Genomic DNA, 51,980 nt, shown 5'->3' with positions numbered 1-51,980 from the left:
GATAACGCCATCATCGTTGGCGTCTTCGGTGATGGTGACCGTCGGCGCGCTGTTGTCGTCACCCGCCTGGGTGTCGACCGTGTGCGTGGAGGTCGCGGTGCTGTCTACCGTATTGCCCGCGTCATCCGACGAGCTCACGACCACCTCGAACTCGGTGTCCGCCGCCAGGTCGCTGCCCGCCACGTCCACGCTCCACTCGCCGTTTTCATCCACGGTGGTGGTGTATTCGGTACCGTTGATGGTCATCGCAACGCTATCGCCTTCAGCGATATCGCCGCCGCTCGCGCTGCCGCTCACTGTGATGGTCTCATTACTTTCTTGCGCGTTGATAACGTCATCGTCGGTGATGTTGTTCACGCTGACCGTGCCGGCCTCGGCGCTGGTGTCTAAGGTTGCGGTGTCGGTGACGCTGCCTTCATTACCCGCAGCATCGGTGACCGTCATGGTCACGGTTAATTCGCCGTCGGTAAGCGTGCTCAGATCCTGGCCTGTGACCGTGACATTACCATTGTCATCCACACTGATATCGCTGTCTGCAACGACGATTTCCGTCGTTCCGTCGCTGATAACAATACCCTCAACCGTCGCACCGTCTTCCACCTGACCGGTGAAGCCGATGTTGCTTTGTTCATCACTGTTGATCAGATCATCGCCGAACGCGATGCTGTTGTTGCCGTCACCCGGGGCGCTGGTATCAACCGTGTGCGTGGAGGTCGCGGTGCTGTCGACCGTATTGCCCGCGTCATCCGACGAGCTAACAACCACATCAAATTCAGTATCTGCAGCCAGGTCGCTGCCCGCCACGTCCACGCTCCACTCGCCGTTTTCATCCACGGTGGTGGTGTAGTCTTCACCGTTGATGGTCATCGCAACGCTATCGCCTTCGGCGATGTCGCCCCCGCTCGCGCTGCCGCTCACCGTGATGGTCTCATTACTTTCTTGCGCGTTGAGCACATCGTCGCTGGTGATGTTGTTCACGCTCACTGTGCCGGCCTCGGCACTGGTGTCTAAGGTCGCGGTGTCGGTGACGCTGCCCTGGTTTCCGGCTTCATCCGTTACCGTCATGGTCACGGTTAATTCACCATCCGCCAGGTCGCTCAGATCCTGGCCATTGACCGTGACGTTACCATTGTCATCCACACTGATATCGCTGTCTGCTACGACGATTTCCGTCGTTCCGTCGGTAATGACAATACTGTCAACCGTCGCACCGTCTTCCACCTGACCGGTAAAGCCGATGTCGCTTTGTTCATCACTGTTGATCAGGTCATCGGCATCGCCGAACGCAATGCTGTTACCGTCATTCTCACCGTCGCCCGGTGCCGTGGTGTCTAATTCATCGTTGGTCGAAGCGCTCTGTTCGGTGCCGTTGTTATCGTTAGCCTTCGCATTAATGGTCAGCTGGCCGTCCACCAGGCCGGAGATGTCCGCATCCACTGTATACGTGCCATCGGCTGCGATGGTCGCTGTGGCCGTAACCGTGTCACCGTTCGCATCCGTAATGGTAATAGCGACTTCCGTGCCTTCCGCCATATCGGTGGAAGTACCGGAGACCGTGATGTTGCCATCGGTCACGTCACTCGTAACCGTCAGGTTCCCTGCGGTTTCATCCACTACCACGGCATCACTGTCAGTAATGGTTTCACCAGTTGCATCAACAGCGGAGGCTTGAATTGTTATATTGCCGTCGTTCAGAGAGGTAAGATCAACACCCGAAACAGAATAGCTTCCATCGGCATTAGTGGTTGTTGTAAGAGTAAACTGATTCCCTTGCGAGTCGGTTAATAGTAGGGAAACTGTGCTTGCAGGAGGCAAGTTGGTCGTTGTTCCGCTCAGAGTCAGGCCTGAGCCCCCCTGATCATACTCTGCAGTTAAGTTAATAGTGCCGGAAGAGACAGCACCGGGGTCAGGCTGCTCTACCGCCGCCGCTGTAATATCACCGCCTGCAATTTCTACAGGCGTCAAACCAATCGGTGTGTCATAAACCGTTTCTAAAACACGCGCAAGGCGAACAAAGTTACTGCCCGTGTCTCCACCCGCTGCGGCATTACCAGCGGCAGGAGCCTGAAATTGCTCTAACAGATCCCCATCTGTTTCATCCAGAACATTAAGAATATCATCTGCGCTACTCTCATCAGCGATAAACTCTAAATCATCAACTGAGTCGTCATCCGGCAATTGCTCACGAGTAATTGCAAAACTCGCACCGCCTTGAATCAGAACTTGTTCGTCATTGGGGTATTCCAGTACAACATTGCTGTTGCTTTCCGTCAGAACTACGTCGCCTTCAAAAAGCTGGTCACCAACGGCCAGGTTTTCTATGGATCCGTCTGCGCGCTGAACTTGAACATTGCCTTCAATACGAACAATTGTAGCTATCATTATATGCCTCGATTAAATTGGGGAACTATCGAGGCTAACGTTAACAAGTTTTCAACTAAATCCTATTGTACCCAGGTCCAGTTTTTTAGTTACGGTATCCAGCAAACGCCGGCTTTTAACTCAGGTTCAGGCTCGGGAATAAACTGGCAGGTAGAATAGCCTGTTTGAGCATCTTTCTCGGCTTTCTCGTTATAACGGTTCACAGCATTCAGCAACTCACTCTCATCGGTAATAGTTTCGCTACTGTAAACCACATAACCTTCCGGGCCACCGCAGGCTCTTTTGCCCACCGGCAGTACCTTACAGCTATCTATACTTTGCGCTTCCGGCTTACCAATAAGTTCTTTAATATCGGCCATAGTAACCGGAGTATCTGTTGCCGACTGGGCTGTACTGCAACCCGCCAATAGCGCGGCTGTTGCAAAAGCTAAAAGTAGTTTCATGTGTTTCACCTATAGGTTCCTTTCAATTTGCTCAAGCCGCTCAGCTAACCAGACTTTAATAATAGATTGTCTTGTTACTCCAATGCGGGCAGCCTCTTCATCTAAAGAGTCTAGCATCCATTCAGGAAAATCCACATTCACTCGCTTTTGTTTGCGCATGGGTCTTTTCGCCTTTTCCAGCTCAAGCTCATCCATAACGTCTTCATCTGAATCAAACTTTTTGTCAAATTCACTCGCTTTCATAAAGCTTCACCTCGCTATGCCTAGAGCGTCTGACAAGTCATTCCAAAGAGATTGAGCAGAGTAAAAATCAATTCCATGCTTTTGCATGTTTGATAAAATCTTTGCTCCATCAAACTCGAAAACCAACATTAAATATATACCATTTATGAATAAAAATTAAACTTAAATGGTATTAAAACGTCATTACTAAATCACCCGACGAAAGCGTATTTAGTCATGAGATATTACATCAACGACAGAAACATAAAATCACCGATACTAAGTAATTTATAATTTCAATTACACCAAAAACCAATTAATACCCGATACCGATTAATTTATATTGAAAAACACTAAAAACGACATATAGTCACTTTATTCGGTGAATAAAAGGAGATGGTATGCCTTGTATCTACACAAGCTAAATCTTATAACAAAAACCTAACGTAACAAGCATTCAAAAAACACAATCGAGTTGCTGGCAGGCCCCAGAATCATGAGCTAAAGTGAAGGTACATACACTTTTATAAAAAGTGTTTTAGCAACAATAAGAGGTAGTACCATGCGTTTTAAACAGTCCCTTTTAGTCTTAGCAATATCCGGCGCGCTCACGGCGTGTGGCGGAAGCTCAAGCGACTCTACCAACGACAATACAAGCGGCGAAAACAACAACGGCGACACATCAACCACAACAACGACCGTTGTCAGCGAAGGTGTGATCACTGGCTTTGGCAGTGTGTATGTCAATGGCCAGCGATACGGCTCTGACAATGCCACTATCGCGGTCGGTAACTCGCCAGCAGCCGATGAAGCGCAACTAAGAGTGGGCATGGTAGTCACTGTCGCCGCTTCTGCATCCGATGACGGCAACGACCCGGAGGCAGAGCAAATCACTTATGAAGAAAGCCTGCAAGGCCCGGTTGCCTTCATTGACAGAGAAGCAGAGCAAATTGAGGTACTGGGTCAAACGGTTATTTATGATGAGTTAACTGAGTTTGAAGAAGCCGATATTAACACTTTAACCATTGGCGATTTTGTCGAAATAAGCGGCTACGTCAATGAAGACGGTGCGTTTTACGCTACCCTGGTTGAGCTGGAAAACGATGAAACGGAAATTAAGCTCAAAGGCAATGTCGCGAATTTAAACACAGATGCTCAAACCTTTACGCTGGGTGATTTAACCATCGACTATTCCGCAGCAGAATTTGACGATATGAACGCCGACGACCTTGCTGACGGACTGTTCGTGAAAGTCGAAGGCGAAGCTTACGATAATGAGTCCATGACCCTCACAGCAGACGAGGTCGAGAACAAAGAGCAGAATGGCCTCGACGAAGACACCGATGAAATCACCATTGCCGGCATCGTTAAAAACTATGACGCCGATGCCGGAACGTTCTCAGTAAATCAATACGACTTCGTCTTGGGTGAAAGCACTGAGTTTGAAGACGGCACTGCCGATACCTTAGCCAACGGTATTATCGTAAAAGTCGAAGCCGAGTTTGACGGTGAGCAGTTGGTTGCCGATGAGATAGAGTTTAAGGCCCGGAACGCGCGCAGTAAAGTCGAAGGTCAAGTAACAGACATTGACAGTGAAGCTATGACGTTTGTGCTTAATGGGACAACCTTTAGTATCACACCAGAGACCCAGTATGAGGATGAATCGGACTTAGAAGAGCGCCGCTTCACATTTGAAAACATTGCAGCTAACGACTGGCTGAAAGTCGTCTCGCGTCAGAACCAGGACGGCGATGCAGTTGCACTGAAAGTAAAACGCATTGACGAAGATGACCGCGACGGCGAAGTGAAAGGCCGCGTGACGGATGTTACGACCGACGGTATGCGTGTCGCAAACACAAGCATCACTTTTGACACAAACACAGAGTTTGAAAATGATGAGGGCACAATTTCTATTGATGACTTTATTGCATTAGTCGACAGCCGTAACGCGGTTATTGTGGAAGCCGAAGGTGAATACGTTAACGGCTCGCTACTGGCCACTGAAGTTGAGATTGAAAACGTTAGCGGAGAGGATGACGATGACGATAGTGACGATGAACGTCCTGACAATACAGGCAAAGCAGAATTTGAGGGCGCCGTAGAATCTATTGAAGGTGACTCCGTTTTTGTTAATGGCAAAGAACTTCGCTTTGCTGAAGACGCAGAGCTTGAATTCAACGATGGAAAAGTCGACGTCGCAACATTTATCGCAGCCCTTGAAGTCGGCACGGTTATTGAAGTTGAAGGTATCTGGATTGAAGAAACTTACATTGAGGTAAAAGAAGCTGAAGTAGAAAGCGAAGACGAATAACCTGACTTCAACACGTAGCCTGACGCGAACGCGTCAGGCTATTGTTATTATGCGCAAGCACCCCACTCGGCGTCTGCGGAGCCTTTACATTCTTCCGTGTAAGTACCGTCTTCCTGATACGTGGTTTTCTTATAATTCCAACCACCCTCATTATCAAACTGACGTTGATACTCAACTTTTAGGTCACCTTCCATCACGGTTTTCTTTAAGCTCACATCTAAGTACTCGTTCGCCAGTAAACTTGCATCCAGCGTGTCGTCGTAAGATGCATCTAACGCACCCAAGTCAGCCAGTATAGAGTCTAAATTCAGCTCATCTCGACGTTCAACAAAGTCTTTCATATAGTTAAATTTGTCAAACTCGCTGGCCTCTTCATTATATGAAACCATATATTGAGCGACCTCACCCAACCCCTCATCTTTGTTGAGCCAATTCATGACAAACACAGACTTGGTACTTAAACCACCACAGGTATCAAGTTTATTAAGCACTTCATACTCTGTATTTTCGGTTTGCTGAAAACCGACCGTGTAGTTAAACGTTTGAGCGTCGTTACAGCTTTCTTCATATTTAGCCACTTCAATACGGTCGGTATCTATGGTTTTGAAATAAGAGCTGCGGTTATAAAAATCTAACTGCTCGCCAACTTGTTCAAGGTCTGAACTTACCGCATTCGTCACAGAGCGAGTTTCAGCGCTCGAGCTCCACTCGCCAGCTGCACCTTCACTTTGTGGTGTGAATACATATTCAATACGAACCCAGCCAGCTTCTGTTTTACGATAGCTAACATTCGCTGAAACTTCCGGGTTTTCCTCTTCAATAGCCTGAGCTTCTTCCAGGCCTTTCTGTAGACCCTTAACAATCAACTGAGCCAATTCGTAATTCTCAACATCGCCAGACTCGATGTAATCCGCGAAGATATCCTGCTCAGACAAGTTGTAGTGGCTCACCACCTGAGAAATCGCAAAATCCATTTTAGACTGCAGGTTAGCAATTAAATCCGAATTTCCCTGAAAGTCTTCACATGCTATTTGCGGATTTCCATTACCACGTTCAACAAGCAGCTCGTCTTTTAGTGAGCTCCACAAAATGGTCGTAAGAGGCGTAATATTCACCTCATCAAACTGCTCACCTTGTAACGGCGGGATGGTCATAACGTAAGCGCGACCTACTTCACCTAAATCCTCATCTATAGCACCAACAGGCACATCAACGACTAAAGCCGCATGAGGTAAACACGCTTTATCAGCGTCTTCTAACTCGAGCGTATACTCACCGTTTTCGCCAGACTCAGCCGACGGTTCATGAGGTTCTTGTTTACCATTGCCGTTAACATCCAAAAACACCGTAGCGCCCTGAATGTAACCATCAATGACTTTGCCCGAAACCGTTGCTGCGGCTGTCGTGTCGCCATCCTCGGTATTGCTTCCACCGTCGTCATTATCCGAATCACCGCTATCGTCATTACCAGAATCACCGCCATCGCTAACTGACTCGCCGCCTGAAGTATTATCAACAACACTTTCGGTATCGCTGCCACCGCAAGCCGTTAAAGACAATGCTGCCAATATACTCAACACAAGGTTTAATTTCTTCATAATACATCCTGTTTATTGTTACTTTTAAATCGCGTAAAACCCCGAGCAACGTACCAGAACTTTATCATTTTGTTAATTGAATGTTTTTTGAGGCGAAAAAAACTGTTAAGGTTTCGTAAAGAAAAACAACAACACGTTGGGTAACACCATTGTGAATCCTCAAGCGGCAGCAACATCGACAAGCAGGCATTAATACTGCTTTGTGAATGACATAAAAAAGGCCCCGCGGGGCCTTTTCTTATTTCCCAGATTTATTTCTTGTATACGTAGCCTGACCGCGCAATGAAGTGAGGGTTTAAATAGTCTTCTTTTTGGTTATACCGCAGCGGGGCACCGGCAACGGTTGTAACTTGTCCGCCCGCTGCACTCAGTACCGCATGGGCTGCAGCGGTATCCCACTCGCAGGTTGGTCCTAAACGCGGGTAGATATCCGCTTTACCTTCAGCCACCAGGCAAATTTTCAGTGAACTGCCCATAGGCACCATTTCATAAGGCTTGCCTAAAGCATCCAGCCAGTCGATGGTTTCCTGCGAAGGATGAGAGCGAGAGCCCACAACCCGCAAGGTGTCTGGTTCTTTTGTGGCTACCGAAATGGTTTTGTCGTTTAAAAAGGCCCCACGGTCACGCTCGCCCGTATACATGGCATCCAGTACCGGCGCATAAACCACGCCCATAATAGGCACGCCCTTTTCAATTAAGGCAATGTTTACCGTAAACTCACCGTTGCGCTTAATAAACTCTTTGGTGCCATCTAACGGATCCACCAACCAATAACGGCACCAATGCTTACGCTGCTCCCAGCTAATGTCTGACGACTCTTCGGAAATGATCGGATATTGGGTTTCAAGTGCGCTTAAACCATCACAAATAACATTGTGTGCGGCTAAGTCGGCTTTGGTCAGTGGACTGTCGTCGCCCTTTTGCTGCACATCAAAGTCGTCGCTTTGGTAAATCTCCATAATGGCTGCGCCAGCGTTGCGGGCTATGTCTTTCAATTCGTTAAGCATAAATAATCCCGTTATTCTTTAAATACTGCACCACTTTCTCAGCGGCTTGTTCAATGTCCATTTCATCGGTTTTTAAATGCACTTCAGGCTGTTCAGGTGCCTCGTAAGGCGACGATATACCGGTAAAATGCGGAATATCACCAGCACGTGCCTTTTTATACAAGCCTTTAGGGTCGCGCTGCTCGCAAATTTCCAGCGGTGTATCCACATACACTTCAATGAAACCTTCGCCAGCTAGTTCGCGAGCCTGCGCACGGTCAGCAATAAATGGCGAAATAAAGGCCGTACCCACAATCAACCCGGCATCCAGGAACAGACGGCTGACTTCGGTAATGCGGCGAATGTTTTCCACTCTGTCGGTGTCATTAAAGCCCAGATCTTTATTCAGGCCGTGGCGAACGTTATCGCCGTCCAGCGGGTAGGTATGACAACCCATTTCAAACAGTTTACGGTCTACCGCGTTAGCAATAGTCGACTTACCCGAGCCACTTAAGCCTGTGTACCAAAGCAAAGCCGGTTGGTGTTTTTTCTGTTTTATACGGTCTTCATGCGACACAGCGGCGTCATGCCAGACAATGTTATTGGCCATTGGTATTTTCATTCAAAAAGTGATGCCCAAATTGTACCGTAAACCGACAACATTGCGTAGCCTTACGTAAACATCAGGTGAGATCCCCCAACGCATCTTGCAGCGGCTTCAACTGCTCTTCAAACTTCCGCCACTGGCCAATGCCTTTTGCATTAATAGGTTGCCGCACCTGCTCAGAACTGGCCGTTTTAACCCGACGTTCAGCTTTATGCGACTGCAGGCATTGAGGCTCCAACGGTAACTCCAGGTAATCAAACAGCGCTTTAATTTCAGCTTCCGGGTCATCCACCAACTTCTCATGAACCACGGTATGAATAGCACCGGAGTACACACGCTGCCAATGCGCCATAAGCTCTACGTAATCACGATAGTAATCCGCCAGCATATCCAGGCCATAACTGAACTCCTGCCCCTCGGCAAATAACTGCTTATACGCACTAAAGCAGCAGTCCATCGGATTACGCCGGGCGTCGATAATCTTCGCGTCAGGAATCAAGGTTTTAATCAGCCCAACATGGCGGAAGTTATTCGGCATTTTATCGGTAAAGAATGGTGCCCCGGTTCTGTAAACCGCCGTTTCACTTAGGTAGCGCTGCCCAAGTTTCTCCAGCTTTTCCGCGGTTAACTCATCCAGTACGTAAGGGTACTTCGGCTTTTCTGTCTGTACCTGACGACCATTCAAACCGTGTGCAATTGCCGGAATATTCGGTAACTCTAACGTACCTTCAATTTTAGAATGCGCTGCCAGTATTTGTTCTACCAAAGTCGAGCCGGCACGCGGCAAGCCGACGATGAATATGGGCGTCGCCTCTGCCTTAAGTGACACCGTTGGCAGCTGCTTCACTTTTTCTTCGGTAAAGTAATCGCGCTGGGCCTCAATACGCTGAGCCAAAACGTCGGGTTTAAAATTACTGGAATCGCGTTTTAAGTCATTGCCCTGCTTATAAAAATCAAAGCTCTTTGCATAATTGCTCCGCTGCTCAAAGGCTTTACCCAGCGCAAAAAACAAGTGAATACGGTCATTTAAATGCGTCTTAGAATCCTCTGCCTCACGCTCCATCAACTCAACTTCGCTGTCGCTAAATTCATACGTTTTCAGGTTGGCCAAACTCCAGTAAGCATCGCCAAAGTTCGGGCGCTCGCGGTACGCACTCTGATAAGTCTTTACAGCATCCTGTTGCCGACCAATGGCTTTTAATAAATGGCCTTTAGCAACATGGATCCCGGCAATATCCGCATTTTTTTGCTCGTTAATCAGTTCATCGTAAAGCCGCAGTGCTTGCTCGTCGTAATCTAATGCCGCCGACAAGTTCGCAAAGAGAGCTTTGTACAACGGGTTGCTTGGTTCTTTTTCAAACAGCTCTTTCGCGTGTTTATAGGCATCGCTGTGCTTCTGCCGACGCTGCAGTACTTTAATGTAATCAAACTTGGCTAAATCGTAGTCCGGCTCTAACACCAGTACGCTTTCTAACAAAAACTCGGCGTCGTTCATTACGTCCAGCTGAGCGCCGATATTTGCAAGGGTTCGCATTGCTTCAATATGGTGTGGGTTACGCTGCAAAAACGCGCGGCAAATTTTCTCCGCTTTATAGTATTTACCCTCGTGGTAAAGATTCAGTGCCGCTAATACCTCTTTCGGCTGTCGTAGCAGAAAATTCGCCTGTTGTTGGTTACGCTCGGCTTGTTCGGTATTACCGTTCTTAGCTTCCAACTTTGCAGCCGCTGCCCAACTGGCATATAAAGCCGGGTTTAATCGAATAGCGTGATAATAGTGGTTTAACGCATCTTCATCTTTTTCCTGCGTTTTCAGGGTGTGCGCCAGCTCCTGCAATGCGCGACCGTATTCCGGCCACTGCGCCAATAAAGTCTGCAGCGTTGTTGCGGCCTGCTCAAGTCGGTTTAAGTACCGATAAGCCACGGCTTCATAATACAGCGACTCTTTTTCTGCATCGCCTGACAAACCATCCCGCTCTTGCTGCAACAGCTTAAGCGCTTGTTCAAATTGACTCTGCGCCAAGAGTTTTTTTATGTGATCCATAACGACGTTATTCCCTCACAATGAAAAAAGGGGCCAATTAAGGCCCCCCTGTACTCAAGTTATCTTATCAATAGAAATCGTAAGACACTGACAAGCCAATTGAACGAGGACGGTTTGTCGTTGTTCTCAAGATATCGTCTTGCGTATTGGTATACAACTCAGCACGCTCATCGGTGATGTTTTTGATGTAAAGCTTAGCACTCCACTGATCTTTCATCACACCAATTGAGGCATTGCCAATGTTATACGAGTCCTGCTTACCGCCTGCCTGTTCCACTTCCGCGGCAACCAGTGAAGGGTAAGTATCTCCTGCGTAAATCCAGCCAACCTGAGCAAACGCATCCCACTTATTCTCAAGGGTCCAGGTATAACGGCCCCGAAGGTTACCCTGCACCTTAGGTGTCAGCGGCAGCTCCGAGCCAATAGGCAAGGTACGGACAATGCCCTGACCGGTACGAGTCAACTCGGTGTCGTTATAGGACAACGCACCACTAAAAGTGAAGTTGTCAGTCATACGCCAGGTAAAGTCGGTTTCCAGACCACGAATTTCTGAGTCCGCTGCGTTATCCACAAAGGTCAGTATCGAGATGTCGGTATCCAAACGGGTAATTTGCATATCGTTCCACTCGACAAAGTACGCATTACCATTCCAGCGTAATGAGTTGTCCAGCATCAATGACTTCCAACCAAACTCGTAGTTAACCACTTCGTCTGACTCGTAAACCGTGTTAACCGATTCGCCTGCGTCATTGGTCGCGCCACCCGCACGGTTGAACCCGCCTGGACGGAAACCTTCTGAGTACGTTGCGAAAAACAACGTCTCCGGTGTGTACTGATAGCTTAAAGTAAACTTCGGAATCACGTCGTCTTGTTTAAGCGCCTGGTCAGTGTGGCCAGCGGTTGAGTTATAGTCACGCCCGGCGTCGCCGTCGGTGCCTTTTGAGGCAAAGCTGGACTGACCGTAAAAGTCAGATTCCATCTCGTACCAACGCAGACCGACCGTAGCCGCCCACTGTTCGGTAAAATCGTAGGTGAACTCACCAAAGGCCGCAATCTGTTCTTCGGTACGAGTAATGTCGTTAAAGAAGCCAACGCGTGGTGGACGAGTATTCGGGTTGTTGGCATACACACCGTCCATCGGTGCGTTAGGCACAAAACCTAACTCTTCAGGGTTTGAGAAATAAAGATAGTCATCCTGAGTGTTGATTTCAAAGTCATCGTAGAACACACCAGCGGTGATTCGTGCATTATCAGTAAAGTCATAGTTGATACGAGCTTCCTGCGTAAAACGATTGTGTTCCTGATAACCTTTAAAGCCCTTGGTTGGGTCAACACAGTTTTCTGCCATGCCATCATCGCCATAGTTACAAGTGTAGTAAACGATGAAGGTACCCGAAGTGTTGTAACCCGTATAATCAACTGACTGTTCAATCTCGCGGTTTAAGTAACCACCGGTGTACAGCACTTCCAATGCACCTAAACGCCCGTCGAGTGTCCAGGTGGTCAAATCAAAGCTGTCTTCCAGTTCATCGGGGTAATAGCGTTCAACGTCTAAATCCCCCACATCCGGGTCGTAGTCAAACACACCATCAGCACCTAAGTCCTGCGCCTGGTGCTGCAGCAACAATTCCCAATTGCTGTTAATTAAGTACTTAGCACTCAGGCGGAAGCCTTTGTAGTAACTGTCGTTAAAGTCTTCTTCCGCCAGAGGGGTGTTAAACGCACTGGTGAATTCGGTGCCGTCATCAACCAAGGCTTCCATGGACGGATCCATAGGCCGGTAATTCGGGTTGTTCGGGTCGATAGAGAATTCGCCCGCCACGTTATCGATATAGCCACCACGGTTGACGTTATAAAACGCACCGCGTACCGCTAAATCATCGGTCACCGGAATATTAATGTAGCCCTCGGCGGAGCTGCTCATTTCCCCTTCAGCCATGGTTTCAAAGCCGGTGGTGAAACCTGCTTCGAACGCGCCTAAAACTGGCTTTTTCGTAATGTAGCGAATGGTACCTGCTTGCGAGCTTGCGCCAAATAGTGTGCCTTGCGGTCCGGGTAACACCTCTATGCGCTGCAAGTCAGTTGCGTAAACATCGAGGTTACGCCCGGGAGCAGTCACCGGCTGCTCGTCAACGTACAGAGCCACGTTTGGCATGGTGCCCTGTGCACCTGACAGCATTACCGTAATAGGCTGAATGGACATACCGCGAATAAACACATCGTTCTGCCCGGGCCCACGGCCACTGGAGGTAACATTCGGTACATATTGTGCGTAGTCGTCAAAGTTTCCGATATTTTGTTCTTTTAAGTCACGAGAACTTAACGCTTGCACGGCGGTTGGGGTTTGCTGGATATTGGTTGTTCGCTTGGTAGCGGTAACGTTAATGGTTTCAATTTGCTTAGATGTTTCTGCCTCTTCTTGTTGCGTATCTTGCGCAACTGCTGACGAAGAAGCAGCTAATGCTATAAAAATAGCGGAGCTCAACTTATCATACTTAAACATGGGTTCTCCCTGTTTGGATGTGAAAAATCTCCTTTAAAAACAGTGAAACTGTCACTGCGTTTAACTTTACGAATGTTTACAATTATACAGATTTTGCGTGCAAACCCCACAGCCAGCGTCAACTAAAGTCAAAACAGACCTCTGAGTTTACCTCGAATAGCCTGTAGGGTTATTTTGCTGCCAACGCCAAGTATCACGCATCATATCTTCAATGCCTAACTCTGCGCACCAGCCCAGTTCTTTTCCCGCCTTACTGGCGTCAGCCCAAAACGCTGGTAAATCACCGGCGCGGCGCGGCGCTATTTGATAAGGAATGGTCACACCAGTGACCCGCTCAAAGGCCTCTACCATTTGCTTAACCGACGTGCCCGTACCCGTACCTAAATTGTAGATATGGGTCCCTGACCGCTCAGTTGCCTGAAGCGCACTAACGTGGCCTTTTGCTAAATCGACCACGTGTACATAGTCTCTCTCACATGTCCCATCCTCAGTGTCATAGTCATCACCAAAAATGGACAAACACTCGCGTCGCCCTACCGCTACCTGTGCTATAAACGGCATTAAGTTGTTAGGAATACCTTGTGGGTCTTCACCTATTTGCCCTGACGGGTGCGCACCAACGGGGTTGAAATAGCGCAACAGCACCACTGACCACTGCGGGTCAGCAATACTAATATCTGTCAGTATCTGCTCAATCATGGCTTTTGAGGTGCCATAAGGGTTGCTCGTTTTCCCGCGTGGCATAGTCTCTTTATAAGGTACCGGTGCATCTTCACCATAAACGGTCGCCGAGGACGAAAATATGAGTTTGGTTACCCCCGCCTGCGCCATGGCTTGCGCTAAAACCACACTGCCGCCGACATTGACAGAATAGTAGTCCAAAGGTTTCGCGACACTTTCGCCTACGGCTTTTAAACCGGCAAAATGAATCACCGCATCAATACGGTGGCTCTTAAACACCTTATCAAGCGCCGCTCGGTCACGAATATCGGCTTTATAAAAAGTGACGGCCTTGCCGGTTAACTGTTCAACGCGCTTAAGGCTCTCGGCACTGGCGTTACACAAGTTGTCCAGCACAACCACATTATGTCCGCTGGTTAACAACTCCAGCACCGTATGGGAGCCAATGTATCCAGCACCACCTGTCACTAAAATATTCACAATAATCGTCCTTAATTTACATTGGCTTGACTGTGCTGCAGCCTGGTCATTTTATTTTTCAACAACTTAGTCAGCACAATAAATGCCAACACCAACAATAGCATTATGGCGAACCTCTGCCACACAGCCAGCTGAACATACTGAAGAACAACCCCAAGGCTTGCTACTCCCAGCATTATTAGCGTCAACCAAAAAAGGGTTTGCCGTTGAGAATAACCCGCTTTTTCAAACAAATGATGAATATGCTGTCGATCGGCTAGCCAGGGGCTTCTTTTTTGTTTTAAGCGACGTGCTAATACGGTAACAATATCCATTAACGGAATAGCAATTAGAAACAACGTAGTGACAGGATCAATGACTGTATTGCTGCCTAGGTGCGGTTGAGACCCCACAATAAAAAGCCAGGTAAGCGTAAAACCCATCAATAATGAGCCTGCGTCACCCATAAATATCTTAAACGGGTGAGTGTCCGCCTGAATGTTACTCAGTAAATAAGGTAAGAGAGAAGCAATGCAGACGCCGCCAATCCACACCAGCATCGAGTTTCCTGCTAAATAGCTCAGTAACGTAAACCCCGCCAGAGCAATTAAGGAACTCATACCCAACAGCCCATCAATACCGTCTATCATGTTAAAGGCGTTCATGACACCGACAAAAGCAACCAGCGTAAAGGGTACGGCGAAGACACCAAGCTGAATATCCCCCAAAGCAGCCAAATTACCTAAAGACACTAAATACGCACTGCCATAAACCATGACAATGCCGGCCGCCAGTGACTGGCCAAGAATACGAGCACCGACACTGACGTCGTATCTATCATCCAGCAGCCCAATAAGAATAATGATACCCGCGCCAACCAAAAACGAGCCCGTTAACGCATTCATTGGCAGCCACAGACTGGCACTTATTGCTATGCCACAGGCAACCGTTAGCCCACCAATTAATGGTGAATGCGTGGTATGCAGTTTTCGCTCAGAAGGTTGATCCAGCAAGCCCCAGGACGGGGCCATTTTACGAAAAACAATGAGCGCCACAGCGCTCACGCAAAAGCTGAGAGGAACGGCCAACCAAGAAAATTCTGTCATCTACACTTCCACTTCTAAAACCGTTTTAATCGCAAAATCATGCGCTTTATGCGTCGACTTAAACGCACAGTATAAGCTTCACTCTGCTGCTCTAGCCGCTCTTCCGCAATTTCATCCAATGCCTGCTCAACAGACGTCAAGCAACCACTTTTTGAACTTAAATAGCGCGGGTAAATAATCAAGGTTGCAGCAACTAACTCATGCAAACTGCGCGTTTTCTGTCGGCGCGAGTTTGGATATAAGTCATCAGTCAGACCCCAGCCCGAATAAAAAGGCTGCCCATAACAGCAAACCTTAATCCCTCTCAACAAGGCCTCAAACCCCGTCAACGAGGTCATGGTATGCACTTCGTCGCCAGATTTTAGCTTGTCTAATAATGAAGCCATGTTATCACGTATAACAATTTCGTCACAAAACTGTACCTGCTCCGACTCATTTGAATCGGGGGTACGTAAACCAGCGACAACGTCAGGATGCGGTTTATAGACAATGTGAGCGTCCGGGTGCTGTTTTCTCACTTGGGCAAGCAGTTCCACATTCTTCTTTAAGTGTGGTGAGCCATATTGAATAGACGCATCTGACTCTACCTGACCTGGTACCAAAATCACTGTTTTTGCCGTTTCAGGCCGCTGCCAGCTGTTGTCTCCAACGTTATACTTACTCACTTGCTCTTTCACTAAGCGCTCTACCAGCCTTTCAGCACGGTTCAGTTCATTCTCAGAAAAGTCATAGCCATTTAAAATAGCTTCCAGCCGTGACGGTCGGGTCGCATCGTAATACATCCCTATATCATCAATTACCCACGACTTAGGCGCAGTGAGGTCAGCCCCCAAACCTACCGAACGGATGAAACCATCTTCGACACACAGCCGGTTGGGCACATCTTGACGCCCCCAAACCACACAGGGCTCATTCTCCGGTAATGCCTCACCACGCGGTAAAAATTGCAGCTGTGTACCCGAAAAAAAGGTTTTTAAGTGCTCTCGTTTCCAACGGGGGAAGCGCTCAGCAAGCAACTTTTCAGGAAAACGCTGACGCCAGGCGCTTTGCTGCCCAATCCACTCCATGAGTTCTTCAATCTGGCATACTGCCTGCTTTTCCGGATGCCAATAGCGGGCGTAACGCACCAGCGCAGCATAAAGCAGTTGATACAAAGACACTTGTTCCCGGCGTGATGGCGCTTTCAGAGCGTCTTCGGTCAGCCCCCAGCCCGCGTAAAACGGCATGCCAAAAGTATAAACGGGCTTCCCCCACAATAACGCCTCAAAGCCCACCTGAGAGGTCACACAAAAAACAGCGTCTGCCCCTTCAATAATATCGGGAGTATGTAAGGGCCGGGCCTCGAGCTTCACGTTCGGCTCATTTTCAAGCTGGTCGATAGTAAAGTGCCCTTGCTTTAAGCCGGCAATAACATCCGGATGCGTTTTGACAACAAGTAAGTGCTCCGGAAAACGTTGCTTCGCCACCAAAAGCATTTCCTGAAACGATTCCGCCGAGGCCAACCCGTAATTTATAGACGCATCGCCCGCGGTTTGATCCACCAACAATACATAAGGCCGACCATAATCTACCTGCTGGCTTCTATGAAGGTTGTACTTTGACAACTTTAATTCACACCAACGTTGCCTAATAGAGTCAGCTCGCTGCTGTTGCTCTTCGTCTAATGGCTCGGTAATAAGTGCTTCTAACTCTGACGCCGAACGTGCATCGTAGTAAATACCCTGCGCATCGACCACAATACCCAGTGGCGGGCAATGGGCACCCAACTCTACCGAGCGCAAAAATGCATCTTCAATGCGTACTAAGGGAAGTGTATGTCGTTTAGCGTAGCGTGCCGCCACGTCTGAGGAAGGCTTTCGCCCCCACGCCAGCACGGCACTTGCCTGCTCCGGTGCGCCCACGTAACGTCGAACGCGGCCAACAAAGTTAACCTGAGCACTCAGCATTGGCGCCAAATGCTTAATATTGCTTAGGGCTGGCGACACCGAAATATAATTATTTTTATTTCGCAAAGAGGCATTTCCTTTTACCATGGCGGTTAACTACAATAGCAACGCGACTATTACTCTAAAAACGACAAGGACGACTGCTTTTGGCTCGTGAACGCGTAACTAAGCTACGTATTTTATTTGTTGCGGGAAATAAAAACTCAGCAAAGTTTCTGTCCGATCCCGCGTTTATTTATCGCTGTCAAAACCCAGCGTTAGCGCTTAGCGATAAAGGCCATGACGTTAAGTGCATTCATTATAAAGATCTTAGCCAACAAAAAAATCCTGTCGACCTGATTATTTTTCATCGCCCATGCTTTAGAGACTTAAAGGCCCGCTGGTTGCTGTCTGCCGAGCTAAAAAAACGCCGCAAACAAGGCACCGTTTTAATGGCAGACTTTGATGACCTAGTTTTTAACCCGGCTTTTGCAGAGTTTAGCCCGGGTGTTATTAATGGCTTCGTGTCACTACAACAAACCCAGAAGAACTTTGCACAACACGCAAAAACCTTAAACTATTTTGACGCGCTCACCGTCTCTACCCAGCCTTTAAAAACGTTCGCAGCACAGCAGTTTAATAGCAACAACATTTTTTGGCTGCCGAATTCGCCGCACTTTCTGTGGCAGGACAAAGCGCCAGCCCCCGACCACTCAGGCACTTTTGATATTTGCTACTTGCCGGGCACTCGCAGTCATGACAAGGACTTTGCGCTAATAACCGAGCCACTGGCCGACTTTCTTGCAGAGCACCAAAACGCAAGACTGAACATTACCGGCGTACTCGACAAAGCGCGCTTTTCTGATCGCTTACAAGGGCTTACCCAGCAAATACTGTGGCAGGAAAAGCAACCCTACAGCAACTACTGGCAAGTGGTTAACCGCGGCAACCTGCACCTTGCTCCGTTACAAGACACGGCTTTTAATCGCTGCAAGTCGGCCCTTAAAGCCATTGAAGCAAACTTTTTTAACCGTCCGGTTATTGCCTCCCCCATTCCTGACATGCAACGTTTTGCCAGCCCCGGTGTTCAACTTGCAGAAACTGAAAACGACTGGTATCAAGAGTTAAAAAGCAACTATCAACGTTCCGAACAGACCCATGCATTGAGAGAGCGAGTACTCACTCAGTACGCACCTCAGCAGCATGCTGCCGACATTATTAAGCATTATGAACAGCTTCAACGTTAAGTCAGTCAGCCAGGCACAACAAGCAAGTCAGTCGGGACAGTACAACAGCCGTGTACTGCACAGCTTTTGCTACCACTGGCAGCAACAACAAAGCTTTGAGCGCTGGTTAGACTATATGATATTCAAGCGCCAGCTGGGTTACCCGCTCTCCCCGGCTCATTTGCAACTGGCACAGCAATGGCGTAGCCAAAACTGGCTGCAACGCTTTAAACACAAGTTGTACGGTCATAAGGCGCGACAATTAAAAAACTTAATAGACGAAGTAAAAGGTAACCCTGCTCACCCCGCCGTCAAAAAGCCGTTTCAACAGAAAGTAGCGGCCTGGCGGCAGCACGAAGCACAGCACTTGCAGCAGTTACAGCAACGCCTCAGTAACGCTAATGTGCTTGTGGTGGGCAACAGTCCTAACTTAGCGGGCCAGGCTCAGGGCGCGCAAATAGACACTAACGATATTGTGGTGCGTTTTAATCAATACGCCAGTGAGCACACGAAAAAAGAAGATACAGGCACAAAGCTCGATGTGTGGGTTATGGCGCCAGGGTATCAAGGACCCGTGCCGGAGCAAGCTGAGTTTGTCATAGTGACAGGCCCCAATATGCTATGGTGGCAACAAAATTGGCACACCCTGCAAAGCCATAGCGGCAAGGTTATTGGCGTGCCCTTAGACTATTGGAAACACTGTGTTGAATTGCTTAGCGCCCCACCAAGTGCTGGCTTTTTAGTGGTGCAATTTTTAAAACAGCTGCCGACAAAACAGTTAAGTATTACGGGGTTTGGCGTGCAAGAAGGTTCTCCTTACCACCACGCCATAAAAGGGCACCAAGCGGTCAGTCGTCACAACTGGAGCGCCGAGAGCAAAATAATGACGGAATGGATGCGACAACATCGCTTATGAGTACAATTCAACTGCTTGTAAAAAGCCGACACTGGTCTTTAAAAAGCCACGTAAACCAGCATGTTTTGCATAACCAGTCGACCTCAAAGTTAGGCTGGCAACGCATTGTCGTTATTGCGAAAAATGAAGCAGCAGAGCAATTTTTAGCGCACCAAGGCATGATTATGGCGCGGCAAAACCATCATTTACAGGGTGTGCCGCTGCACTACGACGATCCAAAAAAAGCCTCACTGGTATTCTACCGCCATAACCCTCTACAAACCCTAACCATGGACTGGGTGCTTCCTGCGGGCGTCGACATTGACGGAGAGCCAAAGTTCTCCCTTCGTATTAAGCCTATTTCGGCCGCCAAAGCCTGGTTTTTTATGCTGCAAGCCGTAGCCCGACGCGACAAAGCCAGTGGCAACCGCGCGTCACAAATTTATCGACTGACACGTGCACGACAAAAGCGTAGTGGGCGCTCACATTCCTTGCGCAAGCTGGTACAAGCGTATCAACCACTTCTACAGCACCAACTGATAAGTTGCGAGCCATTTAATTACTGGCGCTTGCACAGCGAACCAAAAACTCGCGAAGCCTTACTGGCTCATTACAAGACAACGGACAGCCAGAAAACGGCAGCGCTACCAGAGAATGTCAGCGACATTAAGTCTGACCAGTGGTATCACACCCCTGCGGACGGTGTCATTTATACGAAACAGTTCGAGCAACTGCTGCATGCAGCCACGGTTGTCGCGGATCAAAAACATGCCGACATTATCTACTGGGATCACGACCATATAAATGAACAAGACGAGCGCGTACTGCCTCATTTTAAGCCCGACTGGAGCCCAGACTTATTGGCCGCGCAAGACTATATTGGCCCGGCTTACGCCATTAAAGGCCGCTGTTTAAAGAACGCTTATAACAGGGTAACAAACACAAACGACCACTATATCAGGTTAGTTGAAGCGGTTAAGTCGCTGGGACGCCAACCGAAGGTTTTGCATATTCCGGTTATTCTTGAGCATCACACCCCACAAGTGGCTATTGATGACCCCATGGCTACAATTGAAACAAACCGCCAGCAAGCGGTTTCCCATTGGCTAACACAACAAGGTGACACGGTTGAGTCATTTGCATCAGCGGTTGAAAGCGGTGTGCGAAAAATAAACTTTGGCATTACCCCGGGCCCGGCAGATAAACCACTTATTAGTATTATTGTGCCAACACGCAATGCCTTAGACATAACCCAAAATTGCATTAACAGCGTGCTGCAAAAAACTGAATTCAATAGCTTTGAAATTATTATTGTCGACAACCAAAGCGACTGCCCACAAACGCTTAAATGGTTTGAAGACATTCAAAAAGAACCTAAGGTGCGGGTCATTCGCTACGACGCGCCGTTTAATTACTCAGCCATCAATAACTTTGCAGTCACTCACGCCCAGGGCGAGCTGCTTTGCTTTTTAAATAACGACACCGAAGTTATTAATGGCAGTTGGCTTGGGGAAATGGCGCAACAGGCGCAGCGCTCTGGGATGGGGTGTGTTGGTGCTAAACTGTATTACCCCGACAATACCGTACAACACGCAGGGGTTGTGCTCGGGCTTTGGGGGCTGGCTGGCCATGGCCATAAAAACTTTATCCGCCATTCGCCGGGCTACTGCCAACGCCTGGCCAGTTTACAGAATTACAGTGCTGTCACTGCTGCTTGTTTAATGATGAAAGCGTCAGTTTTCAACAAGGTAGGTGGCTTCAACGAAAAAGAGCTGAAGGTAGCATTTAATGACGTGGACTTGTGTTTAAAAGCGCTGGCAGCAGGGTATCGTACGGTGTGGACTCCATACGCAGAGCTGTATCATTTTGAGTCAAAAACACGCGGCAAAGAAGACACGCCCGAGAAAAAAGCCCGTGAGCGCGGCGAGGTAACCTATATGCAAAAGCAGTGGGCCGAACTGATAAAACACGACCCAGCCTATAACCCTAATTTAACGAAGCTGCAGGAAGACTTTGGGGTTAACCTTGAACCAAACTTTACGCTTAAACCTTAGGTTTTTTTAAACGCTTTTTGTAAGCATCGAGTAAATTAGTGAGCTGTTTTTTCCTTTCCGGGTCTTTTGCCCGGCGAGCGGCCTCTTTCAATAACTTAGAGGCCAGCGGCACTTCTCTGTTATCAGCCAGCCACTTTGCCATTTCCGACAGGTAGTCTACCGGGTTTGACTGTTTTGACGTAAAAACCTCAACAACCGACGGTGGAATGGGCACCTTCACTTTTTGCCCCTGGCCTGGCAGGCTCACCACTTCAGGCTCTAAAATTGGCAAGCCCATTATTTCGGCTAATTTCAAAAGCGCGTAAGGTAGCTCAGCTTCATCGTTGTCTTTTAACTCTGCTGCTAACCTGGCTTTAAATGTCTTTATTAACTGAGGCGTTTCGTTGCATAAGTACTTATAAACCTTCAGTACTTGTTGCAGTGAGTCACCCTGCGAAGCGTTTTCCAGCGGTACAACACTTTGCGGTTTTAAAAAGCCATTTGGGCAATACTCCAAAAGCTCATTTTTCATGCGCGCCATGGGCTTTTCGTGCAACTGCGTTATCGCGTCGTACACACTTGAGCCAACCACCTGAACTGACGAGTTAGAAGAGCGGTTATTTTCAGCGTCAGAGTATTTTTGTAACGCCCGGTCAATCGTGACGTTTTCATAGCTTCTGTCTTTATCCAGCAAGCCATTCAACAAACGCTTCAACTCTAGTGCCCCGGCGGTATAACTGGTGTTTATTTTCTTCTTGTGCAGTTTAAAACGTCTTAAAGACCAACCTGAAATGCCTAAACGTTGCAAAAAATCGTATTCAATACGGCCCTGATAAAAAGCGTTCTGAAAATACGGTCGAATACTAATGGGGTTATCGCCCAGCGCCCTTTTCCAGTCAAAAAACCGCTGCCCGTTAATACCCGGGTTATTCACTATGCCCTGTTTTGTTAAAAATTCACTCAGGGTCATAGTTGAATAATGACGCTTAATAGACTGGTTATGGTTCGACACTAAAGACTCAAGCGGGTGTCTGTAATAAGCCAGTACCTGCAACTCGTGGCCTTCAAATAATGAAATAACCGAATCGAAATAGCGATACATAGCTTCCGACGACAACAGCAACTGACAGCCCCTAGCCTGCGCTTCCTGTAACCATTGCTCAAGTTTTTGAGCCGCCTCTTCTAGCTGGCCTTCCTGCAGCATAGAACCAAACTCGGCATGACCGCCCGACACATTGTTTGAATCAAAATTGTGCTCTGGATAATAAAAACCGTGTTTTTGTAAACGCTTGCGGTTTTCATTAAGAAAAAACTGGATAGCCGACGTTCCTGTTTTCGGCGCTCCAATATGCAATACCACCTTCATTGAGTTTCCCTAGCTTTATTCACCGCAGCAACCAGCTTATTTTTTACTTTAGCAGGCGCGAACTGTTGCGCCCGCGTCCAGGCAGAAAGTCCTATTTCTTTTAAACGTTGCGGCTGTTGGCGTAACTGTTGCAGTGCGTCAATAACGGCCTGCTTGTCTTTATAGCGCACCAGTATTCCACAGTGGTCGTCCAGTAGTTCCGGAAGCGCCCCCCAGTTGTACGCAATAACCGTTCGCCGCGCCGCCATAGCCTCTACAACACTGCGTCCAAACGACTCCTGAAAATGCGATAAGTTAAGTACCACATCCAATTCTCTCAGTACCGTTGCCGGGTCTTCGACATACCCTTTAAGCGTGACACAAGAGCCAAACCGCTGGCTCAGTTGTTCCACCAGCTCCGTTTCCGGGCCATATAATACAAAGTCATAATGCCCGGTAGTATACAGTTCACTGGCTACTTGAAAGAAGTCTTCAACGCCTTTTTTTACGACATTACTGCTTAGCATACCTACGGTTAGCGGTTCTACAGAAGGCTCACGTATTGTCTGGTTGTCAAAATGGTGAACATCAACCACATTTGGCACTACCGCCACACGTTCTGGCTGCTGAAAATACTCAGCAACGGCCTGCGAATTTGCGACCAACCAGTCATTTAACGACAGTACCGCTGTTTTAATGGTATCAGCATCTGCTCCCAGCACATGACAGAGCTCCGGGTCCGCTTGCGGTAGCTCCCGCACATGACAAAGAACCGGGACGCCGGCCATGCGAGCGGCCTTTTGCGGCTCTAATTGGGTGAGGGTATTCACATAAACCGCCTGCACATTGTGCTGCTGTAACCAGGTTGCTAAAACGTCCACAAGCGGCTGATCAAGCTTGCGATCGGCCTGCCACCAACGTAATGGCATAAAGCTCACGGCATCGGCCAGTGCGGTCACACTGTCAACATAAGCGGTGTTGTGCGCTGAAGGCAACAACAGCCACAAGCGATAGTCGTCACGCAACATGGTCAGTACGTCTAGCAAGCTTTTTTCCGCGCCAAAGGCATCGCCAACGGTGCTGTGTGCCACAACCAGTAACAACGGTTTTTGCGTCGTGCCGTTAAGTCCCTGTAAGTCACTTTTTAACAACTTCAGAGGCTCAGCACCCGGCTCTTCGGTTAAAAATGCCGATAAAGGATTTTTTCCATCGTCTAGCTTCCGTATAAAACTATAGGCGCTGCTGCTGAATAAGCAGCTGGGGTCGCGCCCTTCAGCACCACCAAATAGGGTGTAATGACGCGCCGCATCCATGCCTGCTTTTGCCACATCGGGGTAGCGCTCTAAATAGTAGTCGGCATTGAAATAACAGCTGTTACTAATAACATCAATTTCATTTTGCTGCTGCGCCTGCGCTGTGCCACGACAAAGTTGCAGCGGCGCAATGAACGGCCTGCGCTGAGGGTAGCGGGATAAATACGTTACTGAACGGTGCCATTGCTCGGCCGCTCGTTGATAGTCGGCACGAGCGCCACCCAATTGGGTTTTAAGGTGCGTCGCTGACGCTTGAGTTAACGCCCCTTTGCTCATGCGCCCAAAGGCTAAGGGGACGTCCGGGTTGACATCTTTTATCGCCGAGCCGCCAAACACGGTCTGTAAGCGATAATAGAACTCGGTGTCACCATCGGCACTGACCGCGTCCCAATAACCTAAGCGCTTAAAAGCACTGCGGCGAAACATCAGCGAGGAAACATTGGGGTAAATCCAGGAGGTTTCGGGCCGCCAGTGCGTAAAGTTCAGCTGTTCGTCAGTGCGCACCCAGGCACTGCGTGTGGCCATCAAACTTTTGTTCGTTATTAACGCCTTCACCTGGCGCTCTATTTTCTGCGGATGCGACCAGTCGTCGGCGTCATGGGTGGTAATAAACTGGCCTTTACTACGCTCCAGCCCCGCATTACGTGCCCCATAAGCGCCCTCATTAGTGGTTAGTTGCACACACTCAATACGGCTATCGATTGCCGCAAGCGACTGCATCACTTGCCACGTATTATCGGTGCTGGCATCGTCAACCACAATAATCTGCAGCTTGCGCCAGCTTTGGTTCAGTACGCTATGTACCGCGGTGGGCAGCGTTTTTGAGCAGTTATAGCAGGGAAAAATAACCGTGACTAGCGGCTGGCGTTGCCACCATTTTTTTGCCGGCGGCGCGTGTGCGGTTAACGCATCAAAAAGGCTCTCACCCGGGTTAAACGCTAACTCTGCCAAGCCACTGCTACGGTAAATGCTGTTCAAAGGTGTTAATTTCGCCTCGCCACTTTGCAACATAGACTGAGCAAGCGCCCGGTTATGTTGGTAAAGCTGACTATTGGCTGGCCAGTTGGGGCTATTGATCAGTTGCTCTGCACAAGCGCTATGAGACAGTTGAATGTAGGCCTCAAAAAGGCATAAATAAGGCGCCGGTGTTGGCATTAAGTGTAGCAACAACGAAAATTGCTCAAGTGGGCCTATGTATCGAACCACAGCAGACCAGTCGCCATTAAACGCATACCAGCGTGCCAACACCCAACGGGCCACTTCAGCTTCCGGGTCATTTTTTTCAGTCAGCGCCTGCAGCTCCGGAATGACTGACTCGTTACCCTGCCAAAGCCGCTGCTCCAGTATTAAGGCAGGCATAGGCCCTGGCCAACGGCCCTCATAACGACCAAAGTCATTATAGTGGCTCCAGGCGCCCTGACCACTGAGGGCAACATCGGGGTAGGTTTCTAAGTACCAACTTTCGTTAAAATGCTCTCGTAACATGCCATTTATAGCCATAGTGAGGCAGACCGCTTTACTATAATGGGAAAACCCATGGTATGGCTAATAAAGACAACACGATATAAACAAAAGCAATTGGCACACCACTGTAGAGGAAGTGCTTCAGTCGATAGTTGCTGGCGTTAAACACCATAAGGTTGGTTTGGTAACCGTACGGGGTTATAAAACTGGCCGAAGCCGCAAAGGCTACGCCCAAAATAATGGGAAACGGGTCAACACCCATACCTTGCGACAAACTGTAAGCTACCGGAAACATCAATGCGGCAGCGGCATTGTTAGTGATAACTTCCGTGAGAATGTAAGTAATTAAGAACACACCAGCGAGTAACACAAACGGCGTATGACCCGCCAGACTTGAACGCGCAAAGTCGGCAATAGCAGCTGATGCACCGGTGTTGGTGAGTGCTTCGGCAATACATAGCGCGCTAGCCACTATCACCCAAATTTCAACCGGAAAACGGCGCTTTATTTCGTTAACGTTCAGGCAACCCGTAAATAAAAGCGCGCCAATTAAAAAGAGTACGCCGTAGAAAAGCGACGCACCAGTAACAACGGTGCCGGCAATCATGGCTAAAAAGCCGTATAAAGTTAGCTTTTCGCGCCAGCCACTCAACATATTTTCTGGCTCAACACCGCTTAATACGTAAAAGTTTTTGCTCAAGTTGGTACGCGAGGCAAAGTCAGGGCCTGTTGCTAATAGCAAGAAGTCTCCAGCTTGCAGCTTTACTTCCCCCAGTTTGCCACTAATTTTGCCGCCATCACGACGAATAGCAACAACAGCAGCGTCAAAGCGCGCCCTAAAGCCAGTGGATTTTAACGTACGCCCGGTTAACACCGACTCTTCTTTTATTATTACTTCGGTTAGCTGGTGCGTTTCTAAACCATTGTCGTCGGCGAACAGTTTTAAGCCGTCGAACTGGTTCAACGTTTTTACTTTGCTAATGTCGCCACTGAATAAAAGCTTGTCTCCTGCTTGCAGAACGTCGTAGCGTGCTACTGGCCTTAACACTTCATGCCCACCTTTGCGGACAATTTCAGCCAAGAATAAGTCTTCTAAATGACGCAGACCCGCTTCGTCGACGTGTTTACCGACTAGAGGCGAGTCATCACTAAGCTCTGCTTCAACGTAGTACTCGGTGGTTTCTTTGCTGCCATTTTCGTGGTGCGGGAGAAAGCGGCTAACAATAAACAGTGTAATAAGCCCACCGGTTAATACAATAGCCCCCACTAAGGTAAAGTCAAAAAACTTAAAACCAGCATGACCGGTATCGGTAAACATGGAGTTGACGATAAGGTTGGTTGAGGTACCAATTAAGGTTAACGTGCCGCCCATAATTGAGGCGTAAGACAACGGAATGAGCAGCCGTGAGGCGGGCACCTTTTTGTTGTTACGCACGGAGTTGAGTAAAGCCGCTACTACCGCGGTATTGTTAAGCACCGACGAAGCCAGTGCGCTTAAGCCCATGGTGCGCCAAACGCTAGCGGGCTCTGAGTTGGTAAATAAAAACCGGCTCACTTTGCGCAGCAAGCCGGTTTTTTCAAGGGCGAAGGATATCAGTATCAGCATTATGAGTGTTGCCAAGCCTTGGTTTGCGGCATTAGCAAGCAGCTCATCGGCTGAGATCCAGCCAGTAGCTAAGGTAACCAGCATCGCTCCGCCGAATATTCTCGCGCTGTACTGCTGAAATTTTATCAGCAGCACAACCATAAGAATCAGTAATCCGGTTAGAGCAAATATATCCGGCATCGAGTTATTTCAGCAGGTCTTTAGCGCCCCAATGTGGGAAGTGCTTGCGAATTAGGGCGTTAAGCTCTAGTTCGAACTCGCTGTAGTCTCCTTTCTCTTCGCCGTTGTCGTCAGACGAGAGCGCTTCGTCAACCATGCCCGCACCAACGGTTACATTGGTCATGCGGTCGATAATAATAAACGCGCCGGTTTCCTTATGACTTTGGTACGCATCAAACACGACTGGATCGTGCACGTGCAAGTCGACCAAACCAATTTCATTAAGCTCAAGCTTACCGGCCTCTTTTTCTTTCAACGTATTCACATCAATTTGGTGATGCACCTCGGTAATTTCGCCACGGGTGAACTTAGAGTTGAACTTAATGTAGTACTCACGGTGCGGCTCCAGCCCTTTTTCGTGCATCCACACGACTTTAGCGCGCATACGGTTCGACACGTGCGGTAAGTTGTCCTTGCGCACAATCATGTCGCCGCGGCTAATATCAATTTCGTCATTCAGCGTTAAGGTTACCGCCATTGGTGCGTGCGCTTCTTCTAATTCACCGTCAAACGTCACAATAGACTTAATGGTGGAAATTTTACCTGAAGGTAAGGCGCGAACCGTGTCACCCACTTTGACAGAGCCCGAGGTAATAGTCCCCTGAAAACCGCGGAAGTCAGAGTTAGGGCGGCACACCAACTGCACCGGCATACGAAACTCTTCGGTGTCCTGCGGCTGGTCAATTTCGGCGTTTTCTAAGTACTCCATTAACGTCGAGCCGCGGAACCAGTCCAGCTGTTCACTGCGGTTAACCACGTTGTCGCCTTTCAGGGCTGAAATTGGCACAAAACGAATGTCCGGAATTTCCAGCGAGCCGGCCAGCTTCAGGTAGTCGTCCTGAATTTGCTTGTAAACGTCTTGTGAGTAGTCCACCAGGTCCATTTTGTTAATGGCAACCACCACATGCTTAATACCCAGTAGCGAGCAAATGTAGCTATGACGGCGGGTCTGGGTTTGCACGCCCTGGCTGGCATCAATCAAAATCACCGCTAAGTCACAGGTTGACGCACCGGTCGCCATGTTACGGGTGTACTGCTCGTGTCCCGGCGTGTCCGCAATAATGAACTTGCGTTTGTCGGTCGAGAAGTAACGGTATGCTACGTCAATGGTAATGCCCTGCTCGCGCTCAGACTGTAAGCCGTCAACCAGTAGCGCCAAATCCACTTCGTCGCCCTGAGTACCCGACTTTTTCGAGTCTTCAGTAATAGCGGCCAGCTGATCTTCAAAAATCATTTTGCTGTCGTGCAGTAAACGACCAATAAGTGTACTTTTGCCGTCATCCACACTGCCGCAGGTAATAAAGCGCAGCAGCTCTTTGTTTTCGTGCTGTTCTAAGTACGCCAGAATGTCTTTTTCAATTAATGGTGATGCGTGGCTCATTTTAGAAATACCCTTCCATTTTCTTCTTCTCCATAGAACCCGCGCTATCGTGGTCGATAACCCGGCCCTGACGCTCTGACGTTTTGGTCAGCAACATTTCCTGAATAATTTCAGGCAAAGTTGCCGCGTCAGACTCAACTGCTCCGGTTAACGGGTAACAGCCCAGGGTACGGAAGCGCACCATCTTCATTTCTGGCGTTTCGCCGTCTTCTAACGGCATACGGTCGTCGTCAACCATAATCAAGGTGCCATCGCGCTCAACCACCGGGCGTTCTTTCGCCAGGTATAGCTGAGGAATGTCGATGTTCTCTAAATAGATGTATTGCCAAATATCCAACTCGGTCCAGTTCGACAGAGGGAACACACGAATGCTTTCGCCTTTGTCGGCTTTACCGTTGTAGATATTCCACAGCTCAGGGCGCTGGTTTTTCGGGTCCCAGCGGTGGTTTTTGTCACGGAACGAATACACACGCTCTTTTGCGCGCGACTTTTCTTCGTCGCGGCGCGCACCACCAAAAGCCGCATCAAACTTATACTTATTCAGCGCTTGTTTTAACGCCTGAGTTTTCATCACGTCGGTATGTTTGGCACTGCCGTGGCTGAATGGACCAATGCCCTGCTCTACGCCTTCCTCGTTAATGTACTCAATAAGCTCAAAGTCGTACTTTTCCGCCATGCGGTCACGAAACTCTATCATTTCGTGGAACTTCCATGTGGTGTTTACGTGCATCAGCGGGAACGGAATTTTACCCGGATAAAAGGCTTTACGAGCTAAATGCAGTAACACGGAAGAGTCTTTACCCACCGAATACAGCATAACTGGGTTATCAAATTCAGCCGCCACCTCGCGGAAAATTTGAATCGACTCGTTCTCAAGAGCCTTTAAATGGGTTAATCGTTTTTCGTTCATTCGTTGTAACTGCCTTGTCTTTTTAATTGCGCGTATTGTAGCTTGTCAGCGTGTTTTATTAAAGCATCGCACCTGATGTGAACATCAGGCTACGGCCGGGGCCTGCTGGAACATTTTGGCGTTGGTGTCTTTGTCCGAAAGCACGGGCTCGCCGTCAAGTGGCCAGTCAATGGCAAGCGTGGGGTCGTCCCAGCGCACACTGTGTTCGTCGTCGGGGGCGTAATAGTCGGTGCACTTATAACAAAACTCGGCGGTGTCGCTCAGCACATAAAAGCCGTGCGCAAACCCCGGCGGTATCCATAGCTGATGCTTATTTTCAGCGCTTAACTCGGTACCCACCCACTGACCAAAGGTTGGTTGCTTAGCACGCATATCGACCACTACGTCGAACACCCGCCCCTGAGTTACCCGCACCAACTTGCCCTGCGGGCGTTTTAGTTGATAGTGCAGACCACGCAGTATGCCTTTTTTAGACTTGCTGTGGTTGTCCTGCACAAAGTTAAAGTCGCCACAATGCTGCTGAAACTCGTTCAGCCTAAACGTCTCCATAAAAAAGCCGCGCTCATCACCAAAAACAGTGGGGGTTATCAGCTTAATATCAGGTATTTTCTGCGGTTGGTAGTTCATGGTTGTGGCTTCTTCTCCATAAGGTGCGATGTCAAATATTCCGCCAAGGTGTGCTGCAAAGCCTGCTGCCAGCTTGGCAGGGTAATGTTCAGGGCTTGCTCAATTTTTTCTACGTTTAAACGTGAGTTCAGTGGTCGCTTGGCTGCTGTCGGGTAGTCTGCGGTACTCATAGCGTCGACTTTTTTAATGGCCAAAGAGTGCCCGGCTGCTTGTGCCTGCTCAAAAATAGCGTTAGCAAACTGGTGCCAGTTCGTTTCGCCCTGCGTGGCTACGTGGTATACGCCCGTCAGTTCATGCGCCAATAATGGCCGGGTTGCCAGCGCCGCCACCTGTGCAAGCAAACGTGCAGGGGTTGGGGTGCCTATTTGGTCATTAACAATACTGAGTTGCTCACGCTGTTTTGCTAAGCGCAGCATGGTCTTCATGAAGTTATTGCCGCGGGCACTGTAGACCCAACTGGTGCGCAGAATAAGGTGGTTACAGCTTGAACCCATAATGGCACGGTCGCCGGCCCACTTGCTACGCCCGTATTCCGACAAGGGCGCTACCTTCGCGTTTTCAGTATAAGCGTGTTCGCCATTACCGGGGTACACATAGTCTGACGAAAAATGAATAAGTGCCACACGGTTATTCAGGCAATAGTCCGCCAGTTGTTTTGGCAGTAAATGGTTTAGCCTGTCGGCCAGTTCTGGCTCTGACTCGGCTTTGTCCACCGCAGTATAGGCCGCGGCGTTCGCAATAAGCTGTGGCTGGTGGTGCTCCAAATACTTCTGAACTACACTGGCGTTAGTTAGGTCGAGCTCATTACGCGTGGGCGCCAGCACTTCACCAAAAACACTAAGGCTACGTACCAGCTCAAAGCCTACCTGGCCCGAGCTGCCTGTGACTAGTATATTCATTTTCTAACTTCTTTTTATTAACGGTAATGTTAAGTAACTGCGACTCAAATGCCATTTAACCCTTTTACATAACCTTAGCTCGAAAGTTTGACCCGCAACTACTAATTACTTAAACGCGGTTTATCCGTGAATTAAAAGATTTAAGCTCTCGAGAAAAACTTAGGCTCGCAATATCATCTAAACTTTTTTCAATAAAGCATTCCGGCGAAATATTATACTTTCGAAAGTCAGTAACATTCGTATCGTGCTTTACATCCACTCCTACAAGTTTTTGAGCCTCGAAAGTATCGGCAACCAGCCCAAGCCGGTGTAGCTCTCCGTTCACACTTACTTCGTATTCATCGCCACAAGCAACCGGGAACAGCCCTGTCTTTTCTATTAGAGACTCTTTCATTAAACGATCTAAACCTCTATTTTCTTCAACAGTTTCCCATATATTAAAAGACAGGTACTCCAATAAAGCACGAGACAAAAACCGGCCAAGCCCAATCGTTTCCCCAACCCTTTGAGGCTGTAACTGATCAATAGGAGCTGAGCCATACCCTAACCAATGGCCGAAACACTTAGAAGGAACATCATAAATATACATGTCTCTGAAGCCATAGAAGTGAACATTCCTATCGAGGGCTTTTTTGTACAAAAAGAAGACATCTTTTTCTACAAAGTCGTCGGAGCCGAGAATAACCATTGCATCAAAGTCTTTAGATTTAGATGCATCCATTCCGGCTTGCCACTTTTGGGTCAATGGTTGATTATCAAACTCTACGTAATCAAACCCGTACTGTTCGCATAAGAGACGCGATACCGACTTCTCCGAGCCTACCGCTAATAACTGTAGGTCAATCGTATCTTTTAGCTCTCTTTGAATTCGACTGTAGTACTGGTAGAAGCATTCTGTTAATTCATGTCTCTTCCAAACACACGTTAAAATCAATATGTTAGGCCTATTCTTAACCTTTTTCTTTTTCTTCTCTAGAAAGCTTATAAACTCAACTAACTTCTCTTTATCTCTTGCCATAACATGCCGGTAGCAAACACTTAAAGCCGGCCAAAAATCCAAAGTCCTTTTACCTGATTTTTTACAAGAGTTTATAAATGAATCAATACTCTCCTGCATCGACTGAAAACAGCTATGCTCTGATAACTTATTAAGGACGCGTATTTTTAAAATTAACCCAACCAAGCTGTTAGGCCTTTTTACTATAAACTGCTCAATATATTTAAGAGCCAAATGATAATTTTTATTAATAATTTCACTCTCAATTTTATTGAGTTCTGAAAAATCCATAATGTTCCAATTAAGCAGAGTTAAACTTCAAATATAATTTTCTTATAGCTTTTATTAGAAAAAGCTCTATACAACGCCTAACAACAAAAATGCGACACTACGCGGCACATGTAACTCATCGCCAAACTGGTATGAGAATTTGTGAGGAGCAAATTCATAGAGTGGCAACTGCTGCAAAACTCGGTTACATTCGTTTTCTAAACCAAGTTCTTTAAATACAAAAGCTGCCATACCTATGCCCCAACTTCTCGGCGGCATAATTGGCGCGAGCCAATGATCATCTGGGGAGCTATATTCAAGCAACTCGCCACTGCCATTGATAAAAGAGCGGAGATAACTTTCCAACTCATTCTCAGCAATTTCATTCAGTCCTAAAATTTGTTTAACTTGCAGTAAACCATGCACAATAAACGAGGCATGAACAAGATCATTGAAGCGACTCTTTGGGGCATCCATGTAATGCCAGTCAACGTGGCCGTTTCTATAGACGATGTCTTTGACTACTGTTGAAGCTGTAATTCTCGCTAGTTGTCCATAAAGTTCAACCCCGAACAGCTCGTAAGCTTGAGCATAAACTCCAGCCAACATCGCGCTAACGTTATAAACCTGTTTCGCATCGCTAATGTCATCACTATACCAAAAGAACACGCCGTCTCGACTCTGACTCACACAGCCTGCGTAATAATTAAGAGATTTAATAATAACATCACGAATTTCTGCAGACGGTTCAGCCCTATACGCAGACATCAAACCCTCAACGCATATTGCAACAGTCACTCCGTAAATTGCATCAGCCCTATTTTTCTCTTTTTTACCAAACGCGGCCCATGACCAACCTAGGCCCCAACCTACGCCTGACGATGTGATGCAATTATTTATTAACCAATTAGTTGCGATTAAAAGGTCATCTTGCTTTTCACTCAATCCTGCAGCCCATGCTAGCGCGCCGTATGCCATCGCTTGCTCTACAGGTTCTTCAAAAGCTGTCTCGTTACCGACACCTGGACGAGTTGCGCTCAGCCCCTTTCGAATATAAGAATAATTAATAGGCTCATCGGGAGCGTTATCAAGTCCCATTAAAGACGACTTTATAAGTGTACGACGTAAATCTTCGTACCTTCGCTGAATAACAGGATGACTTAATAGTGATTCACTCTTTCCCAATAAAGATAGTGCTTTATCTTGGTCACCATTGCGTATCAAAAGATCTGCAAGCCGCAATACCCAGCTCGGATGTATTTTAAGTTCGAGAGCTTTATAGTAGGATGTTATTGACCCATTCAAATCTCCAAGGTTTTGCAGACAGTCCGCTAATGCGGCGTGAAAAATAGGAGTATCAGAACGGTTTTGAACTGCGAAGCGGTAATGTAAAAGAGCCTCATCAAACTCTAAACGCTTACATAAATAATCACCCTTAACTTTTCTAAGTGAGGGATTTGCGGAATTTTTCGGTGACACTAAAGCTCTATCTAGCCAAAGTTCAGCTTCTTCAAAGCGATGCGTAGCATGACAAACTTTCCACGCATTGACAAAAAACTTACCGGAGCCATCTCTAGCAGTTTTTTTCAAGTCTGAAAGTAAGTTATAAGCTTCATTCCAACCCCTGTTTCGAACAAGCACCTTGAACGTTTCAAAATTCGATTCCATTAACAATATAGTACTCTTATTAAAGTCTATGCAAACGCTCTACCAACTTTTCACCAAAATACCTTTGACGGTGCCCCGATACCACTGTTAACCTTTCAGGTTTTTTAATTTCTTTGCAGGGTTTCCAGCGACTACTATATTTGCACCAACATCTTTTGTGACGACCGCCCCAAGACCAACGATCGAGTTTTTACCGATTCGGATTTTTTGATGAGTACAAGCGTTTGGGGCAATCCAGCTATTCTCACCGACAATCACACCACCACTAATTTCGGCCCCAGCGATCACGAAAGCACCATTTTTTACTACCGCATTGTGCGCAATATGTACTAGATTGTCGAGCTTTACGTTGTCTTCAATAATTGTATCCCCCAAAGTCCCCTTGGCGATTGTGGTACACGACCCAATTTCAACATTATTACCAATGACTACGCGACCCAAATGAGGAAAACGAACGGGGAAACCAGATAAGTCACGCTCAAAGCCGAATCCACTACTACCAATTGATGAATTTGAACGAATTACAGAGTTGTCTCCAATTATTGTTCCTCTATGAATAGTCACATTCGGCTCAATAAAAACATTTTTTCCAACCTTGGACCCCTTTTCAATGACAACTCCCTCTCCAATAGTTGCCGAGTCCGAAATATCAGCTTCCTCATTATATTGATCGAAGCCAATAGTATCCTCAAGCCATGCGAGAGCCTTTATGAAAGTCATACGAGGGTTGTCGCAAAGAATAAAGCTATGCTTTACTGAAGGTTCAAGGTTTTCTGTTGGGTTAACACAAAAAATGCCTTCAAGAGAAGCTAAGTCACTACTACTTTTAGAAAACGTTAATGTATTTGCTGAAACCGTATCTAAAGAAGCAACAGCACTTATCGACGTATCGTTCCCTAAAAGCTCTAAACCTAACTCTTGGCATAACTTTGAGACCCTAACACTTTCTCTTAACTCATATTTCATTTCATTGACTCCCTGCATACTTAATAGGAATAAAAACCTTTCCCTGACTTTCGGCCGAGTTCATTCGCTCTCACCATTCGTTTTAGCAGAGGATGAACACGGTACTTCTGATCACCGGTTTCTTCATGAAGTGTATTCATAATGTCGACGACAACATCCAGCCCAATAAAATCGGCAAGCGCTAACGGCCCCATTGGATGATGAGCTCCTAACTTCATTGCCGCGTCGACATCTGAAATTTCTGCAGTATTTTCTGCTACTATACTAACCGCTTCATTTATCATTGGTATCAGCATACGGTTAACGATAAAACCCGGACTATCATTCACTATCACAGGGGTTTTGCCTAGCATCTTAATAAACTCAAGTGACTTCTCGACCGTATTCTGTGATGTATGATGACCAACTACTACCTCGACTAGTTCCATAGCCGGGGCGGGATTAAAAAAGTGAAGTCCAATAAATTGGTCTGGATAACCCGAGTCCTTTGCCAGCTCTGTTATAGATAACGATGATGTATTCGACGCAACAATGGTCGAATCCCCAACAAAATTTCGTAGTTGTGCAAAACATTCAGACTTTACCGATAAACTTTCGGCGACAGCTTCTATAATAAAATCGAATTTATCTGTTGTCTCTTCAGTGAACTTGGCGAGCTTTTTATCAACAGAAACTCGTTCGTCGTCATCGATACCGCGCTTTATGTAAAACTTAGTCAACTTTTCTGTTAACAAAGATTTAAATGTTTCGAATTTTTCAACGCCTCTTGTCTTTATTGTCACTGAGCTAACGCTTTCATTAATGACAAACAACTGGGATATCCCAAGACTCATGGTCCCTGAACCGACAATAAGTACTTTCACAATTTACCTCATCACTAATCGAATGGCCTCAAAACATTCAGCTAACTCAAAACCTACCTGCGTGCCTCGAACTGTTGCGAGTGAACGAACAAATTTTTCGTTGACATAGCTTCTACCGAATTGAGAGTGATAACACTTCAATGCATTAATTTTTTTTTCCAAATGTTCTGTTGATAAGCCGACAAAAATATCATGTTGAACTGAAAAGTTATTCCAGAGCAATTCATATCCAAATACAGATGTGCCTTTAAAAGCTCTTAAAGCCTCTTCATGAACAGTACGATGATCTTGATGAATATCCTGCGAATTTGGTACTAGAACCAAATCATAATTATTGGATTTTCTCACCTTAATCAAATCCTCGAGTACATCTTGCCTTCTGTACTCGAGTTTACGCACCGAATAATCGAGCACCGTCACATGATTTTCACTAATCCCTAAGCAGCTTGTGGCTTCAAGTACTTCCTTACGCAGTACGTCACGTTCAAAGTCTTTAGGTACCGAATCCTCCGCAGCTGAAAATGCGAGATAGTGAACTTCTGCACCCTCTTCGATTAACTTAGCTATGTATCCACCGGCACCTATTTCACCGTCATCGGTATGGGGGGCGAGTACTATTACTTTTTTGAATTTCATAATTATTCATTCCAGAGGTAAATTATTAACTTTCATAACATGGATTTAATTGTGAGAAAAACCTGCGCAAATACCTAGACTCATCGCTTTGCAAGGTATTTTCAAATTGGACCTTCCTTTTTCTATAAATTGTGTTATCTCTGATAGCGGGAGCTAACGCTTCAGGAACAATTGAAACCCAATCTTTTTCATGTGGCAGCGCTACTATTCTCTTCCCGCAAGAAAGTGCTTTCAAACCCACAAAAACATCTGCCATGTTTTCCTTCTCAAAGTCTTTGAAGCTAAGATTGAAATCACTGGTATCAAAAAACATTACACCGGTTCCACCGAACTGAACATCATGAGTTTCTAAATACTCATCCGTGCAACGAACGTTTACTAAAATCTCTCTAAACCAATCAGATGCATTTGGCTTAAAAATTTTACCATGATAGCTGAATACAGAACATTCAGGATTGCGCTGCATGAAATCAATACTGCGAGAAACATAATCTTTGGGATAAAGAAGATCATCATCTAAAGAAAAATAAAGACAATTTTTGGAGTTATCAACGAAATAAAACTTACCAGCATCACCTTTGTCTATACTTGTGTCAATCGAAGAAACTATATTAACCTTATTATCAGGGTCGCATATAAAGCTTGTATCCTTATAACCATTTTGATATATATTTAATTCATCTACTTGTTTGTAAATACTATCAACGACTTTTATTAGTGCATTCTTTCTACTTTCAATGGTAGCAAGACCTGCAACTATCTTTTTCCGAGTCCCCCCAATTGTTACTATTTTTTTGTTGTCTAAATTCTCCGTTAAACTATTATTATTTTCTTTATTTAAATAATGCTGACCTAAACAAGATACCAATTTAGCTTTTCTTTCCTTACTTTTTTGGTCTAAACTAAGCGTTCCCTTTTGACCTTCATGTCGTCTGTAATAGTAAACAAATTTATCAACATAAGAAAAATTAAGTTTTTTCACAAGAAGCTTAAAATAAAAATCAAACTCTTCAGCGTATATTATATTTTGATTCAGTCCACCAGCAACCAGGAAATCTTTCCTATTAAACATTATAGTTCCGCCATGGATTATATTTTTTTTAGCTTGGCTTTCAATGGTAACTGTTTTTTCCGAAGGACGGTATTTTTTTATCTTACCCTCTGAGTAATACTCAAAAGCATTCGCAAAAACTAATGATGAATTCTCCTTCACTGCGATCTCGTATAAGTTCTGTATACAGTCCTCTGGTAAGAAGTCATCATAGGCAGCAAGCTTTACAAAGTCTCCTCTAGCACAACTTACTGCATCATTTAAGTTTTTCGAGCATGAGCTATTATCTTCGTCTTTCGTTGATAACGAAAACTTCACTCCATAGCGCTTTGCCACTTTCTCTAGCTTTGGTTCAGAGTCAGACGCTAAAATCACTTCATAATCGTAGTCGAATTTTTGTGATAAAGCTGACTCAATCGCTTTACTCAAAAAGTCCGATTCTTTATGAGCTAAGATTATGATAGAAACTTTTATATTCGTAAGCCTATGGAACTTACCCGATAACTCTAAACCAAAGTTAGTTATCATGAGACCCTTTGACGTAGCAGGATCGCTAATATGAGATACTTTTCTCAATGCATTAGGATCAGTAACGTTTGACTTACCTTTTATATCAACTGCAAATAAATCTTGCGCTTTTAGAGTTGTACCGACCTGAGCTATCTTATTACCTTTTATAGATGCCGCTGTTGCTATTTTATCGGAGTGAACTGGCAGCAACATTAGAGACTTCTTAAGCTTTCTTTGAGCGTATCCATCCAATGAAGAATTGACTTGAATACCTTTCCACAAGTCAAAATCCAATAATTCTAGTACGTTTCTATGAAGCATTCGCCCCATTCCCACAGTCTCCCCAGTACGTTGGGGCATTTTTGATTTTACATCGCTGTATCCAGGCCAATACATTAAGTCCTTCTCTACCGAATCATAAACGTACGCATCATAAAATCCGTAGAAAACGACACCTTTTCGCAGCATACTTATGTAGTTAAAAAAAGTACTCTTATTAAGAAAATCATCTGACCCGAGTATCACTAAAGCATCGAATTCAATTCTAGATGAAAAGCTAAGCCCCTTTTGCCATTTATCACTTAGCGGTTTATTTGGCGCTTCAACGTAATGAAAGCCATAAGCTTCTGTTAGTTCCCTAGTTAAAAGACCTTCTGAACCCACTGCTACAAGATCAAGCTCTAAGTATCTTTCAAGTTCCTCCTTGAGAATGGCATAGTACCTTAAAAATTCTTTTGTCAGCTCCAGCCTCTTCCAAAGACATGTTAGTATTACAATTTTAGGCCTTTTACTAACTTTCAGTGGTTTCAAATTTTCTAGTGGATGAAGTTCATTCTCTATAGCAACTTTCATTAACCTTGAATTAAAAGTGCTAAGTATTGATAGTAACCTGTTATCTGATATCCCGGATTTGAACCATGAAACTAAAGCAGCTGTAATTTCCCCTTCCGCAATATCTAGTAACCTTTCCGAGCAATTGAGTTCCAGAAGACGTAACAGCATGCGTAGCAAACCTATAGAGCCAGGCCTCTTTTTTAAACTAGCAAGTAGAACACCTTCAGCCGTTTCATAATCCCTATTAATAAGAAGCCTATCAATTTCCTTTTCCTCTAAAACCGAATACACCTTTATGAACTCCTGTAGCCTTTGCCAATATAGATCTTTGAAGTCCTAGACAAGCTAATTGTTACAACTTCAAAATTACTGAAATAAGGCGCGAACCTTTCCATTATTTGTGTTTTATTTAAAAAAAACCTAACATGTCCAAAAGAATCAAAGTTTGGCACTGAAAATATAACTAAAGAACCAGTAGATAACTGATTGATTAACTCTAAATCTAGTTCAATATGTTCAAGAACCTCGAGTAACACATATGCGACATCCTTTGAATCTAATATATCGGTATATTCATTTACATTCTCACATGAAAATTTCATATTAGGACAACGCTCTTTAGCGAGGTCAACAGCTACCTCACTAAAATCTAGACCTAAATATTTTACGTGCGGACAATGATTCACGAAATATTCAGCAAACTGCCCAGGGCCACAGCCTATATCTATAACTTTTTTTAAGTTACTTTGATTTATTATTTCACAGACTTTCTTCCAAACTGGTACATAGACTGAGCCTTCTGATTCGCTTGCATACTTACTCGATTCTAAATATATAAAATCATAGAACTTTGAACTAACTTCAAAAAAAGCTTCTTTACCGCTTGCTACATTCGAGCTAAGTTCTTCAAGTATAGCTTTAACCGCAAGGGGCTCTTCTTTGCCCTGTTGTAGGTGCAGAAGAGCAGCCTTTTTCAAATGTTCATACGCCGCTATATATTCAGCGTTTTTTCTTAGCATATCAGCGGCAAAAGTGGCGAATCCGATTTTTTGCGAATATTCATAGTGTTCGTTAATTATCTCCTTGACGAGCTGCACTGCAACTTTGAACTCTTGCTGATCTCGGTTATACAAAGCGAGCATATGCAGCAGTATAGCCTGGCGGCCCACATATTTAATACCCGACTCTAATGTTTTGATAGCCTCTGCTGTGTTGCCAAGATTTCGTTGCGCCCGTGAGAGTTTTACACTCAATGATTCGGTGGCTCCCGAGGTAGATATAATATTGTTATACAGCCGGCTTGCGTTCTGAAATTTGTTCTGAGACATCAGTTGATCGGCTAATACTCTTTTGTGTTTTAACGTGTCTTTTTCGCCTCTGTTTAGCGAGTTAAGTGTAGCTTCGGCTTGTAATAGCTTATCACTACCAAGGCTTATAGCTTTTTTTTGTAAAGCCGTAATCCATGTATCGACAGAGTTTCCAATTGATCTCTGATTTTCTAAGTTCTCTTGGTTAATGATTGTTCGCTTGACCAACTCCGTAGATTTGGGGGTAGGAGTAGTTTGGGTAAGCGCTTTTATTAACTTTCGGATTCGGCTATCGCTTACTTCATCGCCCAGTAGGTGTTTTGCTTTTAATACACTTTTCTCGATATTCGCCCACAAGAACTTCTGAAGCATGGCTTTCTCTTGAAAGCTTTGCTCGCAAAAACCTTGAAGGTCTTGGGGAATTTTATTGTTTTTCTCCAAAAAAATGAGCCCCTCGAGTATATGGGCTAAACTCTCATTATGTGGGGTAGAACTGTTAGTCAAACGCTTAAGTTCTTGCTTGCAACCTTGCCAGTCCTCAACTAGCCAATAAAAAATAGCAAGTTTAAACTCATCGTTATTGGTCTTTCCGGACTGGCTCATTATTATGCTCGTTTTAACTTTTATCTTATGCGCTTAGACTAAAGTTGCTTCTATAACCGCAGAAACGATGACTTCCTGATCTTCTTTAGTAATATAAGGGTGCATTGGCAAAGACATTACCTGTTCAGCCACCTTGTCCCCAACAGGAAGTGCGGCTTTGCTGTCAGCAACCGCTGGCTGCTTATTCAAGGGAATAGGATAATGAACAGCAGTGGGAATACCTTTTTCTTTTAAGTGGTTCTGTACCTTTTCCCGCGACTCAACCCTTATAGTGTATTGCGCCCATGCACTGGTATTGTGTTCCACTATTTGTGGCGCAATAATGTTTTTGTTTGCCTCAAAGAGCTCTCTGTATGTATCAGCAACTGTATTTCGAGCTTCAATTTCACTGTCCAAAATGGCAAGTTTCGGGAGTAAAATGGCTGCTTGCATTGTGTCTAAGCGACTGTTTACGCCAACTCTAACGTGATGATAACGGCGATCCTGCCCATGACGTGCTATTTGTCTAATAACCTTTGCAAGTTCCTCGTCATTAGTAAAAATAGCGCCACCATCGCCATAGCAGCCTAAGGGTTTGCTGGGGAAAAAACTTGTACAAGCAATAGTACTCAGGTTACACGACTTCTTGCCTTTATATTCCGCACCGAAGCTTTGAGCTGCATCTTCAATTACGGCAATACCGTGCTTAGTAGCTATTTCATTAATAATGTCGAAATCTGCACATTGACCATACAATGACACCGGTATTATTGCTTTTGTCTTGTCAGTAATGGCAGCCTCAAGTTTTTGAGGGTCAAGATTATAGGTTGCTTCATCAACATCTACATATACCGGCTTCGCCCCCAATAGCGCAACGGTTTCAGCAGTCGCTATATAGGTAAACCCAGGTGTAATAACTTCATCGCCAGGCCCAATTCCCAGAGCCATTTGAGCAATTTGTAGCGCGTCTGTCCCGTTTGCACAGGTAATACAGTATTTTGCGCCCGTATAGTTAGCCAAAGCTTCTTCCAGTTCAAAAACTTCAGGCCCTAATATGTACTGACCGTGCTCAAGTACTTTCGCGATACCTTGCTCAATTTCACTTTTTATGCGGAGCTGTTGCGCAGCTAAATCGATAAACTGCATTACGTTTCGTCCTTTTTAGATAATATACCGTTCTTCAATGTGTACTTCGCCCCCGTGTGCTCGCAAACGCTCTCTCCGTCACCGGTCACCGGCAGGTCTAATTGTTCACCAAACTCACTCATCCAACCTATTTGCTTTGCCGGTACACCGACAACGAGAGCATAATCAGGTACGTCTTTATTAACGACAGCCCCCGCGCCAACAAACGCAAATTTCCCAATAGTTGCACCACATACAATAGTGCAATTAGCCCCTAGCGTGGCACCTTCTTTAACCAAAGTGTCGAGATATTCGTCTTTGCGTTCGACATGCGAACGGGGGTTATATACGTTAGTAAAAACCATGCTCGGACCACAAAATACATTGTCTTCAAGGTATACGTTGTCGTATACCGAAACGTTATTTTGAACTTTGCAGCCATTACCAATAGAGACTTTGTTACCAACGAACACATTCTGGCCTAGCGAAACGTTTTCCCCAACCTTTGCACCACCGCAAACATGAACAAAATGCCAAACGCGGCTGCCTTTACCAATTTTTGCACCGTCATCAACAATTGCTGACGGGTGAACGGTATAATCCATAATGTTACCTTCCTCTCAATTACAGAAGTTTTGCGAGGAATGGGTGAGCATTGTGTTCACTAGCTTGAACCGTCTTTCCATCCCGAATATGCTCGACCGTTTTAATGCAATGCTCAGCATCATCGATGCCATAACCCCGCCCCGCAAGAATCTCTTCGTAGCTGATGGTATGCAGATCTGTAAAGCCAGCAGAAAATTCAATTTGTTTTCCGTTAGCAGAAATAGAGCGATAGGTTGTTTGTTTACCCTGTACGCTCTCGGGCAAATCGTTCGCATCAATTGACAAAAACCAAGGAACTCTTGCCTTTTCATATTCTAAGTACCCTGCTGCTTTCAGATCATCACTGTAGTGAAGTTCATTCTTCTCTAGACTGCCGAAGATAAAATGCAACATATCGAAAAAGTGAACGCCGATATTAGTCGCTACACCGAATGATTTACGCGGGTCACCTTTCCAGCTCTCTAAGTACCACTTCCCTCTTGAAGTGATATAAGTGAGATCAACATCGAATTTCTGTCCTTTAGGCGCAGCGTCCACTTCTTTTTTCAAATCTAAAATGGCCTGGTGATAACGAAGCTGAAGTATGTTGTATACTTTTTTGCCAGTCTCTTGCTCGACCTTCCGCAGTTCGTCAAGTGTTTCTAATGTCGGTACTAAAGGCTTCTCGCATATTACGTCACACCCTAAACGTAATCCAGCGGCAATGTGTGCATGATGGAGGTGATTGGGAGTACACACAGAAACGTAATCAAGCTGTGTCTGTTGGTTGCGCCTTAAGCACCATGCATGCTCTTGAAAACGTTCAAATTCGGTAAAAAACTCACTATCGGGCGATATACTGTCAATAATACCGACCGAATCGTTAATATCATAAGCAACAGCTAGTTGATTGTCAGTTTCTTTTATCGCTCTCATATGACGCGGTGCTATATAACCCGCAGCGCCAATCAACGCAAAGTTTTTCATTACTACGTCCTTTACTCTTATTATTTTAAGCTTTGATGACTTTTTCGTTTGGCTCGCGGAAGATGCCTCGCGTATCGACTATTAACTTCGCTTTATCCAAAATAAGTTTATAATCAAACTTATCATGGTTGGTTGCTAAAACTACTGCGTCAAAACTTTCCAATGTCTCTGCCGTTAGGGGGTTGCTCGACAAGTCAAACTTATGAGAACGCATTTTGGGAAACTTAGGCACATGTGGGTCAGAATACTCAACCGCTGCACCTTTATCTCTTAATATTTCCATCACCTCTACTGACGGAGATTCGCGCATATCGTCAACGTTTTTCTTGTAAGCAATGCCTAATACAAGCACTCTGCTTCCATTTAAAGGTTTGCTATGTTTATTCAGTGCATCAGCAGTTTTATCCACAACATAACGTGGCATACCTTGGTTTACCTCACCCGATAGCTCGATAAAGCGAGTGTGTAAACCATATTCGCGCGCTTTCCAAGTAAGGTAGAAAGGGTCAATTGGAATACAATGGCCACCTAGACCTGGTCCTGGGTAATAGGCCGTGAACCCAAACGGCTTCGTTGCAGCGGCATCAACGACTTCGAAGATATCTATGCCCATGCGATCTGCAACTATTTTCATTTCGTTAACAAGACCGATGTTAACTGCACGGTGGATGTTTTCAAGCAGCTTAGTCATCTCTGCGACTTTTGTTGAAGTGACAGGCACAACTTGATCAATCGCTTGTTCATAGAGTGCTTGACCTACTTCAAGACAGGCTGGCGTCTGTCCGCCGACCACTTTAGGAATTGTGCGTGTTTCGAAATTTGGATTACCCGGATCTTCACGCTCTGGTGAATAAACAAGAAACGCGCTGTCACCTACAATTAGATTTTGTGCTTCCATTCGTGGCAGCAACTCTTCCTCAGTTGTTCCCGGATACGTTGTACTTTCTAGTGAGACTACATGCCCGTCTCGCAAATGTGGTGCCAAACTCTCCATCGTATTGACTACAAAGCTAATGTCGGGTTCGCGATATTTATTCAGTGGCGTTGGCACACACATAATTAGTGCATCACATTCAGCAGCCTTTGAAAAGTCGGCGGTTGCTTCAAATCCCTTATCTACGGCTTCCTGAATGCGAGCATGAGAAATGTGCTCAATTTGACTTTTCCCGTTATTCAACTCTTCTGTCTTCGCCTCGTCTATATCAATGCCGATAACTCGATAGCCAATATCAGAGTATCGTAACATTAATGGTACGCCGACATAGCCAAGACCAACGATACCAATAACCGCATCGCGGCTTTTTAACTTGCTAATTAAAGCATCTTTCAACATATATAATTCCTATCAATCTCTCTGAAATAGTTCTTTCAACAGGTCCATTTGTATTTCGATACGACGAACACTATCAGCCAAGGCATCATTTTTCTTCTTCAACTCACTATTTTGAGTTAGCAAGTTAAGGTTCTCTACACCTAGTTTTTCATTCTTCTCTTCAAGTTCTTTTGCTAGCTTTTCTGAGTCTTCCAACTTGTTTTGTAAGTTACTTATTTGTTGTTTAAAGAGCTTCTTTTCTGCAACGTATTCGTTCGACTCTGCTTCTAGCTTACTTGAATTCGTTTTAGAACTTTGGCCCTCAAAGTTTAGAGAAAGTGGTTTTTCTAAATTCATGAGTTAATCCTCAAAAAGCACATATCTCTGCTTCCTTTATTCTCGAATTCTAAGCCACGTTCGGAAATTAACTGTTGCCAATCTTCAATAGTCTTTTCTGAGGAAGTTTTATAACTTATAACCACGTCTAAGCTAAATGCGGACAGACTATTCAGAAGTGTTGGAACAGAAGCCGGGTACGACGGTTGTTTTTGTGACGCAGAAGAATTAATTAAAATAAGTACTTTGGCATCGCGCCCGTCGAGTACACTTGAGACATTCGTTAAAGCTCTCTCACAGTCATAGAATAATTCCTGACTTTGCGAGACTGGTATTAAAGGTGCATATTTCAAATCAACCAAATTTTGCAGGTTGTGCTGCTCTATACGCTGCTTTACCGAATTAAATTGTTTTTTGTCGTGCTCAAAACTTAGTACGTGCTGCGGCAAATCAAAGTCGCTAGCCTCAAAGTCGTTAGAGCCTGATTTGTTCTCTAACTGCTGGTTAGGACTATGATTATTGATTATGGCATTAGCCAAAAACTCGGTCGACTTACCGGCCCCAAATTCGATAATTAAGTCGTAACTATTATCTTCGAGCTGCTGGGTCAAAGTGACCGCAGTGACCTCGCTGAGATTAGAGTCATTTTCGTTTAAGTTGATTAAACTTTTCCCGAACGTACGCTCCAATGAAAGGCGAGCTTTAAGCTCCGTAACCTGCTGACTTGATGTTTGCGTAATATGCCGACCCAGCGCATTGGTCGCCTGCTCTAACTGTAGACGCTGCTGTTCGAACATAGAGTCCATGCGCTCATTTAGCTTAGCGAGCTGCTCGTTGTACTTTTCTGCTGCTTCGAGTTTCTTTTGTAGTTCGCTATTACGTGCTTCGACTGTTTCTGCGCGCTCAGCTAATTTATCTTTCTCCGCTAAAGCTTGGTCTAACTTAGCCTGCAAGCTATGCGCCCACTCGGCCTGTTTTTGTTTTTCTTCGTTGGCGTTACTAAGCTCAACATTAGCTTTTTCAACTTGCGCTTGCAGTGCTTCCGCGCGCTCTCTAGCTTGTGCAGCGTCGCTTTGCAGTTGCTTTTCAAGTTCACTACTACGCTTTTCGGCTTTATTCGCCCGTTCTAGTAAACTGCGCTTCTCTGCTGAGCTTTTTTCCAGCTTAGCCTGTAAGTTCTGAGCCCACTCAGTTCGCTTATGCATGGCTTCATTCGCATGCTCCAGTTCCGCGTTAGCCTGGTCGCGCTCAGCATTGGCTTGCTCTATTTGCTCTTGTGCTTGCTTTAATTCATTAGCTAATTTTCGCTCTGCCTGGCTTAACACAAAATGCAGTTTAGGGAAGTCGGGGTCGTCCACTTCTTCATTGCGGGTGTGGTACCCATTTTCCAGTAACCAGCTTTTTAGCTCTGCGGCAGTATTCGAGCTCTCAAATAACGTCTCGGCCTGAGAACCCACGCACATAAAGTTAAACACGCGCTTATAAGGTGTTTCTGAAAGGGCCTTTGCCAATTCTAACCCTTGTGCGGGTAGGTCAATAACAAGTAGGTTATTGTCGCCGGTTACATTCAAGTTGTCGAGCAGCTCTTCTAGCGGCGTGGGGGTTACTGACTCGCTACTCATTAGCTTTAACCCCGGGAACAGTGCCTTAAGTTCCGTCGCTTTATGCAAGCCATTAAACTCGGCCAGGTTGTAGTTGTACCAGGTGGCTTTTTCTGCGCTGCTGGCCACCACTTTTTGCTGAACCTCTATAGACACGCCTTGCTCTTGCAGGCTTTCTTTTACTTCATTTAACTTTTGAACGTTGTTTTCGCTGGCATCGACCACGTTCCAGTGCTTTGCCGTTAAGCTTTTGGCCAGCTGGTTAAGTTCATCGCCTTGCCCTGCGCCAATGTAGACAATATGGTCAAATGCCAGGTTACTGAATGGGTGCGTCATATGCTGTTTATTCCGGGTTAACTTAAAGTTTTTATTCACAGTTGCTTAGTAAGGCTTGGGTAAGCGCCCTTCGTCTTTGCCATACAGCTCGTAATGCAGCAGCGGGTTTATGCCTTCGGCTGCTACGTCGGGGTGCGCCTGACGATAAAACTCATTATTAAAACTCTCGCTTGGGTTGCGCCCCTCAAAACCGCCAAATCGCAAATAATGCTCGGCGGGGTCAACTTTTTCTTTGGCAACATCGGGATAAGTTTCTAGGTACCAGTTGGCGTCAAAGTATATCGACTGAGCAATAAGGTCGCGGTGCTGCTTTGCAAGGCCATTGGTTTTGTTCTTTTTTACCAAGCCAAGGCGCCGTTTTATTCGATAAAACAATGAGCGTTTAGGCTTTTGTACGGTTTGAGGAGCGTCACTTTTGTCGGCGACCAGCGCTATGTCGTTGTCGTTGGGCGTGCCGGTGCTTTTTTTCAGCTGCGTAATGGTGTGCTGTTGCTCCACACACTGTTTTTGCGCGTCTTGATACTTAATAAAGTAGTTTTCCAGCTCTTCTTGCACTTGCTGCAGTTGCAGTAACAGTAATTCGTTTTCTTCTTCGACTTCTTTTAGTTTTTCGGGTTGCTCTGGTACAGCAGTTTTAGCTTCGGCGGCTTCTTTTTTCAGAGTTTCAACTTGCGTGGTTAACTGTTTATTCTGAACGTTAAGTTGCTCTAGTTCACTTTTAAGTTCACTTTGTTGCCGCTCCAGCTCCTGCGCTTTCTCGTCTTTCTGTTTTAATTCGCCTTCATGGTCTTTACTAAGCTGCTGCTTACTAATAAAGGTGGTTTCAAGCTCTTCTTGTACTTGCTGCAGTTGCAGTAGCAGTAATTCGTTTTCTTCTTCTATTTCTTTTAGTTTTTCGTGCGCCGCTTTTGCCTCTGCTTCAGCTTCTTTCGCTTTTGCGTCGGCCTTTACCGCTTCGGCTAATGCTGACTCGGCGTCAACCTCTACCTGGTACGGCTGCTCTTCTAATTGCAGAGTTAATGCCTCAAGGCGGTCTAACCGCGATATAATATCAGGGTTTTGCAGCACTATTTGGTGTCCGGCCATAAGGGTTAAGTCACCCGGTTGAACGTTAAAGTCGGCTAATGCACTTGCAGCTATGCCGGTCTGCTCTTCCAGGTTAACAGATTGCGCTAAGGCATTTTGAATGCATATAAGGCGAATACGACGCCGGTTTTTACGTTGTATATTCAGTATGTCGTCAATGCGCGCTAACCAGTCATTACAGGCAGTTTGGGCGTCTACCCCATTGCTTAGCTTATTAGCAATGTAAACGCTGGGGTCACTGTAAAACACATATACTGTGCCGCTTTGCTCGCTCAGTTGCTGAGTTATGTGGTCTTTGGTAACGGCGGTTTGTTGCTCATTAAATACATGAACGCTGTTAATCGTTGTTAGGTTGTCGGTCATGTCCTGTTTGTTCCGTTTACAAATTTAATACGTTAAGTAAGCGCCGATTAACGTCGCGCACATTAAACCGTTGCTCTGCCATTGCACGGCTAGCATACCCCATGCTCTGTAATTTGTCAGGGTGGTTTACCATGTTCAGTACGGCGTTTTCTAAGGCGTTGGTGTCGTGTCGTGGCACCCGGTACCCGTTAACGCCATGCTCTACGGTGTCTTTGCAGCCGGGGCCGTCGGTGGTTATTACCGGCCGGCCTATGGCCAGTGCCTCCTGCGTGCTACGCGGCAGCCCCTCACGATAATACGACGGCAACACAAAAACACTACTGCTTTCGATATAGGGCACCACATTGTCAACGTGCCCCACGTAATCAATAACGCCTCGCTTTACGTACTGCTTTAGCTCGGGCAGTGAAACGCCGTGCGCTGTGGTTGCCCCGCCCACCACTTTAAACAGCGCCTCGGGGTGTTTGGCTTTTACCCGCTCGGCTACGTCTAAAAAATAACGGATGCCTTTTTCGTTCAATAGCCGCCCCACAAACACAAAAGTAAGCGGTGTTACAGGCACCGGCGAGCACTTAAACTGCTCTAAGCATACGCCTATGCCGCCTAACACCACGGTATTGGGCATGTCGACTTTGCACTGCTCTTTTAAGTCTTTTTTGTCGTCTTGGTTGAGCACGATTAAGGCGGTGCTGCGCGGCAGGGCCAGCCGAAACAGCCAGCACTGCACTTTTTTTATCACTCGCATTTTTACGGTTAAACCGTGTTTGCCTTCGGTGAAGGGGCGGCCTAGCCCTTCAATTTTGGCAATGCGCTGTGGCACGCGCGCCGCCCAGGCGGCTAAGGTGCCAAATATGGCGGGCTTGGCAAAATAACAAAAGCTCATGCTAATACGGTGTTTTTTAAAGGCCCGGTAAAGCTGCCAAAGGGTCAGCAGATCTGAAAATGGGTTAGCCGAGTACCCATTTAATGAAAACCGCACCGGTATAAAGCCCATTTCACGAATTTTTAGCTCGCTGGACGTGTCGTAGTCAATGGCAAAGGCGTAAACCTTATGGCCTTTGGCGGCTAATTCGCGCATAAGCTCGCCGCGAAAGCCCAGCATAACGTTTACTTCTTTGCCGACAAAGGCGATGTGCTGTGGTGTCGCTTGACTCATACCGTTTACCGCTTGGCGTTCAGCAGCTTGCGTACTGACTTTTTCAGCAGTGTGCCTGGTAGAGCTACTGCCTTTGCAATAAGGGTGCTTTGTTGCTGGCGTTGTTTCTGTAAACATGCAATGACTTGCTCTGGCGTAACACTTTGGCTGCCACTGTGCGCCAGCCGATACATAGGATAATGAATTAGGGCCGCAGCGACCAGTTCGCTTAGCTCTAATGTTCGTGTGCGTCGCGGTTGCGGATTGTAGTCTGTTGTTAAACCCCAGCCACTGTAAAACGGCTGGCCGTAGCAATGCACTTGTTTACCACGTATCAGCGCTTCAAAACCACTTAAAGAGGTTAGCGTGTGTACCTCGTCTGCCGCGTCAAACATAGGGTTAATACTGGCGTTAGTTACATAGCTGTCGCACAACTGTTGGGCTTGCTCTTCGCCCTGTCCGGCTGCTCTGGCACCGGCAACAACGTCGGGGTGCGGTTTGTAAATAATAAAGGCGTCGGGGTTTTGTTCGCGTACTTGCTGCAACAGACCCATATTGGTTTTTATAACCGGCGAGCCCAGCTGTATGCTGGCGTCACTTTCTACCTGACCGGGCACTAAAATAATGCGCTTATGGGTGACCGGTGGCTGCCAGCTGTTGCTGCCGGTGTTGTATTTATTCACACCCGTGGTGTTCAGCTGCTGAATTAGCGCTTTAGCCCGGTGTTTGTCTTTGTCGGTAAAGCTGCCGTTTTGTAAAAGGTACTCTAGGTCTGACGACTGGGTTGCGTCAAAATACATGCCACGGCTGTCGACAACCCAGGAGCACGGACGGGTAAATTCAGCGCCTAATCCCACTGAGCGCAAGAAGCCGTCTTCTACCCGATACAGGGTTACGTTTTCGTTAAAGGCGCTTGTTGGCGTTTGTACGCCCCATATTAATGCACTGGCACCGGCTGGCACCTGGCTGGGTTTAGCAACAAACTGCGGCTTTAAATAGCCGAAAAACTGCTGCCAGCTGGGCTTCCAGTAGCGCTTTACGCCGACAATATAAACCGGCAGTTTAATGTTTGTGATCACGTACTATGGCGCGCGCTAAGTGCAAAATGGCCGTAATAAATACGGTGAAAATAAGGAACACCACAAAGTTGTACATGCGGTCCGGCTTGGTGGAGTACTCCGGCATTGTCGGGAACTCTAAAATAGACACTTGTTTTAACTTTCTGGCTGCTTCTATACGGGTGCTTTCCAATGCCGTAAGCGTAGTAGTATAAAGCTGTAGAGCAAACTCCGCGCGTAACTGTAAGGTCTCAAACTTCGCTGAAGTTTCGTTGAGCGCGGTGCCGCTTTGGCTGGCCATTTTGTTCTGCTCAAGTTGAATTTGCTCTTCTAACGAGCGAATTTCTCGCGTTAAGCGCATCACTTCCGGTGAGGTTTGGCTTTGGTAGCTCAGCAATGCTTTTTTACGCGCTTCTAATGCAGCGGTTTGAGCCTGCAGCTGCGATACCGTCGTGAATATGGCCTGTACCGTTTGTGTGGGTGACACCAATCCGTTTTCATTTTGGAATTTTAACAGTCGCTCCCGTGCTTCAAACAAACGCTCTTCTGCCTGTTTAGCTTGCTGGTCTATGAACTCAACTTGCTCTTCAGCCAAGCGTTGCCCCATGCGGTTCATATGTTGCTCACCCTCGTCGAGTAAGACCTGAACTATAGTTTGCGACATTTTTCTGTCGTAGGCTTGCACTTGAATTTTTAGTATTGCTGAGTACTCATCGAACTCGATACTCATATGACTTCGAATGTACTCGTGGAACTTTTCAATGGGAACATCGGCACTGTCGAGCCTGGACCAGGGGTCGATAAAGTCCTGCGAATAGTGACTGCGTAAGTCGAGATCTCGCTGCAGTTTTTTCAGCATCGTCACTGACAATAAGTGGTCGCGCAGCAGTAGCAAGTCGCCCGAGCCCTGGGTACCGCTTAACAGCGATGATATGTTCATGCTGGACATATTCACTTCCGGGCTTTCGAGCACAATGTGCGCTTTGGAAACGTAGCGGTCGGTAGCAATAAGCCCCCAGTAAACAACAGCCACCAAAATTAAAACCAATGCTATGGCCCAGTGCGGTTGTCGTTTTATTGTCCGTATTAAGGGCGAGTTCAAAGCTATGTCCTCTTATTATCAATTAGGTTTTCTGGGTCGTAGCGGCCCGGTTTCTGTTTTTCATTATAATTGGGCGTTTGACCAATAC

The 51,980-nt window shown here is 46.3% G+C and carries 40 protein-coding genes (1 of these 40 only partly in view); 4 read left to right on the top strand and 36 right to left on the bottom strand.

Features of this window, described 5'->3' with window-relative positions; all coding sequences use genetic code 11:
• The 3 genes from Q5L94_RS08560 to brnA all read right to left on the bottom strand — a co-directional run.
• A partial coding sequence (locus Q5L94_RS08560; protein ID WP_317498016.1) for a retention module-containing protein occupies window positions 1-2,382 on the bottom strand: 2,382 nt, incomplete at its 3' end.
• 89 nt (window positions 2,383-2,471) lie between these two features.
• Window positions 2,472-2,825 carry a hypothetical protein gene (locus tag Q5L94_RS08555; RefSeq protein WP_317498015.1) on the bottom strand — a complete coding sequence of 118 codons (354 nt, stop codon included), beginning with the start codon at window positions 2,823-2,825 and terminating at the stop codon, window positions 2,472-2,474.
• Between the two features lie 9 nt (window positions 2,826-2,834).
• Window positions 2,835-3,068 carry a type II toxin-antitoxin system BrnA family antitoxin gene (brnA, locus tag Q5L94_RS08550; protein WP_034818371.1) on the bottom strand — a complete coding sequence of 78 codons (234 nt, stop codon included), beginning with the start codon at window positions 3,066-3,068 and terminating at the stop codon, window positions 2,835-2,837.
• A gap of 541 nt (window positions 3,069-3,609) precedes the next feature.
• Here brnA and Q5L94_RS08545 point away from each other — a divergent pair.
• On the top strand, window positions 3,610-5,358 hold the full coding sequence (locus Q5L94_RS08545) for a DUF5666 domain-containing protein (protein ID WP_317498014.1): 1,749 nt from the start codon (window positions 3,610-3,612) through the stop codon (window positions 5,356-5,358).
• Window positions 5,359-5,405: 47 nt separating this feature from the next.
• On the opposite strand, the gene Q5L94_RS08540 is transcribed toward Q5L94_RS08545, so the two are convergent.
• The 8 genes from Q5L94_RS08540 to Q5L94_RS08505 all read right to left on the bottom strand — a co-directional run bounded on the left by Q5L94_RS08540 (window position 5,406) and on the right by Q5L94_RS08505 (window position 17,351).
• Entirely contained in the window at window positions 5,406-6,956 is a 1,551-nt protein-coding gene (locus tag Q5L94_RS08540) for a hypothetical protein (protein WP_317498013.1), read from the bottom strand.
• 251 nt (window positions 6,957-7,207) lie between these two features.
• A complete protein-coding gene (gene cysQ, locus Q5L94_RS08535; protein WP_317498012.1) occupies window positions 7,208-7,963 on the bottom strand; it encodes a 3'(2'),5'-bisphosphate nucleotidase CysQ in 756 nt (251 codons plus the stop codon).
• Complete coding sequence (gene cysC / locus Q5L94_RS08530; RefSeq protein ID WP_317498011.1) at window positions 7,956-8,552, bottom strand: adenylyl-sulfate kinase; 597 nt, start codon at window positions 8,550-8,552, stop codon at window positions 7,956-7,958. The genes cysQ and cysC overlap by 8 nt, the downstream gene beginning before the upstream one ends.
• A 73-nt stretch (window positions 8,553-8,625) precedes the next feature.
• Entirely contained in the window at window positions 8,626-10,590 is a 1,965-nt protein-coding gene (locus tag Q5L94_RS08525; protein ID WP_317498010.1) for a tetratricopeptide repeat-containing sulfotransferase family protein, read from the bottom strand.
• 67 nt (window positions 10,591-10,657) lie between these two features.
• Entirely contained in the window at window positions 10,658-13,093 is a 2,436-nt protein-coding gene (locus Q5L94_RS08520; protein WP_317498009.1) for a TonB-dependent receptor, read from the bottom strand.
• A 147-nt stretch (window positions 13,094-13,240) separates the two neighbouring features.
• Window positions 13,241-14,254: a UDP-glucose 4-epimerase GalE gene (galE, locus tag Q5L94_RS08515; RefSeq protein ID WP_317498008.1), complete on the bottom strand. Its 1,014-nt coding sequence runs from the start codon at window positions 14,252-14,254 to the stop codon at window positions 13,241-13,243.
• A gap of 11 nt (window positions 14,255-14,265) precedes the next feature.
• A complete protein-coding gene (locus Q5L94_RS08510; protein ID WP_317498007.1) occupies window positions 14,266-15,339 on the bottom strand; it encodes an undecaprenyl-phosphate alpha-N-acetylglucosaminyl 1-phosphate transferase in 1,074 nt (357 codons plus the stop codon).
• A gap of 14 nt (window positions 15,340-15,353) precedes the next feature.
• Window positions 15,354-17,351: a capsular polysaccharide biosynthesis protein gene (locus Q5L94_RS08505; RefSeq protein ID WP_317498006.1), complete on the bottom strand. Its 1,998-nt coding sequence runs from the start codon at window positions 17,349-17,351 to the stop codon at window positions 15,354-15,356.
• Between the two features lie 80 nt (window positions 17,352-17,431).
• On the opposite strand from Q5L94_RS08505, the gene Q5L94_RS08500 reads away from it, so the two are divergent.
• The 3 genes from Q5L94_RS08500 to Q5L94_RS08490 are packed head-to-tail and all read left to right on the top strand — an operon-like array spanning window position 17,432 to window position 21,439.
• Window positions 17,432-18,511 carry a glycosyltransferase gene (locus Q5L94_RS08500; protein ID WP_317498005.1) on the top strand — a complete coding sequence of 360 codons (1,080 nt, stop codon included), beginning with the start codon at window positions 17,432-17,434 and terminating at the stop codon, window positions 18,509-18,511.
• Complete coding sequence (locus tag Q5L94_RS08495) at window positions 18,468-19,406, top strand: glycosyltransferase family 29 protein (protein ID WP_317498004.1); 939 nt, start codon at window positions 18,468-18,470, stop codon at window positions 19,404-19,406. Before Q5L94_RS08500 ends, Q5L94_RS08495 begins: the two co-directional genes overlap by 44 nt.
• Window positions 19,403-21,439 (top strand): glycosyltransferase family 2 protein, encoded by a 2,037-nt coding sequence (locus Q5L94_RS08490; RefSeq protein WP_317498003.1) that lies wholly within the window; start codon window positions 19,403-19,405, stop codon window positions 21,437-21,439. Before Q5L94_RS08495 ends, Q5L94_RS08490 begins: the two co-directional genes overlap by 4 nt.
• On the opposite strand, the gene Q5L94_RS08485 is transcribed toward Q5L94_RS08490, so the two are convergent.
• The 25 genes from Q5L94_RS08485 to Q5L94_RS08365 all read right to left on the bottom strand — a co-directional run.
• Window positions 21,429-22,784: a hypothetical protein gene (locus tag Q5L94_RS08485; protein WP_317498002.1), complete on the bottom strand. Its 1,356-nt coding sequence runs from the start codon at window positions 22,782-22,784 to the stop codon at window positions 21,429-21,431. The two genes, Q5L94_RS08490 and Q5L94_RS08485, sit on opposite strands and share 11 nt — an antisense overlap.
• Window positions 22,781-25,561: a glycosyltransferase gene (locus Q5L94_RS08480; protein ID WP_317498001.1), complete on the bottom strand. Its 2,781-nt coding sequence runs from the start codon at window positions 25,559-25,561 to the stop codon at window positions 22,781-22,783. The genes Q5L94_RS08485 and Q5L94_RS08480 overlap by 4 nt, the downstream gene beginning before the upstream one ends.
• Window positions 25,562-25,595: 34 nt before the next feature.
• Entirely contained in the window at window positions 25,596-27,326 is a 1,731-nt protein-coding gene (locus Q5L94_RS08475) for an SLC13 family permease (protein WP_317498000.1), read from the bottom strand.
• A gap of 4 nt (window positions 27,327-27,330) precedes the next feature.
• Window positions 27,331-28,746: a sulfate adenylyltransferase subunit CysN gene (gene cysN / locus Q5L94_RS08470; protein ID WP_317497999.1), complete on the bottom strand. Its 1,416-nt coding sequence runs from the start codon at window positions 28,744-28,746 to the stop codon at window positions 27,331-27,333.
• Window position 28,747: 1 nt separating this feature from the next.
• The gene (gene cysD / locus Q5L94_RS08465; RefSeq protein WP_317498025.1) at window positions 28,748-29,683 is read right to left on the bottom strand and encodes a sulfate adenylyltransferase subunit CysD; all 936 of its coding nucleotides are present in this window, start codon (window positions 29,681-29,683) and stop codon (window positions 28,748-28,750) included.
• A gap of 57 nt (window positions 29,684-29,740) precedes the next feature.
• Window positions 29,741-30,283, bottom strand: a complete 543-nt coding sequence (rfbC, locus tag Q5L94_RS08460; protein ID WP_317497998.1) for a dTDP-4-dehydrorhamnose 3,5-epimerase — start codon at window positions 30,281-30,283, stop codon at window positions 29,741-29,743.
• On the bottom strand, window positions 30,280-31,182 hold the full coding sequence (gene rfbD / locus Q5L94_RS08455) for a dTDP-4-dehydrorhamnose reductase (RefSeq protein WP_317497997.1): 903 nt from the start codon (window positions 31,180-31,182) through the stop codon (window positions 30,280-30,282). The genes rfbC and rfbD overlap by 4 nt, the downstream gene beginning before the upstream one ends.
• Before the next feature lie 109 nt (window positions 31,183-31,291).
• Window positions 31,292-32,470: a hypothetical protein gene (locus tag Q5L94_RS08450; protein WP_317497996.1), complete on the bottom strand. Its 1,179-nt coding sequence runs from the start codon at window positions 32,468-32,470 to the stop codon at window positions 31,292-31,294.
• 66 nt (window positions 32,471-32,536) lie between these two features.
• Window positions 32,537-34,123, bottom strand: a complete 1,587-nt coding sequence (locus tag Q5L94_RS08445) for a tetratricopeptide repeat protein (protein ID WP_317497995.1) — start codon at window positions 34,121-34,123, stop codon at window positions 32,537-32,539.
• Between the two features lie 81 nt (window positions 34,124-34,204).
• Window positions 34,205-35,083, bottom strand: a complete 879-nt coding sequence (locus tag Q5L94_RS08440) for a UDP-3-O-(3-hydroxymyristoyl)glucosamine N-acyltransferase (RefSeq protein ID WP_317497994.1) — start codon at window positions 35,081-35,083, stop codon at window positions 34,205-34,207.
• A 20-nt stretch (window positions 35,084-35,103) separates the two neighbouring features.
• Complete coding sequence (locus Q5L94_RS08435; RefSeq protein WP_317497993.1) at window positions 35,104-35,946, bottom strand: 3-hydroxyacyl-CoA dehydrogenase family protein; 843 nt, start codon at window positions 35,944-35,946, stop codon at window positions 35,104-35,106.
• 3 nt (window positions 35,947-35,949) lie between these two features.
• Window positions 35,950-36,582, bottom strand: coding sequence for a PIG-L deacetylase family protein (locus Q5L94_RS08430; RefSeq protein WP_317497992.1), 633 nt, complete (start codon window positions 36,580-36,582; stop codon window positions 35,950-35,952).
• 25 nt (window positions 36,583-36,607) lie between these two features.
• Window positions 36,608-39,268, bottom strand: a complete 2,661-nt coding sequence (locus Q5L94_RS08425) for a glycosyltransferase family 2 protein (RefSeq protein WP_317497991.1) — start codon at window positions 39,266-39,268, stop codon at window positions 36,608-36,610.
• A 2-nt stretch (window positions 39,269-39,270) separates the two neighbouring features.
• Entirely contained in the window at window positions 39,271-40,887 is a 1,617-nt protein-coding gene (locus tag Q5L94_RS08420) for a methyltransferase domain-containing protein (protein ID WP_317497990.1), read from the bottom strand.
• Between the two features lie 33 nt (window positions 40,888-40,920).
• Window positions 40,921-42,012, bottom strand: coding sequence for a DegT/DnrJ/EryC1/StrS family aminotransferase (locus Q5L94_RS08415; RefSeq protein ID WP_317497989.1), 1,092 nt, complete (start codon window positions 42,010-42,012; stop codon window positions 40,921-40,923).
• Window positions 42,012-42,596, bottom strand: a complete 585-nt coding sequence (locus tag Q5L94_RS08410; protein ID WP_317497988.1) for an acyltransferase — start codon at window positions 42,594-42,596, stop codon at window positions 42,012-42,014. The genes Q5L94_RS08415 and Q5L94_RS08410 overlap by 1 nt, the downstream gene beginning before the upstream one ends.
• Before the next feature lie 19 nt (window positions 42,597-42,615).
• Entirely contained in the window at window positions 42,616-43,563 is a 948-nt protein-coding gene (locus Q5L94_RS08405) for a Gfo/Idh/MocA family oxidoreductase (protein WP_317497987.1), read from the bottom strand.
• A 25-nt stretch (window positions 43,564-43,588) separates the two neighbouring features.
• Complete coding sequence (locus Q5L94_RS08400) at window positions 43,589-44,896, bottom strand: nucleotide sugar dehydrogenase (RefSeq protein ID WP_317497986.1); 1,308 nt, start codon at window positions 44,894-44,896, stop codon at window positions 43,589-43,591.
• Between the two features lie 12 nt (window positions 44,897-44,908).
• Window positions 44,909-45,232, bottom strand: a complete 324-nt coding sequence (locus Q5L94_RS08395; protein WP_317497985.1) for a hypothetical protein — start codon at window positions 45,230-45,232, stop codon at window positions 44,909-44,911.
• A complete protein-coding gene (locus tag Q5L94_RS08390; protein WP_317497984.1) occupies window positions 45,229-47,148 on the bottom strand; it encodes a hypothetical protein in 1,920 nt (639 codons plus the stop codon). Before Q5L94_RS08390 ends, Q5L94_RS08395 begins: the two co-directional genes overlap by 4 nt.
• Window positions 47,149-47,193: 45 nt before the next feature.
• The gene (locus Q5L94_RS08385; RefSeq protein ID WP_317497983.1) at window positions 47,194-48,597 is read right to left on the bottom strand and encodes a hypothetical protein; all 1,404 of its coding nucleotides are present in this window, start codon (window positions 48,595-48,597) and stop codon (window positions 47,194-47,196) included.
• 16 nt (window positions 48,598-48,613) lie between these two features.
• Entirely contained in the window at window positions 48,614-49,753 is a 1,140-nt protein-coding gene (locus Q5L94_RS08380; protein ID WP_317497982.1) for a glycosyltransferase family 4 protein, read from the bottom strand.
• Between the two features lie 5 nt (window positions 49,754-49,758).
• Entirely contained in the window at window positions 49,759-50,811 is a 1,053-nt protein-coding gene (locus tag Q5L94_RS08375; RefSeq protein WP_317497981.1) for a hypothetical protein, read from the bottom strand.
• Entirely contained in the window at window positions 50,795-51,892 is a 1,098-nt protein-coding gene (locus Q5L94_RS08370) for a hypothetical protein (RefSeq protein ID WP_317497980.1), read from the bottom strand. Before Q5L94_RS08370 ends, Q5L94_RS08375 begins: the two co-directional genes overlap by 17 nt.
• A 2-nt stretch (window positions 51,893-51,894) precedes the next feature.
• Window positions 51,895-51,980, bottom strand: partial view of an ABC transporter ATP-binding protein gene (locus tag Q5L94_RS08365; protein ID WP_317497979.1) — the end only. Its footprint extends 664 nt past the window's final position; the window shows 86 of its 750 coding nt (coding positions 665-750); its start codon lies beyond the right edge, outside the window; its stop codon occupies window positions 51,895-51,897.

The sequence above is a fragment of the Idiomarina sp. Sol25 genome, from assembly GCF_033052775.1.
Lineage (GTDB): Bacteria > Pseudomonadota > Gammaproteobacteria > Enterobacterales > Alteromonadaceae > Idiomarina.
This window is presented reverse-complemented; position numbering and strand designations above follow the sequence as displayed.

Coding starts and splice junctions, on each gene's coding strand:
- Q5L94_RS08420 (WP_317497990.1), bottom strand. CDS start 40,887: ATGAGCCAGTCCGGAAAGACCAATAACGATGAGTTTAAACTTGCTATT.
- Q5L94_RS08450 (WP_317497996.1), bottom strand. CDS start 32,470: ATGGATTTTTCAGAACTCAATAAAATTGAGAGTGAAATTATTAATAAA.
- Q5L94_RS08390 (WP_317497984.1), bottom strand. CDS start 47,148: ATGACGCACCCATTCAGTAACCTGGCATTTGACCATATTGTCTACATT.
- brnA (WP_034818371.1), bottom strand. CDS start 3,068: ATGAAAGCGAGTGAATTTGACAAAAAGTTTGATTCAGATGAAGACGTT.
- Q5L94_RS08385 (WP_317497983.1), bottom strand. CDS start 48,597: ATGACCGACAACCTAACAACGATTAACAGCGTTCATGTATTTAATGAG.
- Q5L94_RS08380 (WP_317497982.1), bottom strand. CDS start 49,753: ATGAGTCAAGCGACACCACAGCACATCGCCTTTGTCGGCAAAGAAGTA.
- Q5L94_RS08395 (WP_317497985.1), bottom strand. CDS start 45,232: ATGAATTTAGAAAAACCACTTTCTCTAAACTTTGAGGGCCAAAGTTCT.
- cysQ (WP_317498012.1), bottom strand. CDS start 7,963: ATGCTTAACGAATTGAAAGACATAGCCCGCAACGCTGGCGCAGCCATT.
- Q5L94_RS08485 (WP_317498002.1), bottom strand. CDS start 22,784: ATGAAGGTGGTATTGCATATTGGAGCGCCGAAAACAGGAACGTCGGCT.
- cysC (WP_317498011.1), bottom strand. CDS start 8,552: ATGGCCAATAACATTGTCTGGCATGACGCCGCTGTGTCGCATGAAGAC.
- Q5L94_RS08510 (WP_317498007.1), bottom strand. CDS start 15,339: ATGACAGAATTTTCTTGGTTGGCCGTTCCTCTCAGCTTTTGCGTGAGC.
- Q5L94_RS08545 (WP_317498014.1), top strand. CDS start 3,610: ATGCGTTTTAAACAGTCCCTTTTAGTCTTAGCAATATCCGGCGCGCTC.
- Q5L94_RS08405 (WP_317497987.1), bottom strand. CDS start 43,563: ATGAAAAACTTTGCGTTGATTGGCGCTGCGGGTTATATAGCACCGCGT.
- Q5L94_RS08555 (WP_317498015.1), bottom strand. CDS start 2,825: ATGAAACTACTTTTAGCTTTTGCAACAGCCGCGCTATTGGCGGGTTGC.
- Q5L94_RS08520 (WP_317498009.1), bottom strand. CDS start 13,093: ATGTTTAAGTATGATAAGTTGAGCTCCGCTATTTTTATAGCATTAGCT.
- Q5L94_RS08540 (WP_317498013.1), bottom strand. CDS start 6,956: ATGAAGAAATTAAACCTTGTGTTGAGTATATTGGCAGCATTGTCTTTA.
- Q5L94_RS08495 (WP_317498004.1), top strand. CDS start 18,468: ATGCTGCCGACATTATTAAGCATTATGAACAGCTTCAACGTTAAGTCA.
- Q5L94_RS08480 (WP_317498001.1), bottom strand. CDS start 25,561: ATGTTACGAGAGCATTTTAACGAAAGTTGGTACTTAGAAACCTACCCC.
- Q5L94_RS08475 (WP_317498000.1), bottom strand. CDS start 27,326: ATGCCGGATATATTTGCTCTAACCGGATTACTGATTCTTATGGTTGTG.
- Q5L94_RS08400 (WP_317497986.1), bottom strand. CDS start 44,896: ATGTTGAAAGATGCTTTAATTAGCAAGTTAAAAAGCCGCGATGCGGTT.
- rfbD (WP_317497997.1), bottom strand. CDS start 31,182: ATGAATATACTAGTCACAGGCAGCTCGGGCCAGGTAGGCTTTGAGCTG.
- Q5L94_RS08490 (WP_317498003.1), top strand. CDS start 19,403: ATGAGTACAATTCAACTGCTTGTAAAAAGCCGACACTGGTCTTTAAAA.
- Q5L94_RS08430 (WP_317497992.1), bottom strand. CDS start 36,582: ATGAAATTCAAAAAAGTAATAGTACTCGCCCCCCATACCGATGACGGT.
- Q5L94_RS08525 (WP_317498010.1), bottom strand. CDS start 10,590: ATGGATCACATAAAAAAACTCTTGGCGCAGAGTCAATTTGAACAAGCG.
- cysN (WP_317497999.1), bottom strand. CDS start 28,746: ATGAGCCACGCATCACCATTAATTGAAAAAGACATTCTGGCGTACTTA.
- rfbC (WP_317497998.1), bottom strand. CDS start 30,283: ATGAACTACCAACCGCAGAAAATACCTGATATTAAGCTGATAACCCCC.
- Q5L94_RS08415 (WP_317497989.1), bottom strand. CDS start 42,012: ATGCAGTTTATCGATTTAGCTGCGCAACAGCTCCGCATAAAAAGTGAA.
- Q5L94_RS08440 (WP_317497994.1), bottom strand. CDS start 35,083: ATGAAATATGAGTTAAGAGAAAGTGTTAGGGTCTCAAAGTTATGCCAA.
- Q5L94_RS08410 (WP_317497988.1), bottom strand. CDS start 42,596: ATGGATTATACCGTTCACCCGTCAGCAATTGTTGATGACGGTGCAAAA.